At 29.8% G+C, this 57671-nt stretch carries 54 protein-coding genes and 1 pseudogene (2 of these 55 only partly in view); 47 read left to right on the top strand and 8 right to left on the bottom strand.

Features of this window, described 5'->3' with window-relative positions; all coding sequences use genetic code 11:
• The 3 genes from F3K33_RS13760 to eno form a co-directional block, all read left to right on the top strand.
• Nucleotides 1–2126, top strand: partial view of a PAS domain S-box protein gene (locus F3K33_RS13760; protein WP_051144757.1) — the 3' portion only. Its footprint begins 514 nt before the window's first position; 2126 of the gene's 2640 nt are visible here — the last part of the coding sequence; its start codon lies beyond the left edge, outside the window; its stop codon occupies nt 2124–2126.
• Between the two features lie 147 nt (nt 2127–2273).
• On the top strand, nt 2274–3191 hold the full coding sequence (locus tag F3K33_RS13755) for a 2-thiouracil desulfurase family protein (protein ID WP_023975415.1): 918 nt from the start codon (nt 2274–2276) through the stop codon (nt 3189–3191).
• Nucleotides 3192–3568: 377 nt separating this feature from the next.
• On the top strand, nt 3569–4861 hold the full coding sequence (gene eno / locus F3K33_RS13750) for a phosphopyruvate hydratase (RefSeq protein WP_039768549.1): 1293 nt from the start codon (nt 3569–3571) through the stop codon (nt 4859–4861).
• 73 nt (nt 4862–4934) lie between these two features.
• Here the strand turns inward: eno and F3K33_RS13745 are convergent, their stop codons facing one another.
• Nucleotides 4935–6260, bottom strand: a complete 1326-nt coding sequence (locus F3K33_RS13745; protein WP_051144756.1) for a sensor domain-containing diguanylate cyclase — start codon at nt 6258–6260, stop codon at nt 4935–4937.
• Nucleotides 6261–6522: 262 nt separating this feature from the next.
• Between F3K33_RS13745 and F3K33_RS13740 the strand changes: the two genes are divergently transcribed.
• The 10 genes from F3K33_RS13740 (at nt 6523) to F3K33_RS13695 (ending at nt 14580) form a co-directional block, all read left to right on the top strand.
• Nucleotides 6523–7065 (top strand): NADH peroxidase, encoded by a 543-nt coding sequence (locus F3K33_RS13740; RefSeq protein ID WP_039768546.1) that lies wholly within the window; start codon nt 6523–6525, stop codon nt 7063–7065.
• Between the two features lie 264 nt (nt 7066–7329).
• Entirely contained in the window at nt 7330–7545 is a 216-nt protein-coding gene (locus F3K33_RS13735) for a hypothetical protein (RefSeq protein WP_023976407.1), read from the top strand.
• Nucleotides 7546–8316: 771 nt separating this feature from the next.
• Complete coding sequence (locus tag F3K33_RS13730) at nt 8317–9348, top strand: helix-turn-helix domain-containing protein (protein WP_039768544.1); 1032 nt, start codon at nt 8317–8319, stop codon at nt 9346–9348.
• Nucleotides 9349–9506: 158 nt separating this feature from the next.
• On the top strand, nt 9507–9857 hold the full coding sequence (locus F3K33_RS13725) for a YkvA family protein (RefSeq protein ID WP_039768542.1): 351 nt from the start codon (nt 9507–9509) through the stop codon (nt 9855–9857).
• Nucleotides 9858–10147: 290 nt separating this feature from the next.
• A complete protein-coding gene (locus F3K33_RS13720; RefSeq protein WP_244620232.1) occupies nt 10148–10591 on the top strand; it encodes an EFR1 family ferrodoxin in 444 nt (147 codons plus the stop codon).
• 74 nt (nt 10592–10665) lie between these two features.
• Nucleotides 10666–11286: a GyrI-like domain-containing protein gene (locus F3K33_RS13715; protein WP_023976403.1), complete on the top strand. Its 621-nt coding sequence runs from the start codon at nt 10666–10668 to the stop codon at nt 11284–11286.
• A gap of 62 nt (nt 11287–11348) precedes the next feature.
• Nucleotides 11349–11807 (top strand): hypothetical protein, encoded by a 459-nt coding sequence (locus F3K33_RS13710; protein ID WP_023976402.1) that lies wholly within the window; start codon nt 11349–11351, stop codon nt 11805–11807.
• Nucleotides 11808–11892: 85 nt separating this feature from the next.
• The gene (locus F3K33_RS13705; RefSeq protein ID WP_023976401.1) at nt 11893–12348 is read left to right on the top strand and encodes an AraC family transcriptional regulator; all 456 of its coding nucleotides are present in this window, start codon (nt 11893–11895) and stop codon (nt 12346–12348) included.
• A gap of 146 nt (nt 12349–12494) precedes the next feature.
• A complete protein-coding gene (locus tag F3K33_RS13700) occupies nt 12495–12782 on the top strand; it encodes a putative quinol monooxygenase (RefSeq protein WP_039768539.1) in 288 nt (95 codons plus the stop codon).
• 352 nt (nt 12783–13134) lie between these two features.
• Nucleotides 13135–14580, top strand: a complete 1446-nt coding sequence (locus F3K33_RS13695) for a lipase family alpha/beta hydrolase (protein ID WP_039768537.1) — start codon at nt 13135–13137, stop codon at nt 14578–14580.
• Nucleotides 14581–14786: 206 nt separating this feature from the next.
• On the opposite strand, the gene F3K33_RS13690 is transcribed toward F3K33_RS13695, so the two are convergent.
• Together F3K33_RS13690 and fliB are read right to left on the bottom strand one after the other, a co-directional pair.
• Complete coding sequence (locus F3K33_RS13690; protein WP_039768535.1) at nt 14787–14993, bottom strand: DUF5808 domain-containing protein; 207 nt, start codon at nt 14991–14993, stop codon at nt 14787–14789.
• 326 nt (nt 14994–15319) lie between these two features.
• Nucleotides 15320–16480 carry a flagellin lysine-N-methylase gene (gene fliB, locus F3K33_RS13685; RefSeq protein ID WP_039768533.1) on the bottom strand — a complete coding sequence of 387 codons (1161 nt, stop codon included), beginning with the start codon at nt 16478–16480 and terminating at the stop codon, nt 15320–15322.
• A gap of 491 nt (nt 16481–16971) precedes the next feature.
• Here fliB and F3K33_RS13680 point away from each other — a divergent pair, with 491 nt between their 5' ends.
• The 4 genes from F3K33_RS13680 to F3K33_RS13665 are packed head-to-tail and all read left to right on the top strand — an operon-like array spanning nt 16972 to nt 20589.
• On the top strand, nt 16972–18879 hold the full coding sequence (locus tag F3K33_RS13680) for a BglG family transcription antiterminator (RefSeq protein WP_039768531.1): 1908 nt from the start codon (nt 16972–16974) through the stop codon (nt 18877–18879).
• The gene (gene ypdE, locus F3K33_RS13675) at nt 18872–19933 is read left to right on the top strand and encodes an aminopeptidase (protein WP_039768529.1); all 1062 of its coding nucleotides are present in this window, start codon (nt 18872–18874) and stop codon (nt 19931–19933) included. The genes F3K33_RS13680 and ypdE overlap by 8 nt, the downstream gene beginning before the upstream one ends.
• Nucleotides 19926–20249 carry a PTS lactose/cellobiose transporter subunit IIA gene (locus tag F3K33_RS13670; RefSeq protein WP_039768526.1) on the top strand — a complete coding sequence of 108 codons (324 nt, stop codon included), beginning with the start codon at nt 19926–19928 and terminating at the stop codon, nt 20247–20249. The genes ypdE and F3K33_RS13670 overlap by 8 nt, the downstream gene beginning before the upstream one ends.
• A 1-nt stretch (nt 20250) precedes the next feature.
• Complete coding sequence (locus F3K33_RS13665) at nt 20251–20589, top strand: PTS sugar transporter subunit IIB (RefSeq protein WP_039768523.1); 339 nt, start codon at nt 20251–20253, stop codon at nt 20587–20589.
• Nucleotides 20590–20697: 108 nt separating this feature from the next.
• Here F3K33_RS13665 and F3K33_RS13660 read toward each other — a convergent pair whose 3' ends face one another.
• Nucleotides 20698–21999: an IS110 family RNA-guided transposase gene (locus F3K33_RS13660; RefSeq protein WP_154862458.1), complete on the bottom strand. Its 1302-nt coding sequence runs from the start codon at nt 21997–21999 to the stop codon at nt 20698–20700.
• A 420-nt stretch (nt 22000–22419) separates the two neighbouring features.
• Here F3K33_RS13660 and F3K33_RS13655 point away from each other — a divergent pair, with 420 nt between their 5' ends.
• From F3K33_RS13655 to F3K33_RS13550, 21 genes and pseudogenes are all read left to right on the top strand, one after another.
• Nucleotides 22420–23733: a PTS sugar transporter subunit IIC gene (locus F3K33_RS13655; protein ID WP_039771088.1), complete on the top strand. Its 1314-nt coding sequence runs from the start codon at nt 22420–22422 to the stop codon at nt 23731–23733.
• Between the two features lie 284 nt (nt 23734–24017).
• On the top strand, nt 24018–25106 hold the full coding sequence (locus F3K33_RS13650) for an aminopeptidase P family protein (protein ID WP_039771086.1): 1089 nt from the start codon (nt 24018–24020) through the stop codon (nt 25104–25106).
• The gene (locus F3K33_RS13645) at nt 25107–26288 is read left to right on the top strand and encodes a MalY/PatB family protein (RefSeq protein ID WP_039771084.1); all 1182 of its coding nucleotides are present in this window, start codon (nt 25107–25109) and stop codon (nt 26286–26288) included. It begins immediately after the preceding gene.
• A 12-nt stretch (nt 26289–26300) separates the two neighbouring features.
• Nucleotides 26301–26900: an RDD family protein gene (locus F3K33_RS13640; RefSeq protein ID WP_017210576.1), complete on the top strand. Its 600-nt coding sequence runs from the start codon at nt 26301–26303 to the stop codon at nt 26898–26900.
• 743 nt (nt 26901–27643) lie between these two features.
• Nucleotides 27644–30817, top strand: a pseudogene (locus tag F3K33_RS13635) (efflux RND transporter permease subunit).
• Nucleotides 30807–32063, top strand: a complete 1257-nt coding sequence (locus F3K33_RS13630; RefSeq protein ID WP_039771082.1) for an efflux RND transporter periplasmic adaptor subunit — start codon at nt 30807–30809, stop codon at nt 32061–32063. The pseudogene F3K33_RS13635 and the gene F3K33_RS13630 overlap by 11 nt, the downstream one beginning before the upstream one ends.
• Nucleotides 32064–32506: 443 nt before the next feature.
• On the top strand, nt 32507–33673 hold the full coding sequence (locus F3K33_RS13625) for a stalk domain-containing protein (protein WP_039771080.1): 1167 nt from the start codon (nt 32507–32509) through the stop codon (nt 33671–33673).
• Nucleotides 33674–34365: 692 nt separating this feature from the next.
• On the top strand, nt 34366–34857 hold the full coding sequence (locus F3K33_RS13620) for an RNA polymerase sigma factor (protein WP_017210572.1): 492 nt from the start codon (nt 34366–34368) through the stop codon (nt 34855–34857).
• Nucleotides 34844–36007, top strand: a complete 1164-nt coding sequence (locus F3K33_RS13615) for a hypothetical protein (RefSeq protein WP_039771077.1) — start codon at nt 34844–34846, stop codon at nt 36005–36007. Before F3K33_RS13620 ends, F3K33_RS13615 begins: the two co-directional genes overlap by 14 nt.
• Before the next feature lie 259 nt (nt 36008–36266).
• Nucleotides 36267–36761, top strand: coding sequence for a kinase (locus tag F3K33_RS13610; protein ID WP_039771075.1), 495 nt, complete (start codon nt 36267–36269; stop codon nt 36759–36761).
• A gap of 155 nt (nt 36762–36916) precedes the next feature.
• Nucleotides 36917–37309, top strand: coding sequence for a cytidine deaminase family protein (locus tag F3K33_RS13600; RefSeq protein WP_023976381.1), 393 nt, complete (start codon nt 36917–36919; stop codon nt 37307–37309).
• Between the two features lie 78 nt (nt 37310–37387).
• Nucleotides 37388–37864 (top strand): hypothetical protein, encoded by a 477-nt coding sequence (locus tag F3K33_RS13595; RefSeq protein ID WP_023976380.1) that lies wholly within the window; start codon nt 37388–37390, stop codon nt 37862–37864.
• 174 nt (nt 37865–38038) lie between these two features.
• The gene (locus tag F3K33_RS13590; RefSeq protein WP_039771073.1) at nt 38039–38272 is read left to right on the top strand and encodes a hypothetical protein; all 234 of its coding nucleotides are present in this window, start codon (nt 38039–38041) and stop codon (nt 38270–38272) included.
• Between the two features lie 13 nt (nt 38273–38285).
• On the top strand, nt 38286–38549 hold the full coding sequence (locus F3K33_RS13585) for a hypothetical protein (protein WP_012058900.1): 264 nt from the start codon (nt 38286–38288) through the stop codon (nt 38547–38549).
• Between the two features lie 157 nt (nt 38550–38706).
• Nucleotides 38707–39642, top strand: a complete 936-nt coding sequence (locus F3K33_RS13580) for a homocysteine S-methyltransferase family protein (protein ID WP_039771071.1) — start codon at nt 38707–38709, stop codon at nt 39640–39642.
• Nucleotides 39643–39754: 112 nt separating this feature from the next.
• Nucleotides 39755–40102 (top strand): TIGR04076 family protein, encoded by a 348-nt coding sequence (locus tag F3K33_RS13575; RefSeq protein WP_023975621.1) that lies wholly within the window; start codon nt 39755–39757, stop codon nt 40100–40102.
• A 195-nt stretch (nt 40103–40297) separates the two neighbouring features.
• Nucleotides 40298–40813, top strand: coding sequence for a GNAT family N-acetyltransferase (locus F3K33_RS13570; protein ID WP_023975620.1), 516 nt, complete (start codon nt 40298–40300; stop codon nt 40811–40813).
• Between the two features lie 429 nt (nt 40814–41242).
• The gene (locus F3K33_RS26780; protein WP_023975619.1) at nt 41243–41530 is read left to right on the top strand and encodes a hypothetical protein; all 288 of its coding nucleotides are present in this window, start codon (nt 41243–41245) and stop codon (nt 41528–41530) included.
• Nucleotides 41531–41651: 121 nt separating this feature from the next.
• Complete coding sequence (locus F3K33_RS13560; protein ID WP_023975618.1) at nt 41652–41942, top strand: MerR family transcriptional regulator; 291 nt, start codon at nt 41652–41654, stop codon at nt 41940–41942.
• Between the two features lie 769 nt (nt 41943–42711).
• Nucleotides 42712–43341 carry an HD domain-containing protein gene (locus F3K33_RS13555; RefSeq protein WP_039771068.1) on the top strand — a complete coding sequence of 210 codons (630 nt, stop codon included), beginning with the start codon at nt 42712–42714 and terminating at the stop codon, nt 43339–43341.
• Complete coding sequence (locus F3K33_RS13550; RefSeq protein WP_023975616.1) at nt 43320–44015, top strand: alpha/beta hydrolase; 696 nt, start codon at nt 43320–43322, stop codon at nt 44013–44015. Before F3K33_RS13555 ends, F3K33_RS13550 begins: the two co-directional genes overlap by 22 nt.
• Nucleotides 44016–44103: 88 nt before the next feature.
• On the opposite strand, the gene F3K33_RS13545 is transcribed toward F3K33_RS13550, so the two are convergent.
• Nucleotides 44104–44661 carry a DUF5662 family protein gene (locus tag F3K33_RS13545; RefSeq protein ID WP_039771064.1) on the bottom strand — a complete coding sequence of 186 codons (558 nt, stop codon included), beginning with the start codon at nt 44659–44661 and terminating at the stop codon, nt 44104–44106.
• Nucleotides 44662–45354: 693 nt separating this feature from the next.
• Here F3K33_RS13545 and trxB point away from each other — a divergent pair.
• Both trxB and tpx read left to right on the top strand, forming a co-directional pair.
• Entirely contained in the window at nt 45355–46263 is a 909-nt protein-coding gene (gene trxB / locus F3K33_RS13540; RefSeq protein WP_023975614.1) for a thioredoxin-disulfide reductase, read from the top strand.
• A 45-nt stretch (nt 46264–46308) separates the two neighbouring features.
• Nucleotides 46309–46794, top strand: coding sequence for a thiol peroxidase (gene tpx / locus F3K33_RS13535; protein ID WP_012058888.1), 486 nt, complete (start codon nt 46309–46311; stop codon nt 46792–46794).
• Between the two features lie 454 nt (nt 46795–47248).
• Here the strand turns inward: tpx and F3K33_RS13530 are convergent, their stop codons facing one another.
• On the bottom strand, nt 47249–47848 hold the full coding sequence (locus F3K33_RS13530; RefSeq protein WP_039771060.1) for an acetate uptake transporter family protein: 600 nt from the start codon (nt 47846–47848) through the stop codon (nt 47249–47251).
• A gap of 694 nt (nt 47849–48542) precedes the next feature.
• On the opposite strand from F3K33_RS13530, the gene F3K33_RS13525 reads away from it, so the two are divergent.
• On the top strand, nt 48543–49559 hold the full coding sequence (locus F3K33_RS13525) for a pirin family protein (protein WP_039771058.1): 1017 nt from the start codon (nt 48543–48545) through the stop codon (nt 49557–49559).
• Nucleotides 49560–49685: 126 nt separating this feature from the next.
• Here F3K33_RS13525 and F3K33_RS13520 read toward each other — a convergent pair whose 3' ends face one another.
• Nucleotides 49686–50303 (bottom strand): DUF2238 domain-containing protein, encoded by a 618-nt coding sequence (locus F3K33_RS13520; protein ID WP_031276028.1) that lies wholly within the window; start codon nt 50301–50303, stop codon nt 49686–49688.
• A gap of 295 nt (nt 50304–50598) precedes the next feature.
• On the opposite strand from F3K33_RS13520, the gene F3K33_RS13515 reads away from it, so the two are divergent.
• From F3K33_RS13515 to F3K33_RS13495, 5 genes are all read left to right on the top strand, one after another.
• Entirely contained in the window at nt 50599–51807 is a 1209-nt protein-coding gene (locus F3K33_RS13515; RefSeq protein ID WP_084670526.1) for an aldo/keto reductase, read from the top strand.
• Nucleotides 51808–52520: 713 nt separating this feature from the next.
• Nucleotides 52521–54788 carry a discoidin domain-containing protein gene (locus F3K33_RS13510; protein WP_039771056.1) on the top strand — a complete coding sequence of 756 codons (2268 nt, stop codon included), beginning with the start codon at nt 52521–52523 and terminating at the stop codon, nt 54786–54788.
• A gap of 426 nt (nt 54789–55214) precedes the next feature.
• A complete protein-coding gene (gene rpsU, locus F3K33_RS13505) occupies nt 55215–55391 on the top strand; it encodes a 30S ribosomal protein S21 (protein ID WP_012058882.1) in 177 nt (58 codons plus the stop codon).
• A 252-nt stretch (nt 55392–55643) separates the two neighbouring features.
• Nucleotides 55644–56276: a YkgJ family cysteine cluster protein gene (locus F3K33_RS13500; protein ID WP_023975608.1), complete on the top strand. Its 633-nt coding sequence runs from the start codon at nt 55644–55646 to the stop codon at nt 56274–56276.
• Between the two features lie 196 nt (nt 56277–56472).
• The gene (locus F3K33_RS13495; RefSeq protein WP_023975607.1) at nt 56473–56721 is read left to right on the top strand and encodes a hypothetical protein; all 249 of its coding nucleotides are present in this window, start codon (nt 56473–56475) and stop codon (nt 56719–56721) included.
• Between the two features lie 160 nt (nt 56722–56881).
• On the opposite strand, the gene F3K33_RS26395 is transcribed toward F3K33_RS13495, so the two are convergent.
• Complete coding sequence (locus F3K33_RS26395; protein WP_167514414.1) at nt 56882–57019, bottom strand: hypothetical protein; 138 nt, start codon at nt 57017–57019, stop codon at nt 56882–56884.
• 318 nt (nt 57020–57337) lie between these two features.
• Between F3K33_RS26395 and F3K33_RS13490 the strand changes: the two genes are divergently transcribed.
• Nucleotides 57338–57671: the 5' end (the start) of a DEAD/DEAH box helicase gene (locus F3K33_RS13490; RefSeq protein WP_039771054.1), read on the top strand. Its footprint extends 2840 nt past the window's final position; the window shows 334 of its 3174 coding nt (coding positions 1–334); it begins with the start codon at nt 57338–57340; the stop codon falls past the right edge of the window.

The raw sequence follows: 57671 nt of genomic DNA, 5'->3' as shown, positions 1-57671 counted from the left end.
AGATTTCTACACGTTGTGTTCTAGAAAAATTTGATTCGAAAGTTATCAATAAGGCATTAGAAGATATGGGGAAATTAAGCGATGCTGACAGAGTATATATCTTCGTAAATGATTATAAAAAGCAAACTACAAGTAATATTTTTGAATGGTGTGCTGAAGCGATAGAAGCTCAAATAGAATCGCTTCAAGACATACCTTTTGAAGCTATACCATGGTGGATGAATGAAATCACTAATGGTAAGGCTATAAATATTAGAGATATTTCTTTAATGCCAATAGAAGCAGAGAAAGAAAAAGAGATTTTGGAAGCTCAGGATATTAAGGCTATATTAGTACTGCCAATGTATAGTAATAAAAAAGTCATTGGATTTATTGGCTTTGACAGCGTAAAACAAAGCAAAATATGGGAAGAAAGCAATTTATATTTATTAAAGATAAGTTCAGAGATTATTGGGAATGCTTTTGAAAGAGAAGAAAATGAAAAATCACTGATGAGGAGTGAAGAAAAGTATAGAGAACTCTTTAATAATGTTAATAGCTGCATTTTTGTAAATAAGTTTTCAGAAGGCGAAAGTATAGGAGAATTTTTGGAAGTTAATAATTTAGCTTGTGAAAAATTAGGATATACTAAAGATCAGTTTAGAGAACTGTCATTTCTTGATTTGTTAGAAGAAAAAATCAGAAACAACTACATTGACAAAATAAATAGAGCTATTATGAAAAATAGAAATATGATTGAAGTAAATATTAAGACAAAAAGTGGTTTTATTATTCCATTTGAAGTGAATTTACATATATTTAATCTTCAGGAGCAAAAGGTAATTCTTTCAGTTGCAAATGATATTAGTTCAAGGAAACAGGCATATGAAAAAATTAAAGAACTATCTTTGGCGGTTGAAAACAGTCCAAGCAGTGTTGTTATTACTAATATTAAAGGAGAGATAGAGTATATCAATCCTAAGTTTACAGATATGACTGGCTATACTAATGAAGAATTAAAAGGAAAAAATATAAGTATATTAAAATCAGGTTTTCATGAAAAAACTTATTATATAGATTTGTGGAGAAGCGTACTTCTAGGAGATGAGTGGAGAGGTGAATTTTATAATAAACGAAAAGATGGAAGTAATTATTGGGAATATACGAGTATTGCACCACTTAAGAGTGAAGAGGGAGATATTACTCATTTTATATCAGTAAGAGAGGATATTACTTCAAGAAAGCTTATGGAAGAGGAGCTAAAGAAAAATAATAAAGAATTGAAAGAAGCCATAAGCAAACTTAAAATTACTCAAGCTCAATTGATTCAACAAGAAAAGTTGGCAGGAATTGGACAGCTTGCAGCTGGGGTTGCTCACGAAATTAACAATCCTTTAGGTTTTGTATCGAGTAATTTTGAAATGCTGAAAAGTTATACGAAAAATTTGAAAAGTCTAATATATGCATATAAAGAATTAATATTAAAAGCTGAGCAAAAGGATATTGGTTTAATTGAAAGAGAATTAGATAAAATTAAAGAATTGGGAAAATCTAAAAAGATAGACTACATATTAATGGACTTAGATAATCTATTTGATGAGTCAGAAGATGGTATAGAGCGTTTGAGTACAATAGTAAAAGGACTGAAATGGTTCGCGCATGAAGATCAATCAAATCAATTTGAAATGTATGATCTTAATCTTGGAATAAAGAATACTTTAATTATTGCTAGAAATGAAATTAAGTTTATAGCAAATGTGATTGAAGAATATGAGGATATCCCACTAATTCAAGCCAGCAGGCAAAAAATAAATCAGGTTATATTAAATATTATCTTAAATTCCGTGTATGCTATTAAGGAAAAAGAGAGCGATGAATTTGGACTTATAGCAATTAAGACATATATGGATGAGAAATATGTGTACTGCGAAATAAAAGATAATGGAATTGGTATAAGAGAAGACGCGCTAAATAAATTATTTGAACCATTCTACACAACTAAACCAGCAGGAAAAGGAACAGGACTTGGACTTAATATTGCCTACGATGTTATTGTAAATATCCATAAAGGAAATATTGAAGGAAAAAATAATCCTGAAGGTGGTGCGTGCTTCATTATAAAAATTCCTAAAAAGCAGGATGTTTAAGTTTATAATTAGTGAAATGTTGCAATTTCAAAAGTAACGCAATTAAATTTGTGTGTAGATTAAAGTATTATAACTTAATCTATGCACAGATTTAAATTTAAAGGTTTAAGAGTGTGTTACGTAAAAAGTTTCAAAAGAGGTGTTTATATGGAGACAGTACTGAAAAGAAAGATAAAAGTTGGAATTAGTGAATGTTGTTTTGGCTCAAAGGTAAGATATAACGGTAAAGGATTTGATTATGTTAAAAATTTTGGCAGAGAAAAAGAACAATTTATATTTTATCCTTTGTGTCCAGAATGCCTTGCTGGGTTAGGAGTTCCAAGAACACCTATAAGTATAAAAGGTGGGAGTGGAGAAGATGTTTTACAAGGAACAGCTAAGATTAAAAATAGAAAAGGCGAAGAGGTTACTGATAAACTCATAAAAGCTTGTGAATTTTCATTAGAATTATTAAAGAGTGAAGGAATTTACATATATATGTACAAAGAAGGTAGTCCAAGCTGTGGCGTATATAGAACAACTTTAAAGGATAAGAGACTTGGTAATCCGCCAGGAATATTTGGCGCTATGTTACTTAATGAAGGATTTTTCTTGGTATGTGCAGATGATTTAGAAAGTCCAATAAAAAGATGGGATATAGTAAGAAGAGTAAACGCGTTTACTTGGATAAAAGAAGCAGAAATAGAAAATATAAATCAACTCTATGAAGTATGGCATATAGTAAAATTTTTATGCCAAGAACTAGATGAAAAAACATCAAGAAGTTTAGGACATGAATTATCTATTTTAGATAATATTCAAAAAGAAGATATAGAAAAATATAGAAAAACCATACTAGAGATTATTAGAAAACCATCAACTCTAAAAAAAATAAAAGGATGGATGTGGAAAAATTATAGTTATTATAGAAAGAATAAGGGTATTGAGCTTGATATAGTGAAAGAACCAACAGATTTAAGATCAAATACAATTTTAGCTGAGGAACTAATTAAGTTAGAAATTAAATTATATGGAGAAGGTTATTCATTTGGATCTAGTCCGATTCTTAACAGAGCTAAAAGATAAGAAATACTGAAAATATATTGTAAAAACTAAATGGTTATAATGTATATTTGTTTTTTTTGAATAAGATTAAATTGTTTGATTAAAATAGTGAAATTTAAAATGTGAATATTTACTTCTTTTAGAAAAATATAAGATAATATAGATAAAATTACAATATAATGATATAATTTAAACATAAATTTAATTATTTATATAAAAAATAGGTATAAAAGAAGTATTATTTTGTTATGAATATCAATTAGGAAAAAGTATTCTTAATTTAAGTAAGTATTGCTAAAATCTTTGAGTAAAATTTAATAAATTTTAACGATTAAGAAGTGGGATTAGCTTTATTGATAATTATCAATTGAATAGACTATTTGGGAGGTAATGTAAAAATGAAAGATTATTTAGAAATTGTAGATGTACTTGCAAGGCAAATTTTAGACTCAAGATGTTTTCCTACAGTGGAGGTAGAAATATATTTAGAAGATGGAACTACAGGACGTGCAGCTGTGCCATCAGGAGCTTCAACAGGAATGTACGAAGCAGTGGAATTAAGAGATGGTGATAAAGATAAATTTTTAGGAAAAGGCGTTTTAAATGCAATTAAAAATGTAAATGAAATTATTGCAGAAGAATTAATTGGATGCAATGTATTTGAACAAACTTACATTGATAAAATGCTAATTAAATTAGATGGAACAAACAATAAGAGTAAGCTTGGTGCTAATGCTATATTAGGAGTTTCATTAGCTGTTGCAAATGCAGCTGCAAATTCATTAGATATGCCTTTATATAGATATATCGGTGGAGTTAATTCAAAAGTATTGCCAGTCCCTATGATGAACATATTAAATGGTGGATCACATGCTGATAACTCTGTAGATTTACAAGAATTTATGATCATGCCAGCTGGAGCGCCTACATTTAGTGAAGCACTAAGAATGTGTGCTGAAGTTTATCATACATTAAAGAAAATTTTAAATGATAAAGGTTATGCTACAGGTATTGGCGATGAGGGAGGATTTGCTCCTAACTTAAAATCAAATCAAGAAGCTCTTGATGTAATAATCGAAGCTATAGGAAAAGCTGGATACAAAGCTGGAGAAGAAATCTTTATAGCAATTGATGCAGCTTCATCAGAATACTATAAAGATGGTAAATATGTATTAGAACATGAAGGAAGAACATTAACTTCAGCTGAAATGGTTGATTTCTTTGAAGAATGGGTTAATAAGTATCCAATTATTTCAATCGAAGATGGTATGGCAGAAGAAGATTGGGAAGGCTGGAAGCTTATTACTGAAAAATTAGGAAAGAGAGTTCAATTAGTTGGTGATGACTTATTTGTTACTAATACTGAAAGACTTGAAAAAGGTATTAATCTTGGTGTAGCTAACTCAATTCTTATTAAGTTAAATCAAATAGGTACATTAACAGAAACATTAAATGCTATAGAAATGGCAAATAGAGCTGGATATACTGCTGTAGTTTCACATAGATCAGGAGAAACTGAAGATACAACTATAGCTGATTTAGTTGTAGCTGTAAATGCAGGACAAATAAAGACTGGAGCACCAGCAAGATCTGAAAGAGTTGCAAAATATAATCAGTTATTAAGAATTGAAGAAGAATTAGATGATGCTGCTGAATATAGAGGCAAAAAAGCTTTCTTTAACTTAAAATAATATATAGAATAAATAAGAAAGAAGCATAGACTTACAATTTACAATTGTAGCTATGCTTTTTTTGTAGAAAATATTATTTGATTGAATTGTAAAATATTTTATAATTATTTCTTCCTTTTTCTTTCGCTTTATATAATGCTATATCAGCATTTTTTATAAGAGTATCATCATCTAAGCCATTTTCGTAAAAAGCAATACCAATACTTGAAGTAGTAAAAAATTCATATTCTCCAATTAACCATTTATCTTGTAGAGCTTTTAAAATTCTTTTAGCAATATTTTCAGCATTCTCTCTTTCGCTAATTAATAATAACGCGCAGAATTCATCCCCTCCAAAACGTGCTAAAATATCATTTTTTCTTAAACATTCCTTTACTCTTTGAGAAAACTGGCATAAAAGCTCATCTCCAATATCATGCCCAAGTGTATCATTTACTATTTTGAATTTATCAATATCCATAAACATAACACAAATATCTTGTCCTAATCTCTCTTTTTCATTTAAGGCCTGAAGTAAATTTGCTTTGAAAAGTCTACGATTTGGTAATCCGGTTAAAGTATCATGATATGCCATATGTTTAAGTTTTTTTTCAAGCAACTTTCTTTTAGTTATGTCTCTAGCAAGCATAAGAACATGAGAAACATTTTTATGTTCATCTAAAACAGCAGAAGCTTTTGCTTCTACCCAAACCCAATTTCCATTAACATGTTTATGACGAAATTCTACAGTTGCAACATTTTTATTTTTAATTAAATCAAAAAACTTTTCTTTAATATTTTCTACTTCATCAAAATAAACAAAATCTAAAATGGATTTGCCAATATAGGTATCAATAGGATATCCTAAAACAAATTCATAAGAAGGAGATACATATTTTATAAATCCATTAGTGTCTATAATGCTAATTAAGTCAGTCATATTATCTGCGATTAATCTATATTTTTCTTCACTCTCTTTTAATGCCTGTTCAGCTAGTTTTCTATCTGTTATATCACGTACAATAGCAATTATATGTGTACATTCACTATTGTTATTTAAGATTGGTGTAACCTTAGTTTCAAAATGTTTAAACTCACTAGAAGAGTAGGGGAATTCTTCTAAATTTGTATACCATTTAACTAAATTATCTTCATAAGTTACGCAAGTTTTTTTATTAATAGCTTCTTTATATTGTTTTGTAATTAAATCGGCCACATTTTTAGGCATTATTTCATAAATAGTTTTTCCGATTGGACTTTCTTTTAAATGTATATATTTTTTAGCTTGTTTATTTATAAACAGATATCTAAAAATGTTCTCATTATCTATCTTAATAAAGAAAACTAAGTCAGATATGCTATTAAAAATCTCCATAAATAGATCAAGATCATTATAAATATTTAAATCTTTATCAAGCATTAATATCACTCCTTTAAGCAACAAGATAATTAGTTTATATTTTAATTATATTTGTAAATCAATATAAAATCCAACAAGAAATATTTATAATAGAACTATATTTTCAAAAAAACAAATAATATACTAAAATTATATTGATAAATAGAGAAAAATATTAAGAAATTAAGTGAAAAATAAAAGGAAATTGTATATAAATGTAGAATATATATAATTGGGTAATTAACCAGATATATACTAATTAAAATTTAGGAGGAGAGAATTTATGAAAAAATTTGTTTGTTCAGTTTGTGGTTACGTTTATGAAGGAGAAGAAGCACCAGATAAATGTCCGGTGTGTGGAGTAGGAACAGAAAAATTCATTGAACAAAATGGCCAATTATCTTTTGCTGATGAACACATAATTGGAGTTGCTAAAGGTGTAGATAAAGAAGTAATCGATGGATTACAAGCAAACTTTGTTGGAGAATGCACAGAAGTTGGTATGTACCTAGCTATGTCAAGACAAGCTGATAGAGAAGGATACCCAGAAGTTGCAGAAGCTTATAAGAGAATAGCTTTTGAAGAAGCAGAGCATGCTTCAAAATTTGCAGAATTATTAGGTGAAGTAGTAGAAGCAGATACAAAAGCTAACTTACAAGCTAGAGTTGATGCAGAACATGGAGCATGTCAAGGTAAGAAAGACTTAGCAACACTTGCTAAGAAATTAAACTTAGATGCCATACACGATACAGTACATGAAATGTGTAAAGATGAGGCAAGACATGGAAAGGCTTTCAAGGGGTTATTGGATAGATATTTTAAATAGAAATAGTTAGTTATAAATTAGACAAACTATAAACAAAGGTACATTTAATTTTTTTGTTATTGAAGATATAAAACATATTTTATTATTAGCAGTTCCACATGTTATAAGAGAAACTCGAGAAGATTATTTAAAAGAAGTTTCAGATATAATTAAAGAGAATTTATAATAAATTATAAATTAGATGGAATTTCATGATTTATTTTATTTTTGAGATTTTGTAATTTACATGATGATAAAATATTATAAAGCAGGAGTGGATAGCTTATGAATCAGAATGATCCTATTATAGAAGTTGTAAATAAAAAATTAATTAGAAATTCTAATTTTGAATTTATTGCTGAATTAAAAGATTTAACTTTATCCGATATTGACTATATTGAGAAATTTTCTAATATTAAAAATATCAAATCAAAGTTTACTTATCAAATTGTAGATAATATTTATATAAAAATTACTTTTCAATATAACAATGAGGTATAGATATGGAATATATTATAAAAATAGTTTTAAGAAAAACTAAAATAAAAGATGAAACTAAAGAAAAGGATAACAATAAATTGAAATAGAAGGTTTAAATTTTTAGAACGTAAATCAAGAATTTAGGCTAAATATAACAAATAAAAAATAGTATTTAATTGATATTTTAACTAATGAACTATAAAAGTTTATTTTTATAGAATAAGTACAATATTGAATACGGATATCATTATTCTTAACGTGTTTAATAGGAAGACCAATAGAGGAGAAGATAGATTAAATTAAGCTGAGACTTTCTTATAATTAGGAAGTCTCAGCTTTTTTATAACTAATATATAAAATTATTAAGTAGATACAAAATCGATGCATCATAAGAAAAATAAATAAAATAAAAGAAACACTGAACAATTAAAGCTTGTTAAAAGAAATACTTTCTTCTCCCTAAAATTTGATGATTAGTAGATAAGTTTTACGCCTATGAATATAAGCAACTAAACAGATGAATTAAAAATAGTATGACTGACATCTCATACTAATAGTTAAAATGGTGATATTATAAAAAATTAACTATTGGTTAATTTTTATGAATAAAAGATGAAAAGTCTTCAATTGCTCAAATTATGTAGCTTTGATATCATTTAATTATAAAGTTCCGCGGTGAGAATCAAATTTATGTGGATATAGCCGAAATTGAAATATTTCAAATTTTCAATGAGGAACTCAATAATTTTTTATTTAATCAATAAGGACATAATAAATAGAGGAGTTAATTTTATGATTATAAGTGAAGTTATTAGGCATTATAGAAAAAAGGAAAATCTTACTCAAGAGCAGGTTGCTGATTATTTAAATGTAAGTACTCCAGCAGTAAATAAGTGGGAAAATGGAGTTTCATATCCAGATATAACATTGCTGCCACCTCTTGCACGTGTCTTAAAAATAGATGTTAACACTTTATTGACATTTAATGAGGAATTAACAGATACGGAAGTAAAAAAACTTACAAAAGAGGTAGGTGAAACTGCATCAAGAGAGGGAATTAAAAAAGCTTTTGAGAAAGGCAATGATTTAATTAAACAATATCCAGGTTGTGATGAATTAATATTAATGATATCAGAAGTGCTAAGAATATATTTGTTAGGACCTCAAATTGAGGAAAAAGAAAAATATGAAAGAAAAATTATTGCTTGGCTTGAAATTGTAGTAGCTGGTAATAAGGAAAAAACAGCTTCTATGGCAAAATTAGATTTAGCAGCAATTTATAGGGAGAAAAAAGAATATGAAAAAGCTCAGGAAGTATTAGATAAAATTCCAGAAGTAGACGTAGATAAAAAAATTCAACAAGCAATATTATTTGAAAGTATGGATAAAATAGATGAGGCTTATGGTATTTATGAAGATAAGTTAAGAAAAAATGGTGACGAAACATTTGCTGTATTATCTCTTATAATAAGGCTATTGTATAAGGAAAGGAAATTTAGAGAGGCAGCAGAATACATAGATCGTGCTAAAAAGATTGCTGAGGTATTTGATTTAGGAGCGTACCATAAATATGAATTAGATTTATCTTTGGCAATAGAAAAAAAAGATAAAGAAAAAACTATAGAGATGGTTATAAATATGGTAAATGAAGCAAGTACAATGGATGACTCTATTAAATCAAAATTATATAAGCATATGAAATTTGATGTGACTAATAATTGGACCAAAGATAAATATAAAGATTTAGTAAAAAGGGTATTAAGAAAAAGAAAGAATATTGATTTTGTTAAAGATGATCCAAGAATAAAGTCTCTGTTGGAATAAACAATATTAAGTCTATTTTATTTTAAGATTAGAAATAAAATAGATTTAATATTTATCTAAGTGATTTTTAATTTTGCATAAATTTAAGGATATTGCAGCATACATAATATAAAGTCAAAAAGAATTGTAAAAACAATCTTATTAAAGGAGATTTAAATTTGGGACTAAAAGACAGAGCGAGAAAATTAAAATCAGATATACCTGCCGTATATATATCATTAAGAAAGAAGGAAACACCAGTAATTGCAAAAGTTTTTGCTATGATTGCAATTATATATGCGTTATCACCAATTGATCTTATACCTGATTTTATACCAGTTATAGGTTTGCTAGATGATATAATTTTACTTCCAATAACAATAAAATTTATACCAGAAGAAGTACTTAGCAAATGTAAAATTGAAGCAGAAAACTTATGGATTAGCGGAAAACCTAAAAGGTGGTATTTTGCCATACCGATTTTATTAGTATGGATAGCGTTAATATTTCTAACATTAAAACTTCTTTAAATGAAACCTTATTAAAAATAAATGAATGTTCAATGTTTCAATTAAATATTCTTTTAAAGAAACATTGTTTTAAATAAAACTTTTTTACAATTTAAAATGTAAATTATCCAGCCATGTTTAGTAATAGAAAAGAGTTTAGAAATTTAGTATTTAACTTTTTGATGTAAATTACAAGAATATTTGGTGGTTAAGATGATATTCCTATATTATAATATTAGGTTAATTAAACCCTAATATGCATAAATCGATATGCCACATTATTCATAATGAGTTTTGTGGCATTTTTTGCAATGCTAATAATATTTTTGCCTTTGGATCAATTTCTATTAAAAAACAAAATTTTCCAAAAAGAAAAATATAAAGTAAAACATATAGCTAATATAGTTACAAAACACGAAAACTACAAATGTGAAGTTAGCCCATTGATATTTGATACATTAATTGATAGGATTTTTATCAAAACTACTGACAAGATAGTGAAAAACCTACATCTAAGAGATAAAGATTTTTGGGTTAATGATAATTGTAATGGCTGCAGATTATGTGAAAAAATTTGCCCTGTTAATAACATACAATTTAATATTAATAAGCCAGTATGGAAACATAATTGCGAGCAGTGTGCAGCTTGTATTCAATACTGTCCAAAAGAAGCAATTCAATGGAGAACGGAAACTAAGAAAAGAAGAAGATATAGAAATCCTAATATAAGTATTAATGAACTTATAGGGTGTTAGTATTAAGATTTATTTATAATATGACAGCATGTTGTCATATTTAGAAATTTATAATGATTATGGAGGTGTTGATTTTGAAATATGAATGGAGAAAAGAGGAAAAAGAGATCTATCTGCCAAGAGAAAAACCAGCTTTAGTTAAAATTCCTAAAGCAAAATATTTCTGTATTAAGGGAAAAGGGAATCCGAATAATGGGGATTTTTCTAATAGAATTGCTGTATTATACTCTCTTGCTTATGCAGTAAGAATGATGCCTAAAAGTGGTTTTATACCTAATGGATATTTTGAATATACTGTTTATCCGTTAGAAGGATTATGGGATATGACTGAAGGTGGCAAGAGTGGTGATGTATTTAATAAAGATGAACTGATATATACAATAATGATAAAACAACCATATTTTGTAAACGAAGAAGTAACAGAGAAAGCCTTTGAAATTGTTAATAAGAAGAAGCCAGATAAATTATTAGAAGAAGTTTATTTTGATGAAATAGAAGATGGATTATCAGTTCAAATGCTACACATAGGTTCTTATGATGCTGAACCAGAAACTTTTAGTAAGATGAAAGACTATATTAACGAAAATAATTTGAAGATTAGAAGCTTAGTTCATAGAGAAATATATTTATCAGACGCTAGAAAAGTTGAAAGAGATAAATTAAAAACAGTATTAAGATATACGGTAACTAAATAATAAACTTAAATTTGTACAAGAGGTAAAATCAATAATTATTTATACAATAAAGGAGAAATACTATGGCATATAAATTGAAAGATATAACAATAAGAACAAATAATTCTGATGAGGGAATAAAAATGATTGATGAACTATGGGGGGATATTGTAAGTGGTAAATTACCTCTTCTTTTTGATAGTGAACATATACTTCAAAAAGATGCTTCTCCAATTTCAAAATATAGCAACTATTCTAGTGATGAAAGAGGGGATTATGACCTTACAATAATGAATGTAACACCTGATTTTTTTGAGAAAATGGAAATGAAAGTGAGAACAGGCCTATATAAAAAATATGATGAAAGAGATGAGGATGGGAAAATAGATGTGTGTGCAAAAAAAGCATGGGAAAAGGTATGGAGTGAGCAAAAATTAGGAGATATAAAGAGGGCATTTTCGGAGGATTATGAAATCACTGTTCCTAGTGAATACGCAAAAGATGGAAATGCACATTGTTATTTATATATTTCTGTTCAGTAAAATAAAAAATAAGTTGAAATACATTTTAAAGCATTATATTATGAATTCAGGCACCGGTGTACATTATTAATAAAGAAGGTAAAGTATGGACATTAATATTGAAATGATACCAGAATATGAAATTGCTTATATAAGGAAAGTAGGTCCTTATGGTTTAGAAAATGTGCAAGTAATGGAAAAATTGAAAAGCTGGGCTGAAGAAAATAGCTTATTTAATGAAAGGTCAATAATCCTAGGAATAACTCAAGATAATCCTGAGATTACAGAACCTGCAGATTGCCGCTATGATGCATGTCTAGTTGTTTCTGATGAATTTGATTTTGAAAGTAAGAATATTAACATTGGAAAAACTATTGGTGGAAAATATTGTGTGTTTAAAATAAATCATACAGTAGATGCTATACAAAAAGCATGGCTTGAAATATTTTCGGAGTTATCAAAAAGAAATTATAAAATTGATGATAAAAGAAAGATTATTGAACGTTATACCATGCAAATGATAAGTAACCATTATTGCGAGATTTGTGTGCCTATATTATAAAAAAATATTCAGTGAATAAGCAGTTTATAAAGTTAGAAAATGCTGTATATAATATACATCTATCTGTAGTCAATAATGAAATACTTACCTAATATGCTATAATTAGTTTATTAAAATTTTATTTTGCATATAAAGGGGGATTAATTATGATAGTAAAAAGTGTAACAATTTATGTAAAACAAGAGCATGTAGATGAATTTATTAAAGCAACTAAAGAAAATCAAAATAATTCATTGAAAGAAAAGGGAATTATATGCTTTGATTTTTTTCAATGCAAAGATGATTCAACTAGGTTTTTACTTTACGAAGGATATAAATCAGAAGACGATGTGAACAAACATATGGAAACCGAACACTTTAAAAAATGGATTAATACAGTTGAACCTTGTTTTTCAGCTCCTAGAGATAAGGCTACATACATTCCTATTCCTTAAATAATAGAAACGTTAAATGTAGAATGGTTGCTCTATTTTGTATTAATAGATAAAAATTTATATTAAATATACTCCTAGGCATTGAGACGTAGTAAGAATAAATTAAGCTAAGATTTTCTTGAATTTAGAAAATCTTAGCTTTAAATATGTTATCTTAAATATCAATAGAATTAAAATCTATTTCAATATTATCATAAATATTAAACTGATTCTTATAACTAAAATAATATCATTAAAAATGCTTTTGTAATCATTTCATATACATATCCTTCTTAAAATTATAGGGTTTTATCACATAATATGGTAAAATTGAAATGTTTAATAAGAATTATAATTAAAGAAAGGAGAAAATATGACCGAAATTATAGTGATTTTTGCATTAACACTAATAACGCTTAGCGCCATATTCTTGGATATCACGAAAAAATTAAATTTGCTACATAAGATTTTAATGTATATATATTTTATATTTGCGCCACATATTGTTGCGTTAGGATATTTTTTAATCCAACATAGCAAATTTGGACAAGATAATGCTATATACAGATGGACTATTTTAACGGAGATAATTATTTTTATTCTATATATTTTTATAAAAATAAACATAATTCCAAATAATAAAAAGCAAATAGTAAACTTTAGATTAAGAATAATGTTAGGCGGAAGATGTCTTGTTTTATATGGATTATATACAGCATTTGTTCAAATTATTATATATTTAATAGGAAATACAATAATGCAAAGATTAGCAATTCCAGAACATATATTAGTAATTGATAGTATTATTGTTATGTTAAACATTATTATTTTAATTATCAATGGAATGCTAAGAATTTTATGTACTTCAAGAAGATTAAATATTGTAAAAAGACTTATAGTAGGCTTTTGGAGTCTTATTCCAATCGTAAATATTTTTGTGATGTTATATGCTTGTCACATTGCAGCAATAGAATATGATCATGAGTGTTATAAAGTAATTAATCATGAAGCGCGTGTTGATTCAGAAGTATGTAAAACAAAATATCCTCTTGTATTAGTTCATGGTGTAGGTTTTAGAGATTTAAAATATATTAATTACTGGGGCAGAATACCTAAAGAGTTAATTCGTAATGGAGCCACAGTTTATTATGGAAATCAGGAAGCTTGGGGAACAGTTGAGTATAATGCAGAAGATATAAAAAATAAAATATTAGGTATATTGAAAGAAACAGGATGTGAAAAGGTAAATATTATTGCACACTCAAAAGGTGGACTAGATTCACGTTATATGATTAGCAAATTAAAAATGGGAGATTACGTTGCATCATTAACTATGATATCATCTCCACACAGAGGATGTAAGTTTGTTGATCTTGCTTGCAAAATTCCTGATAGAATTTATAAATCCATTGCAAGATTTTTTGATAAGCGTTATAGATTTCTAGGTGATAAGAATCCTGACTTTTATACTGCAAGCAGACAGTTTTCAACGTATCATAGTAAAAAATTCAATGAAGAGGTAAAAGACGTAGATGGGGTGTATTATCAAAGTTACACATCTGTAGTTAGAAATATATTTAGTGATTATGTTGTTGTAATACCATATATTTTAGTAAAGTTAACAGAAGGTGAAAATGATGGTCTGGTATCTATTGAATCTGCTAAATGGGGAGAATTTAAAGGGGTATTGAGAAATAAACGAAGGCGTGGAATCTCTCATGGAGATATTATCGATCTAAGAAGAGATGACTATAAAGACTTTGATGTAATAGAAAAATATGTGGAAATTGTATCAGATCTTAAAAATAAGGGTTTTTAGGTGGTATTATAAAATTTATATGAAACATTACAGCTGATGAATAAAGGATTAAAAATACTAAGGCAGGTTTAATTAACTTCGCTTAATATTTTTAATCCTTTATATTTTAAACATTTTTATTTTATCGCCTAAAACCAATATTTATTACTTCTTAAACGTGTCATTTTACAAGTATATTCTGATTCAAACTTTAAAATTTTGTATTATTAAAAAAATCTAAAAGCAGCAAATACTAATAATATTATTATAACTGGAATAGACAAAATAGATGCCATTATACGTCTACCAATTTTACTTCCAAAATTAATAGTGCTTCCTATACCATTTCTCTTATCAACAGATTCAGATGGATTATCTGGATTATAGTAGAAAACTCCAAGTTTCCAATGTCTAGGGTCATCATCTTTATTCACTAGAAATACATCTCCTTATATTTATATACAAATAGTTAATTTTATATTTGTTTAATTATATACCTTTAATTGTAAATATTCAAATGTCTAATGTATCTACATATAAATTTTGAATATTGATTTTGAAAACAGGATGCAAAGCTAAAAATATACTAAATGCATAGTGTATTTAACCAAAAGACTCTGTATAGATAATTTTTCAACTGAGAATATTGTACAATGTTTTGAAATTTTGATAAATAATTAATAATAGTCAAAAATGAGAGTATAGCACCAATACTAGGCGTTACTGTGAAATATAAGTATTCCGTATACTCTCATTATTTCTAATTCATTATTAAAATAAGTAATCGTTCTAAATCAAATATTCTGCTCGTATTAAACATTTCCTCAAGGTCATAAAGGGTTTTTTCTGAATTTTCAACTTCCTTAGAATACATATGCATTATGTCTATTTGATAATTTATATCAAAGTTATAATTATTATCAATCCAGCGTACTACATTTAACTCTTTAATAATGAGATAACTCATGACAGCTAGTGTAACTTTAGAGCATAATTCTTCATCAAAAATAGCTTTCATAAAATATTGGAATATAAAATATACCATTAAGTGTTCATATTCATAGGTTCTAGTTTTATAATATTCATTAAAAGCATCATATTGTTTTTTATAAAAAGTAACATTGTCTATTTTATAAAAACAGTCAATAGCATGATCTAGTATTTGTGGCCAGTTATCATTAATAGGATTGAGATTTTTATACACATTCATACATTTAAGCATATTTTTATACTTATAAGATTGTTTTGCTTTATACTTATCAAACTTATTAAGAAGCTCTTTCTTATAAGATCCGCTAGAATATCTATTTACTATATTTTTAATTTTTGATAGTTCATTTTTATTTATTTCTTCTTGAATATCATGAGCAAAATTAATTACTAATGCAATCCTATGATTTAAATCTATAGATCGGTCTTGTAGAATATCTAAGGCCATTTTCCTAGCTGATATTAGCTGCATGGAAATATCAAAATTTATATCATCATATGGGTTTTCCTCTTCATAATCGTCTGAAACTTCAAAAGTAATTGGCTTAGGACCTTGAAGAATTAATCTTGCAGCCTCAGGACAGGACAAAGATACCCCCATCTCACGTAAATTACTATATTCCTCTATTAACCTTGGGTATGTCTTGCATGTATAACATAAGCTTTTTTCTCCAAGTTCAGTATAGATATCACAAAGGTTATTTTTATTTAAAAACGGGCAGTTATTATTTTGTAATACAAAACCAGGCTCTCCATCTTCATATAATATTAAATTTGATCTTAATCTTTCACCAAATTCACCACTTACATTGTTATAATTCTTATATGTTTCATCATCAATTATAATTTCCCACCCAGCACAACAAGTATCAGTACATTTTGAAGCGATGCATTTAAAATCTTTATAATAATGGGGTACTATTGTTTTCATGTAAATTACCTCTTATGTTTATTAATTAGGGTATATAGAAGAAAATAGACACATATAAAAAGAGTAGCTATGATACAATACGGAACTTTTCTGATATAAGAACATCCCATAGTGTCATTGACTTGTTATTTACTTGAATATGCCCGAGTTCCATTATAATATACCACTTAATTGAGTATTGAGAAAAGTATTTTAATGAGAGAACAATGTTTTGTGGAATAATACTTGTTTGATTATATGGATAATTTTTTAACTGCAAAGAATAAAAGGATAAATGAAATTACTTTTGATTTTCATAAAATGTCCCTTAGAGATAAAATAGTGGAGAGGGCAGTATTTTTGAATAATGATTGATATTTAGAGAAGTATTGTATTGTGGGTTAGCTACATATTAGGAAAATTATTGCATTTTTATATGCAAAAGGTCTCCTTTTATCTAGCAGATTATTTTTATATAATAATAATATAAGAAATAGGAGAGTGGAGTTCAGATGAGATTTAGTCAGATAATGAGTGACTTCATAGACAATGAAGATTACTGTTCAATTGAATATTTTATTCATAAATACAAAGTATCTAAAAGAACAATTCAAAGTGACATTTCATATCTCATGAGAATTTCGACAAGCAAAGGATTTGAAATACATACAAAAAGGGGAGTGGGGTATTTATTAGAGGTTAAAGACGATGAATTATTCGAGAAATTTCTTAAAACTTTAGATGAAAACATTGTTTTTAAGATAAAAGAAAGACCATCTCAAATACTGGCATTTTTATCAGTCCAAAATGAATACATTTCAATGGATAAAGTTGCAGACACTTTTCAAGTTTCTAAAACACTGATCAAGCATGATGTTAAAGAGGTAGAGGAACTAGCTAAAGGTTATCATCTGGCTTTGGAAAAAAAGAGCCATCATGGAATAAGAATAGTTTCTTCAGATAGAAATCTTAAAAAATACTTATGCCAGGAATATCAAACTAAAAACGTATTTGTTAGAATGGCAGTTGACGGTGTTGTAATGGACTTTTCACATGTTGAGTCCCAATTGATAAGACAGATGAACAAAGAAAAATTAAATATTAATTATAATGAGCTATTAAATATGATAGTTTATCTAAAGTCCATGATATATATTTCACTAAAAGGAAATAAACAACCTGTCCAAGATTATGAATTTCATGAATCTAATCCTATTGAAAAAATTGTTGAATCATTAATTCATACAATGGAAAAGAAATATAAGGTATGCTTTGATAAGGATAGCGTTGAGGAATTGATAGAAGTTATGCAGAAAAATATCCATAGGAAAGATACCTATGTTTCTTTCACTGACAATTTGATTGATGATATAGAAGTTTTTTTGAAAAAAACAGATGAAACTTATGATACTCATTTTTTTGAAGATCAGGACTTGAAACGGCTTTTACTTTCGCATATATCCTTATTAGTAGACAGGCTTCACAATAAAATTTCATATAAAAATGCTCTGGCAAATGAGCTAAGTATCACATATCCCATGATATTTAATATAGCAATACAATTTTGTGATATTCTCCATGAAAAATATAATGTAGAATTTACCTTTGATGAGATAGGGTTTGTAGCTATGCATTTTGCAGCACATATGGTAAAGGAGAAACAGCTAAAGCTTCAATCTTACAATAAAATCTGCGTAGTATGCTCTTCTGGCGGTGGAAGCGCATATATGATTAAAATGCAGCTTGAATCCGTATTCCCAAAGTCAGAAGTCAAAACCTTCTCTTTTTTGCAGCAGGATGAGATGATCAGCTATAAACCCGATATTATTTTTACAGTTATACCAATATCTTATGATGCCCACATACCTATCATTTATATAAAAGAGCTTTTGGATGACAAAGATCTATATAGAATTAGGCAGATTCTAGAGTGCGATGATTATGATCCATATACATTGATTAATGAAAATCCAATATACTATTCATATTTCTCAAAGGAATTTTTCAATATAACAGAAGAAGATAACTATGAACATCTCATTAGAAAGATGGCAGAAGATCTTGAAAAGAAAGGATATGGCAAGGAAGGATATGCGGACTTAGTTATGGAAAGGGAGGCATTCATAAGTACCATTTATTTAAATGGCGTATGCATACCTCATCCTATTGAAACAGATGCCTTAAGAAATGTAATATCAGTCAGTATATTAAAAAAGCCCTTTATATGGCTGGAAAAAGAAGTAAGGATCATTTTTATGATTTGTTTAAAAAAGGAACAGGTAGAGGTCTATAAAGACATTACTAAAAAGTTATATCAGCTTATGCATGAGCCAAAATACTTAGAAAGAGTTATTCGTGTTAAATCTTTTGAAGAGCTTATGGTAGTGATGAAAGAGATGGGAGGTGTTAATTATGAATGATATTTTATTGAAAGCACTAAGTGATGCGGACAGTATAGCTTCAAATGAAAATGAAGTCAGAGAGATTCTATACAAGGAACTTACGAAATATAGTGATGAGGTTTTTTGTGATAATATTGGAAGCATTATATTTCATAAAAAAGGGAAAGGTGAGAATCCACTGAAAATTATGTTCTGCGCCCATATGGATGAAGTGGGCTTTATGGTTCGTAGTATTTCTGATATCGGGTTTATTTATCTTATAGCTGTCGGCGGGGTGCAGGATAAAAGCAAAGAAATGCAGTTAGTTAGATTAACAACCTTTACTGGTAAAAAAATAGAGGGACTGTTAAATGTTACGAAAGATAGTGAAGGAAATATAAAAGATATGTACGTTGACATTGGATGTGACACTTTCGATGAGGTTAAATCATTGGGAGTAGAAACAGGCAATATGGTTTGCTTCGCAAGTGAAGCAAGACAATTATCAAATGAAAAGGTTTATATAGGAAAAGCAATGGATGACAGGGCAGGCTGCTATGTTATTGCCGAGGCCATGAAGAGGATGAAAGATGATTTGGAAAATGATATCTATTTTGTTGGAACAAGCAGCGAGGAAGTCGGAACCAGGGGAGGGAAAACTTCAGCTTATATAATAAATCCAGACATAGTATTTGCTTTAGATGTAGCAAACAATCCTGAACTTACAAAAAATTATACAAATCATCGTCTTATTGGAAAGGGACCAATGATTGTGCATTATGATAAGACTATGTCTCCTAATATAAAACTCCTAAGGTATGTCATGAATATGGCGGATGAAAAAGGAATTCCATATCAATGCGATATGTTTAGCGGGGGAGGAACTGATGCTGGAAATGCACATTTAGATCGAGGAGGAAAACTATCATTGGTCTTAGGAATACCACTACGATATTGCCATGGTGCATATTCTTTTGTCCATAGTGATGATTTGGAAAATTTAATTAAACTTGTATATGAGCTATGTTATCGTTTAAAACGTAAAGATTACGAAAAATTTATAGATTTTTTAGGAGGATATGAAAATGACTGAAGTAGAACAAAGCATTATTATGGAGATGATTTCTTCCGCTGGTGAAAGTAAGGTGAAATCTTTTGAAGCATTAAAAAAGGTAAAGACGAAAGAGTATGATGAGGCTCGTAAATTATTAAATGAAGCCAGAGAGGCAGATTTGGCTGCTCATCAAATTCAAACAAAGATTATAACTGCTGAATTGTCAGATAGCGAAAATAAACCTGAAGTTGGGTTATTAATGGTACATGCACAAGACCATTACATGACAGCTCAATTAGCTAGAGATCTAATTGAGGCGTTAATAAATGTATTTGAAGAAAGGGAGGAAAAGTAAAATGAAGATTGTATTATGTTGCGCAGGAGGCTTTTCAACGACTATGCTTATGGACAGTATGAAAAATACCATTAAAAAAAGTGAAAAACTTAAAGAGGAGGATTTTAAATTCATTGCAATCCCTGTAGATATTCTTGAAAGTGAAGTAGAAGGTTGTGATGCGGTTGTTGTAGGACCACAAATTGCACATAAGTTGGATTATATTAAATCAATTATTGATCCACATGAGATTCCTTATGTTGTTGTAGATAAGGAGACTTATGGCAAGATGGATGGAGCAACAGTATTAAAAAAAGTTCTTATAGAACGTAAAAAAGCTGATATGAAAAAAATAAAGTAAGACCAGCTAATAATAGTCAAGTTAATTTTCAAAAAAATAGTTTTTGGAAAAAGAGTATGGCAAACAAACCGTTTCAAAACACGAACGGTTACAGAAATTGGAATAAAATTAAGCGACTTTGTTTAAAGAGTTATTTTCTAGGAACATTTGCTTATGTATTTTGGGATCTCTTTGCTCAAACGGAGTTTGATTTCGGAGAACAGCAAAAATGTAGTTTATAATTTTATGCATTATAGCGACTAAGGCGATTTTAGGCTTTTTGCCTTTAAGGTTTATTTGATAATAATCTAATAGGACTTTATTTATAGGAACTCCATTACGATTGTTACGGATTGAAGCTAGTGCAACAGAATATAATGCTCTTCGACCGATTCGAGTTCCTCTTTTTGAAATTTTATTATCATCGCCTTTAAAATTACCTGATTGATTAACTGAGCTATCAATACCAAAGAAAGCTACAAGATGTTTGGGCTTAAGAAAACCATCAATATCACCTATTTCAGCTATTATAGTAATAGCAGTTAATTGCCCTATGCCAGGAATTGAATCAATTAGTTCAATATTAGCTCTAATAGATTCAGGAAAAGTTTCAGACTGTATAAAATTGTTAATTTTCTGTAACAATGTATCAATCTCTGATTGAATAGTTTTTATTAATGTTATAGAGCTGGCTATTTTGACGGCTAAACCGTCTAACGGTAAGCCAATTATTTTAGCTTCATTAGCAACCTTAAATAATTTGGAATATGTATTTTCCGACCAGATAATGCCCTTTTTAGAGCTATCAAGGAAAATCTTAATTATATTTTCCTTAGGTGCCTCTAAAATTGATTGTGGCGTTGGATATTGACTTAAAAGCTCAATTGAACTTTTAGATGTTGAATCTGAAAATATAGTATTATAGCCAGGAAAAATAACTCTTAAATCAGCGGATAATTTTTTCTTAAAAGTAGAGCTAGTATCTGTAAGTTTGTAATACTCTCTTACAAGATTTTTCAGAAGAAAAATATCAAGGCTAAGTTGTTGTGATAACTTAATGTTTTGAAATTTTCCTATTGTTGCAATAGATAAAGCGTCTTTTTTATCATTTTTCACTTTTCTTATGTCGCCATTTTTGTTAGACTTAGTAACGAGTGGATTGATAACAAATGTGTTATCGAAATATTTATTAAGATAGTGGAAAAGAGATAAATGGTACACGCCAGTGGACTCCATGAAAATTGCAGTTTTCATGTTAAACTCTTCTTCCACTTTTTTTATTTCATTAACTAAGTGGTTGAAGCCATTGAGATCATGCTTTATTTTAAATGACTTCTTATAAATATCACCATTCGGTGCGAGTATTGCAGTATATGAAAAATCAGCTGAAACATCAATTCCTATTACAGGACTATAAAAAAAATTAGACATTGTATATATCTCCTTAAATTAAATTTTAGATATAGAATAGAACTTCCACTCTGTCAGATAGCTTATAACCTTGTTTGTGACACGGGTAATTCCCGAAGGGAAACCCAACCAGCTAAACATAGAATTCTACCTGATGAAATGATACGCTTTTTTACGGGTATAGGTTCTAAAAGACCTCCCAGGAGGTTTACATCTATCTTCTATTCAGGAGTATTATACTAGACTATATAAAACTTGGTTAGATTCCTTTAAGGAATTTAAATAAAAAACTATTTAAGATATGAAATGCATATTCCCTATCGGGGCGTAGGCAAAGTAATAAATTAGAATATTAAAAATAATAAGAGGTGTAATGTTCGTTAGAAAGATAAATAGTTTTCTATCAAATGTTACAACTAGATTATACAAGGAGGTTGAATAATGTTTAACAAGTTTGAAGCTTTTATGAGCAAGTACTTAGCGCCACTTGCTAACAAGATGGATAAAGAAATTCATTTAAGTGCCATTAAAAAAGCCATGGTAGCTTTAATGCCTTTGTTGATTATTGGTAGTTTTTGTTTGATTCCAGAAGCCATCCCTAATATGATTGGTGAGAATAATCCAATATCTCAATGGATATTAGCTAATCTTGATATTATTTATATTCCTTACAACGTAGGTATGGCACTGATGGCCTTATACGCTACAGCTTTTATGGCCTATCATCTTGCCAATTCCTACAAGCTGGATGTACCAGGGTGTATTAGTATGGCGGTTATTTCTTTCCTTATGATGACTGTTGATTATACAAAAGATGGTGGAATTATAACTAAATATTTAGGACCAAAAGGTCTGTTTGCAGCAATGTTTGCAGCAATTATTGCAGTGGAATTATATCGCTGGTGTAAAAAGAAGAAATTCACAATTAAAATGCCTGATTCAGTACCAGATTTTGTTTCAAGATCTTTTGAAATGATTCCAATATCAATTATTATTATTGGTTTCTTCTTAATTATACGTATTGTGTGTGTGAATGTGTTTAATATTATGCCGCCATTGATTTTTACAAGCATATTTGCACCATTAGTAGGGTCTATGGACAATCCGTTGTCTTATACATTCTTAAAGATGTTGCAATGTTTATTATTTTTCTTTGGAATTCATCCTTCTGTATTGAGTCCAATAACAACTCCAATTTCCACTCAGTTCCTAGCAGAAAATATAGCTAACTATAAAGCTGGATTAGCCATGACTCATTTCTTCGCCCCAGGTCCAGAGTCTGCATTTGGTAACTTTACAGGAACAGGTATAACATTTGGTCTAGTATTCTGGTGCTTATTATCTAAATCAAAGGCCTTAAAGCAGATAGGACGTGTTGCATTAATTCCTGCGTTATTTGGAATAAACGAACCAATCCTATTTGGTGCTCCAATTGTATTAAATCCTATATTTTTTATTCCATACGTTATTTGCGGTGGAATTATAGGAACTATCCCTGGCTGGATGATGAAATTTGGAATGTTAAGCTGTTCATTCTTTACACCTCCTTATGTGGGTGTTTTCTTAGAGGGATATCTTACTAATATGGATCCAATGTCCATTGTTGCTAATGGAATTCAATTAATCTTATCACTTGTTGTATGGTATCCATTTTTTAAGATATATGAAAAACGTTATCAACAAAAGGAGAATGATAAGAATAACATGTCTAAAGAAGATGAAGAAATCTTAAAGGATCTCGATTTGGACTTCTAAAAAGAAGGCGCTGTAGCACAAAGAATAAGGCACAATCAAAAAATAACAAGTCAATTTGCTAGCTTTCCATCATACTGCGTCGTCAAATTGCCCTAATAGGCCTGCTATGAGACCAATTTATATCCTTGTCTGATGAAAAATATTCACAGCAACTTTAGACTTGTTATTTATTTTCATGTGCCTAAAATCACGATATATTGGATTAGATTTTTAAATCTTAAGACAACATATTATAGTTAAATTTCTTAATGCGACAGCTCCTAGTTTTTAAGGATGGTGATAATATGGCTAAAAGAATAGAAAAAATACATGAGTTTATGCATCATAATAATATTGATGCTCTTCTTATTAAAAGTAAAACCATGAAAAAATGGTTATCAACTATGACAGGCAGCGGATGCAATGTCTTAATCACTCAAAATAAAGGTTTCCTTATATTAGATGGGAGATATCTGACTGAGGCTAAAGAAAAAGAACATGATCTTGAAATTATTCTTCACTCACCTCATGAAATGGGATGTAATTATCTAGCGGCAGTTCAAGATATATTGAAAAAAGAACATTGCCGAAATTTAGGGGTTGAAGCTTCTCAGATGTTAGTTAAAGAATACAGAGATGTTGAAAAGATTGGCGTTCAGATTATTTTGTTAGATGAAGAAATAGCTGATTTACGTATTGTTAAACAGCAGGAAGAAATAGATATCATGCAAGAGGCAGTTGATATCACAGACGATATTTATAAAAAAGTGCTTGGCAATATACATGTAGGAATGACAGAGTATGAAATAAGCGCTTTGGTCCAATATTATTCAATTGTGCAAGGAGCGCAGCAAATGTCTTTTGATACAATTGTAACAACTGGGGAAAGGACCGCTTTTCCACATGGCAGGCCAACTGGTCGCAGAGTCAAGGCTCATGAGCCAATTATGATTGATTTTGGGATTCAATATAAAAATTATCAGTCAGATATGACGCGCATGTGCTTTCTAGGAGAGCCTGAACCTAAGATTAAAGAAATTTACGATATAGTTTTGAAAGCACAGCTGGTAGGATTGAACGCTATTAATGCTGGAGTTATTGCAAGTGTCGTGGATAAGGTTGCCAGGGATGTTATTGAGAAAAACGGATATGGGCAGTATTTCAATCATGGCCTGGGTCACGGCCTTGGAATCGGTGATGGCTGCGAATTGCCAATTTTGAATTCTACAAGTAAGGCTATTTTAAAGGAACATATGATGATGTCATGTGAACCTGGAATCTATGTTCCAAATATTGGGGGCGTGCGTATTGAAGATGATGTGGTTATTATTAATGGCAGAGGCGTTCCAATGAATAAAACTACAAAGGATTATATAATTTTGGAGGTGAAATAAATGAAATATAATTTTGATGAGGTTCATAATCGTTTGGGAACCTATTCTACACAATGGGATTATATTGAAGATCGCTTTCATAAGAAAGATTTAATACCGTTTTCAATTTCAGATACTGATTTTATTATTCCAAAACCAATTACTGAAAAAATTCTTCAAGTTGCCAGCCATCAGATATATGGATATACCAGGTGGAATCATCATGATTTCAAATCTTCTATAACAGAGCATTATAAGAGAAGATTTAATACATCCATTGAAGAAGATTGGATTTTATATAGTACAAGCGTTATGTATTCTGTATCATTATTAATCAGGCTGCTAAGTTCTCCAAATGATAAGATTTTGACATTTAATCCTATGTATGATTCATTTTTTACAGTCATAGAGGATAATGACCGCATATTGGTATCAAATGATTTAACTCATAAAGACGGTTCGTTTGAAATTGATTTTGACCTATTTGAAAAACAGGTACAGGACTGCAGAATATTACTTTTATGCTCTCCACATAATCCTACAGGTATGATATGGTCACAAGATGATATGAAACGCATGGTATCATTGTGTAAAAAATATAATACAAAGATAATTTCGGATGAGATACATATGGATATACAGGTTGGGGAAAAGAAACAAATACCACTTTTATCCTATATCCATGATTATGATGAGTTATATACAGCATCTTCTTCCAGTAAAATATTTAATACCCCTGGTTTGATTGGTTCATATGTGATGATACCAAATGAGACGGTGAGAAATGATTTTTTATATCATACTAGGAAGAGAGATTTTTTGAATTCTGCAAGTATATTTGGAATGTATGCCACAATGGTAGGGTATATGCAATGCGATGATTATATCGATGAGTTAAATGACTATATTCGTGGTAATATGAAGCTGATGGAGGACTTTATTAAGAGTGAGCTTATGGACTTCAAATTTAAAAAGCCAGATGCCACTTATTTGGCATGGATAGACGGAATGGGAGTTCCATTCACATCTGAACAGATTCAGGATGCGCTAGTAAATGTGGGCGGAGTTGCTATTATGAAGGGCGAAACCTATGGGAAGAATGGTGCGAAATATTTGAGGATGAATTTAGGATGTAGTCGCTCAAAGGTTGAAGATGGGTTAAAGCGATTTAAAAAAGCCATGGATTATTTGTATTCAAAATAGGAGGAATGTTTTATGCATAAATCATGGAGAAAAGTAACATCATGGGTGGATAGGAAGCCGTCTAATGTGAGCATATCAAAACGGCTACTGGCTTACATCATAGATTGGTGTTTGGGAGGAATTATCTCAGGATTCCCTGCGGTCTTAATTTATAGCGCGGTGACAAAGAAAGGAGATATGTTTAGCAATCTCTATGTGTTTGCGAGTCTGGGATATTCAAACGGATGGGCATATTTAGCTGGTGGCCTATGTTTTATTGCAGCTCTAATTTATTATGTATATATACCTTATAAAAAGTACCATGGTCAAACAATTGGAAAGCATTTGGTTAAGATTAAAATCGTAAAAACGGATTATTCAGAAGTAGATTTAAAAACCCTTTTAATAAGACAAATTGTAGGGATCATGGTGATAGAGGGAGCTGCAATTGTTATAACAAGTTATTTAATACAGCTACTTACTCTTGTGACCGGTTTTTATTTTGAATACTATCTTGGAATAGCAGGAAGAATTTTAACGGTTGTGTCCGAAATCTTGGTTTTAAGTACGCTATCACATAGGGCTATTCATGATTATATTTCTGGAACAACGGTTGTATCAGAAAATGATTAGTATGTTTATGCTATTAATTTTTATCGAGTTAAACTGGATTCGGGTGAGGGGGAATACCAAGCTGGATATTAGTTGAACTTATCTGGACATCATATGATGCACTCTTGGCAGCAGATCTTCTTGGAAAATAAATATTAGGTTAAAAATGGAGATACAGAGGATATAATAAATTTATGAGAGTTTATGTGTAGTAAACTCTCTTTTTTTAGCAGTAAAATGTACATAATTTATATTAAGTATCAAAATTATTAAAAGTATTGGAATATGAAATACAACATTAAAGGTTTATATTTAAGAAGAAAGCTATTCTAATTTTGGTACATGCAGCATACATGTAAGAATCAGTATTATTTAGAACATAACTGTTTTCATGTTAAATATATGGGAAATATTCCTTAGTTTAGTAGAAAATGATATACTGAGAATAAGCGAGATAATGAGTAAAAATTTATCTTATAGCTAGCATCCGTAATACTCTCCAATATATGAAGATCCTCTTCCTTGCGTCAGATTAGGAAGTGATTCACACTAAATCAATTTTTGATGAGGTTAACTCATGAATGAGTTAACTAAGTGACCAAATTGTAAATTTGGACTTTCACTTATCTGCTTAAGTGTGAGATAACGGCTGCATGCTCCTGGATAAGTTCAACTAAATTCAGATGGAGTTTACCATAAAGGGGCACCAAGAAAACTCCACATGAAAAGTTTCACTTTATGAACATAGAGTTAGGGGGAGAGAAATGAGTATAACTGAAATATCAGTAAAAAGACCAGCAGCCATGTGGATGGCAGTAATCTTATTTATTGGACTTGGAATCATGGGTTATAAAAGCATGGGGGCAGATTTAATGCCATCTATGAATATTCCTGTTATATCAATAATGACAACTTATAATGGTGCTAGTGCAGAAGATATTAAGAAAGATATTGTAAAACCAATTGAAGATGCAGTTTCTGGAATAAGCGGTGTTGATGTTTTAAATTCAACTTCTGGAGAAGGCTATGGTACTGTTACAATAACCTTTAAAATGAGTGCAAATATAAATACCGCATATTTAGATGTCCAAAAGGCAGTTGAACTTGCCTCTGCAAGACTTCCTAAAGCCGCAGATAAGCCTATTTTATATAAAATGGATATGAGTTCCATACCTATGATGATAGTTTCAATAAATGGGGATGCCAGTTATGAGGAACTTTATAATCAATCTGATATCTTAAAGCAAAGATTAGAAAAAGTACCTGGGGTGGGGAATATTTCATTGCTAGGTGCTGATAAGAAGCAATTGATGATAAAAATTGATAAAGCAACTATGGAGTATTATGGAGTGAACATTGATACTTTAATGGGCACACTGCAGGCGTCCAACGTTAATGTACCAGCTGGAGAGATTAAACAAGAAGGCTTAGATCAATCTGTTAGAATTATTGGGCAGTTTAGTAGCGTTGATGCAGTTAGAAATCTATTAATACCAACAGGTAATGGAGTGACAATTCGCCTTGGTGATATTGCAAAAGTTGACTTAGAAGTTCCAGATCCTACCGTAGTAACAAGATTTGGTGGTAATAAGACTATAGCAATGATGCTAGGAAAGCAAAGTGATTCAAACGTAGTAGAAGTTGCTGATTCTGTAAAAAAGGAATTAGAAGATGTAAAAAAGACACTTCCAAAAGGAACGGAAGTAAATATTTTAATGGATACTACTACGTTTATTAATTCTTCACTTACTCAAATAAAACATAATCTTGCAGAAGGTATCATAACTACTGCATTTGTACTTTATTTATTCTTCCGTAGTTTCCGTTCTTCACTAGTAGTTTTAATTGCAATTCCAACATCGCTGGTTGCTACGTTTTTTATGATGTATCAGATGCACTTTACTTTAAACATGCTGTCTTTGATGGGCTTATCTCTTGTTGTGGGTACCCTGGTGGATGATTCTATAGTTGTTATAGAAAATATACAGAGGCATATGGATATGGGGAAAAATCCTATAGCTGCAGCCATTGAAGGACGTAAGGAAGTAGGAATGGCAGCAATAGCTATAACTTTATGCGACGTTGTTGTATTTGCCCCTGTTTCACTTGTGTCAGGTTTAGTTGGGCAGATGTTTAGAGAATTTGGACTTACAATAGTTGCAGCTACAATGTTTTCTCTAATTGTATCTTTTACAATTACACCAATGCTTTCTTCAAGGCTATTAAAAAATGAAAGCCTTAAAGAGGTGTTAGTAAAAAAAGAAAAATCTAAATTTTTAAGCAAAATAAATTTTAAATTTATTAAAATAATAAGTTCTAAATTCAGTAGAATAAATGCTAAAACAGAAGGCTCTTTTGAAAAACTAGTAGAAACCTATAGAAAAGCTTTAATATGGTCTTTAGATAACAGGAAAAAAGTTTTAGCTATAGTTGTTGCAGGAGTTGTGCTTAGTGTCATGCTTATTCCAATGGGGGCAATAAAGTCAGAGTTTATACCTATGGCGGATCAGAGTTCTCTTCAAATTAATGTGAAGCTTGCACCGGGATCAACTTTAAAACAAACGGATGAAAAGGTCTCCGAACTAGAAAAATATTTGCAAGGAACAAAAGAAGTAAAAAATTATTTTTCGCTTATTGGACATGATGGAGAAGCAACTGCAGATAAATCCATTGCCCAGATTTTCATTAACCTAGTTCCTAAGGATGAACGTAAAAAAAGTCAAAGTGAACTTGCAAGTGAGATTCGCAGATTTGGTAAAAATATGTCTGGAGTAGATTTAAATGTAGCAGAGTCATCTTCGTCTGGTGGTAGTGGTAAGCCTGTATAAATTAAAATAAAAGGAAATGATTCAGATACTATAAGAGATTTATCCAATGAAGTTGAAAAGTTACTAAACACAGTACCAGGAATCACTGATATAAGTAATTCTACAAGTTCAAGAAGCAGTGAACTTAGGGTAAATATAGATAACCTTGCGGCTACTCAGTACAATATTTCTACTACAAATATAGGAAGTGTTGTTAGAATGGCTCTTGCAGGAACCAATGTTGGAGTATACAGATCAAAGAATGAGGAAAATGATATAACCCTTAAATTTGAAAACGGACAAATAAAGAGTGCTGAAGATCTTAAGTCTTTGAAAATTACAAATTCCTTAGGGCAGCAAATTCCACTTAGTCAAGTTGCTTCTATTCAAAAAATAGATAGCGCCCCTTCTATATCTAGAGAAGATAAACAGGATATGGTTACTGTTGAAGCTAATATTCAAGGAAGGGTTCTTGGAGAAGTTACCGATGATATTAATGCTAAACTAAAGGCGCTTTCGGTTCCTGATGGATATAGTATAAGCTTTGGAGGAAATCAAAAACAGATGGCGGAAAGTTTTTCGTCTCTTGGACTTGCTTTATGTGCATCCTTAGCTCTTGTTTATATGATTTTAGTAGTGCTTTATGAGTCCTTTTTAACGCCATTTATAAGAATGATGGCTCTACCTTGTGCTATTATAGGAGCTTTTAGTTTACTTGCTCTAACTGGACAGACTTTAAATTTAATGTCCATAATTGGATTAATTATGTTAGAAGGATTAGCATCTAAAAATGGTACATTACTTATAGATTATACTAATACCCTTATGAAGAGAGGAATGAATTTAAGAGATGCTCTTATAGAATCTGGTGCTACTAGATTAAGACCGATAATCATGACAAGTGCTACCATGATTGTTTCTATGTTACCAGTTGCTTTATCCATGGGTGAAGGAACTGAGATGAAAAAGAGTATGGCTATAGTAATCATTGGAGGAATGGTTGCATCAACAATACTTTCACCAATTGTATTACCAATTATTTATACATTAATGGATGATTTAAAAAAGGTAGTATCTTTTAAAAAGAAGAAAATTCATACCATAGAAGGAGGTAGCACCTATGAAGTTTAAAGGGTTAAAGAAAAATAAAAAACTTTTAATAGGAGGAGTAGTTTTAGCAATTATTGTAGTCATAGTTATTTCTATCTTTGCTAAAAAGAAACCCATAGAAGTAGTACAAGAGGTTAAAAATGTAAAAACGGAAAAAATAGCAACTGGAACTATTTCTACAAGTGTAGAATATGCAAGTAACCTAAAGCCAGCAAAAGAGGTAGTGGTTTTGCCGAAAGCAGGAGGAAGAGTTGCAACTGTAGATGTAAAGGTTGGAGATAAAGTTAGTGTAGGTCAAACATTATTTACATTAGATACAACAGATTATGCAGCACAACTTGAGCAGGCAGAGGCTGGAGTGAGTGCAGCTAGTGCTAACTTAGAAAGAACAAGCGACTCAGGGTTTACACAGCAATTATTGCAAGCGGAACAGTTGGTAGGAAAGTTACAAATCCAATATAATAGTGTAAAAGACAGTTATGACAGAGCACAAACTTTGTATTCAGCACAAGCAGTAGCTAAAAAGGATTTGGATGACGCAAAAGCTCAATATGATGCAATAGCTATAGACTTAAAAAATGCACAAGATAGCTTAGAGCTACTAAAGAGCAAGTCAGGGCCTCAAGCTACAAAAGCTGCTGAAGCACAGCTTGAACAAGCACAAGCAGGAGTGAGTGCCGTGCAAAATCAAATAAGTAACGCTACCGTTGCTGCACCAATAGCTGGAGTTGTGTCAGAAAAAGCTGTAGAAGTAGGACAACTTGCAAGTGCGCAATCAGGATCAGTTACTCTTATCGATTATAATAGTCTAAGTGCAGAAATAAATGTTCCTGATAAGATGCTTGAGAAAATTAAAGTAGGTCTATCTGTACCAGTTACTATAAATGCATTACCGGATTCAAAAATAGTTGGAGTAATAGACAATATCAGCCCAAATACAAGTTCTAAAAATAATTTCTACGTTGTGAAGGTTAAAATTGATAATACTAATAACAATATACAGGCAGGTATGTTTGCTAAAATATCATTACCAGCTGAAAATAAGGACAACATCCAGATGGTTCCAAATGAAACAATCAAAATGGAGAATGGTGTAAATTATCTTTATGCAGTTGATAATGGCGTGGTTAAAAAGATATCAGTTGAAACAGGAATTTCAAATGAAAAATTTACAGAAGTAACAGGCAAAGTGCAATATGGCATAGATGTCATTACTGAAGGCCAAAATTTATTAAGTGATGGAGAAAAGGTAAATATAGTACAATAGGAAAATATGAATTTAATCAAAGGTGGTTATAAAAATGAAAAGAGGTTATGTAGGATGTTGATATATTAATAAGGATAAACTTATGAATTTCTTTTCTTATGTTTTAAATATAAGTCATGTTTTTTTATGATTCTAAGATTTTTTATAAAAATTTTTATTTTTTTGCAACACTTCTCTAAGTTGGATTGTATTACTAATATAAAGGCAATCAAAAAATAACTAGTCCATCTGCTAATCTATATTCAATCATGCTTTTTAGGCAGATAACACTAATATGTCCGGTCCACTATGAGTGATATCCGCTTTCTTGGCGAATGATATACCCATGGCAATTTTGGACTTGTTATTTTCTTTCAAGTGCCTAAAATGAAAAATTAAGATGCAAGCACATAAAAATAAATACAATATTAGATTGTGCGAGCTTAGAAGGAGAAGATAAGATTATGAAAAAATTAATGATAGGTTTATTAACAGCAGTAACAATTGTGGGGATGTCAGCTCAAGCATTTGCAGCAGATGATATATCAAGGCACAAATCTAATCCAGCGAATATTATTTCTGATACTGTTCCAATATCAAACTATGCACCTAAGGATGTTGATATAAATAAGGTAGCAATATGCGGAAAAAATATTGAAATTGGAAGAAACGGAGTTTCAATATATAAGGGAAAAATTATGGTTCCGCTAAAATTTACGGCAGAGAGTCTTGGGTTTAAAGTTGAGCCAGATAAGGATAATAAAGTTATAAGCTTAGATAATGGTACAATTAAGACAAATGTTTATGTGGGACAAGATAGTTATTATTACTCAAGCAGCAAAGCAATAGGATTAACTATGATGCATGAATTAGGTGCAGAACCTATAATAGAGGATAATATGGTGTATGTTCCAATTAATTTTTATAATTTTCTATTCAGTGATCAAAAAACAGTAGGAAGCTTTTTTGTAAGAGATAAAGATGGACAATGGATTTATTCAGCTAATGGGGAGTTAGCAGTAGGATGGAAGTTAATAAATAATAAGTGGTATTTCATGAATAATAATGGCATAATGCAAAGAGGATGGGTTCAAACTAATGGCAATTGGTACTATTTATTAAATAATGGAGAAATGGCTGCAGGCGCAGTAACCCCAGATGGATATAAAGTAGATGAAAATGGAAAATGGGATGGTAAACCAGCTGCTACTGTAGTAAATAAACCTGAAGATGCAGATGATATAATAAGTCCTATTGAGAGATTTGATACTATAGACGAAGCACAAAAAGCATTAAAATTTAAGATTACAGTGCCAAAAGAATTATTAGGTAAATACAATATAAAATATATAAATACTATATCAAGAGATTTATTTCAAATATGCTATGTAAACAAACAAAATGACATTATATTTAGAATGGGACAAGGAACTTATGATATAAGTGGTGATTATAACAACTATAAAATCAATAATACTGTAAGTATAAACGGAATCAATGTAAAAGTAAAAGGAGATGACAATCTTATTAAGGTTGCTGTTTGGAGCGTAAACAATATGTCATATTCTATCTCACTAAATGATGGTATGAAACAAGATGATATTATTAATATTGTAAAAAGTACTTTTTAGTTATACAGAAAATCAACACAAAGACCTAATTTGTGCCCCAAATGATAGAAATTCAATACATATTTCTTCATATGGATTGATGAAATTTTTACTGGAATGTTCGAAGACGAAGGTTTTATCTATTTATGTATATTTCATAAACAAATTTTAGAGATGCAATATCTAGGACAACCTCTATCTAAGGATATTTATTAAGATAAATTTCAAGTAACACCATAGCAAATATGTATCTTGTTTCTATCTAGAGGTACAAAACAGGTTTTGTAAAAAAATATAGATACATATTAACCAAGTTTATGATTATATATTCTAGCAAATAATTCTCATTACATATTATTATAATTATAATTAAATAAAGTAAGTTAATCAGAACTTGTATTAGAAAGAAATTTAAATAACAAGTAACATAAGTAGAGACATGAATAATAAGGAAGAGTTAATTTTGGGACTATGGATAAACAGTTTGAAATATAGATTTAAGCAATACTATAACGTTTCATATGGTATTTATTAGATAAAGATATTTAGTTGCTAAAATGGTGAAATCTACACCTTAGAATCTTCGGCGATATTTTCATAGCTTTTCGGAACAAAATATTTATGATTTCGGTAAGTTACCACATAAATTTAGTTTTAAAGTTGAATATCTACAATACATTGTTGTGCTACTGGATGGAAGGATGAGTTTTTTAATGAAAGATGTTTCATTGCGTACGGATGAAATTATTTCACAAGATTTAGATCATTATGGAGATATGCTGCTGAGGCTTGCATATTCATATATGAAAAATATATACGATGCAGAAGATGCTGTTCAAGATGTTTTTGTACAATTGCTTAAAAATATAGAGATATTTGAAAGCGACGATCACAAAAAGCATTGGCTTATTTGTGTTACCAGAAATATATGCAAAAATAAGTTGAAATCAGTATGGTTTAAAAAGCATGTAGAGTTAACTGATATGCCCTATTATGATGAATATAAAGATAACAATGTTTTAAATCAGGTTATGAAACTTCCACTGAAATATAGAGAAATTATTCATTTATATTATTATGAAGGCTATACTACGGTTGAAATATCAAATATAGTAAATAAGAAAGAAGCTACAGTAAGATCATTACTTAGCAGAGGAAGAAATATGTTAAAAATAGAGCTGAAGGAGGAGTATGATTTTGAGTAAGAAATATAAAGAAGAACTAAATAAAATAGTGATGAATGATGATATGAAAAAAAGAATACTCCAAAATGTTTTGGCTGAAAATAAAAATGATAATAATGAAGAAAAAGAAATAAAAGTTGAAACTACTATGCCAAAAGTAAAGAAATATAATGTTAAAAGAAATATGCAAATGGCGGCAGCCTTTGGTGCAATACTTATATGTTTAAGTGTAGCTAAAAGTTATCCTATGCTTTTCAAACATTCGTCTAATGATTTAGAACAGACTGAAGTGGAAGAAAATCATGAGGATAAGAATAATGACTTAAAATCTAGTGATGATAGTGAATTGATCTATAATAATGATAGTAAAGAAGCATCTGACAGTGATCATAAAGAAGAGATAGCTGTAAATCAAAATAATAGAAATAATAATAAAAATGATAATAACTATAATAATGGCAGTAATCATGTGAACAAAAATACCAATAATGCCTCAAAAGCTGGGCAGGAAGGAAAAGACAACTCACAATCTAACTCAGTATCAGAGGAAAAGAAGAGGCAGACACCCGAAAATAAAAATAATGATAATAAAGCTACTGATAATAAGGCTATAGAAAATTCAAATACTTCTTCAAAAACAAATCATAAAGATGATATTAATAATAAAGAAGAAAAAAATCCAACAAGCACAGATCAAAAAACAGCTCCAGAAGATGTAAAAGAAAATAAAATATCAGAAGATAATACAGATGATAGTGTCTCTAGTACATCGGTTGTAATGGACAAAAATGTAGGTTATAGTCAAGAATATAAGACATTAGATGAAGCGGAAAAAGCATTGAATTTGAAAGTAAATCCATTAAAAACATTGCCTAATGGATTTAAAGTAGAAAATGTAAGTGTTATATCAAATGAAATGATACAAGTAGATTATAACAATGGTAATAACAATATGATTTTCAGAGCAGGTAAAAGCACTGATAATATAAGTGGAGATTATAATACCTATCAAGTTAAGAATACAGTAAAAGTAAATGGGATAGACATAACTCTTGAAGGAAATAAAAATGAAGAGTATAACTTAGCAACATGGAAAAAAGATGATATATCATATTCAATTTCAACTGAAGGTGGTATTAATGAAAAAACAGTATTAGATATGATAATGTAACCACACTATTTTTTAAAGCTTATAAAACCATGAGGTATCTTATAATGATATTTCATGGTTTTAATTTGCTTTGTAATGGACAACACTAATTTTTTTTAGATATTTAGTGTTGTTATTTTTATAAAAAAATAAATTAGAACCAATTCTCCTTAATATTTAATTCGTAATATTCTTACAGAATATGTTATAATTAGTTAGATATGGACAGCGGTTTAATTAACTCAAAACAGAAAGACATTGGGGGATGGAGAGGTAAAGAGTGGCGAAGTTAATAATTATAAGAGGCAATTCTGGAAGTGGTAAGACTACTACAGGAAAAGCCTTGCAGAAAAAAATTGGACAAGACACAATGCTAATTTCGCAAGATGTTGTTAGAAGGGACATCCTATTTGCAAAAGATGGACCCAATCCAAAAGCAGGTGAATTAATATTTGAACTTGTACTATATGGAAAGAGCCATTGTAATATAGTAATTTTAGAAGGAATTTTAAATTCAAAGTGGTATAAAAAATTATTTCAAGATTTATCAGACGAATTCGGCAATCAAATCTTTGCATATTATTTTGATATACCATTTGAGGAAACTTTAAATCGTCATAGGCAAAAGTCCAATTCACATGAATTTGGAGAGAAAGAAATGAGAGAATGGTGGAACGAAAAAGATTTATCGGATGCTATTTCAGAAGTGTGCTTACATAAGGATTTAAGCTTAAATGAAATAGTTAATATAATCTATCGAGACGTTATAAAGTAAAGTAGAAATTAAAATTTATAGGAGTGATTGAAGAATGGAAGATTTTCCTGAGTTTATGAAAAGAGAAAAGAATAAAGTTCCATCGGAACAGCAGAATACGAGAGATATTGAAGGGTATTATTATAAATACTAAATTAAAGATTAAGGAGAGCAATATGGAACAAATATGGGAAAAGCTTTATAAAGAAGCCATTAATGTAATAAATCCACATGAAATTTCAAGTACAATGTGGGTTGGAAGCGTTGCTTCAGCTGTGCTAACAAAAAGAGGAAATATTTATACAGGAATTTGTATTGATACAAATAGTTCATTAGGAATGTGCGCAGAGAGAAATGCTTTATCAACAATGCTCACACATGGAGAAAACGAAGTAGATAAAGTCGTTTCTGTTTATAAGGATGGTAAAGTTATACCTTCTTGTGGCGCATGCAGAGAATTTATGATGCATCTTGGAAAAGATTCAGATAACATTGAAATATTACTTGATAATCAAGGAAGGTCAATCAAGCTAATTGACCTGCTTCCAGAATATCCAAGATATAAATAGTTTTGCGATATTTGAATTATAATTTCTAATTAAATACTGGTTATTATCAATATTAATTTGTAGAGGAGAAAGAATAAAATGAACTATCCTATTCCTAGTCATATTAAAGAGTCTTTTCAATTAGCTGATTCCAATAACAGCGAATATAAAGTAAAAGGGAAATTAAAATGTTCTTGTGGCACTGAGAACTTTAATGTTTATCAAAGTAACAACAAAATGATTGTAAAGGCAACATGCCAAAAATGTAATAAAGAAATTAGTATTTTTGATGCCGGAAAGCATGGATGGAACGGTTTTGTATGTAAGTATGATTCTTTAGATAGAACCCAATTATTTAAGAAAGTAATTTGTGAAAAATGTAAAGAAGATGCTTTCGTAATATCAATGGAAATTTATTCGCAAGGAAAACAGGATTTTATCGACGAATGTGTCAGTAACGATGATTCTTTTTCAGAAGAAGATTGGGTTAATGGTTTTGAATGGATATGCATTTCGCTAAGTTGCGCAGAATGTAGTAATCATAGTGAGAATTGGATGGAACATGAGACGATGTAATATAATAGTTTTTGACAAATGGAGGTAAGAGATGATTTTCTTTGATATAGATGATACATTATTAGATCATAAAAGTTCTGAATTACTTGGGATAGAATAATTTTATGAAGAGTATAAGCATTACTTTAAGCTTGAAAAAAATAAGAATACTATTTAGATAAAAGGGGGAAAAGAATGATAAAATTAGGAAATGTAATCATCATTTTAGCATTTATAGCCGCTTTATTTTTTGCTGTTATTGCAATAATTAGAGGGCATAAAGGGATGAAGATGAGTAAACGCTTTGATACATCAGATAAAAAAGTAAAAGTTAGTTATTGGTTACTTTCTGCTATACATATGTGGGTCGGTATTTTGATAACATTGTGTTATTTGATTGCAGGAGTATTCATTTTAAATAAATTATAGGAGAGGTGATTTAATGGGATTTATAATTTTCTTTCCATTCTTTGCAGCTATAATTGGAATTATCATTGCTCTTATTTGTTTTATAGGAACAGGCTTGATAATTATCGGTGGTACAGGCATAGCGATGAATAAAATATACTTGAAACAGATGAAAACAAAAGACAGTGCATTAAATTTTTCATTTAATATAGGTTCAATAATTTTAGGAAGCATATTTATATTATTTCCTTTAGGATGTGTTTTATATGGTATTATTTTTTCATTAGCATCAAAATAAGCGTATAAGCAGTGTTTATATAATAAATATAATCAGTAGTAGACTTAATATAAAATATTCTATTGTTATATATGAAATTTAATGAGTGGCTGTAAGTTAAATATCTAGTCAATAGCGTGAAAAATTTTAAAAAGAGTAAATGTAAAGAGGAGTATATATGGACTTTCAAACTTGCTTTGATAAATCTTCATCTATTTTAATGGAGGGAGCTTTAGGAGAAAGATTAAAAAGAGAATTTAATATTATATTTGATGAGAAGGTTGCGATGGCTGGGTTAGTTTATAATTCTGATTCAAGACAAGCCATGTGCAGCATTTTTCAAGAATATTTAAAAACTGCTGAAAAATATGAATTACCATTTATTGCGACAACACCTACAAGAAGAGCAAATAAAGAGCGTGTCGTAGAATCTGAATTTACTGAAAAAATAATAGAAGATAATGTGAAATTTCTGCAAGGAATAAAAAGTAATGCAAAGATAGATATGTTGTTTGTAGGTGGTTTAATGGGATGCAAAGGGGATGCATACAAAGCCAGTGATGCCTTATCAATAGATGACGCAAAGGAATTCCATTCATGGCAGGCAAATTTATTTAAAGAGTCGGGAGTAGATTTTCTATTTGCAGGCATTATGCCTGCGATATCTGAGGCAATTGGAATTGCAAAAGCTATGGAAAGTACAGAATTGCCATATATAATTAGTTTTATGATTAGGGATGATGGACGGCTAATAGATGGAACTACTATTAATGACGCAATTTTACATATAGATAATGCTACAGTTAAAAAGCCTATTTGCTATATGGTAAACTGTGTTCATCCAGTAATATTAAAAAAATCTTTATCTTATTCTTTCAATAAAACAAAATTAGTTAAAGAAAGATTTCATGGAATACAAGCAAACACTTCGCCATTATCCCCAGAAGAATTAGATAATTCTACTGATTTGAAATTTTCTGATAGTGTTAGTCTTGCTGATGACATGATGGATTTATATAAATATTTTGTTCCTAAAATTTTAGGAGGTTGTTGTGGAACTGACAATACTCATATAGAAGAAATAGCGAAAAGGTTAAAGTGTAAAAAAGTATGAAATCTGATGCAATTAAAATAAAAAGAAGAAGGCATCTAATATCTCTGATTCAAAAATGGGAAATGAATGTTAAATAATAACAAATATATGAGTTATAATATGGAGGATAATTATGAAAAAATGGTATGATGAAGAGTACGAATGGGAAATTGAGGTAACAGGATTTATTCGAAGTGACCACACAGAGAGGTATTGCCGAAATGGTGAGGAAGTTGGAGATAAGTATACATGCACCTATGGTTGTCCTGTAAATAAGGATGGACAGGGGATTTGCTCAAAAGTAATGATGATTATGTTTCCAATCATGGAGGCTGTCAGAAGTGGTGGAGATTTAGAGAATATTGGTGGAGATAGCAAGTATACTAAAGATGTTGTATGTCCAGATGGCTGCGTTATATTTAGAATGACGGCGAAGAAACTTGAAAATGAGAATTTTTATACAGGGAAGTTTTTCGATTAGGCTTAAATTTATATTATGTTAAGCTTAAAGATAGTCCGAATATATAAATTTCAGTTTAGTAATCTGGAAAACAGGAATTGAAATTTGAATTTTGTTCTATAGTTAGGTGGCAGAATGGAAAATGTACCTTTGAATACTGAATTTGTAAGCATTTAATATTGAACATTATAAATAGTCATTTGGAGATGAATTGATATGAATTTAAGATTATCTAATTTAAATGATTTACCCAGACTTAAAGCTGTGTATGGAAACATAATTGATAATATGAATAGAAACAACATACCAATTTGGGACGAAATATATCCGTGTGAGTTTTTCAGCAAGGATATTGAAAATAATCGCCTTTATTTGCTAGTTGAGAAAGATGATAATATAGTTGGCTCCTTTGCATTATGTGAATCAAATGCTGGAGAAAGTTGTGTGAAATGGGAGAATCCCAACTCTAAAGCATTATATATTGAACGTTTTGGAGTTAATGTTGATTATTCAAGACAAGGAATTGGCAGTATAATGCTTGAGCATGCCATTACACTAACTAAGCAGATGAACGTTAAATATTTAAGACTTTTTGTTATTAATATAAATAAACCAGCCATAAATTTATACCTAAAAAATGGATTAAGGCAGGTAGATGGAATCTATGAAGAAACAATTGACGCAAACATTACATTTCATGAATATGGATTTGAAATAGATGTATTAAGATAACACAAGTTTCAATTTCTCTAAGCAGGCAAAGCTAGACTATTATTATGTTATTAATAGATTTTCTTAAAAGGATTAGAATTATTATATCTCTATTAGTGACATAATGTATTCATAAGTATTTTATTTCTAAAACTTATGGAGGTTGTTGTGAAACTTAAAATGTTCATATAGAAGAAATAGCGAAAAGATTAGATTTGCTGGATTAATTTTAAAATGGAAAAAAATAAGATATACCTCATACAAAGAACTTTCTATGAGGTATGAGCTAAAGAACTTTTACTTCAGGGGAGTTTTGAATATTATAAAGAATTAAAAGAAATCACAGAAAATGAAACAAGTTTCTATAGTGATTTAAAGCAAGAACTTAAAAATCATAATGGTTATCAAGCTAAGAGTATTTTTCTTCAGATAATATTAGAAGAAAATGATTTGGATGAAATAATGGAATATGTAAGAGACAATCCAACAAGTATCGATAGCTATGCAGAAATTTTAATGTCTAAATTTAAAGATGAGGTTATAGAAATTTATAAAAAATACATAATGTTTGAAGCAAGTCGTGCTGTAAATAGAAGTCATTATAAAAATGTATGCAGAATAATTAAAAAATATAAAAAGATTCCAGGAAAGCAAAGTCAAATCCCAATAGTTAATGAATTAATAGCTTTATATAGAAAGAAACCAGCATTTTTAGATGAACTTAGCAGGATTAAATAAAGAATTAAGACAATATTTTTTCGTAAGATAAAATTAAAATATAAATAATAAAATTACCTCTTGACTTTAACCTTAACTGGAAGGTTTATACTATGATTGTCGACAGGAAGGAGAATTAATTGTGTACACCATTGGACAGTTTTCTAAAATTGGGAGAGTTTCAACTAAGACACTTCGTTATTATGATGAGATTAATCTGTTAAAACCTATGTATGTGGACAGAGATACTCAGTACAGATATTATGCATATGAACAGGTTTTAAAACTTCTTTCTATATCTGAATTAAAAGAATATGGATTGAAGTTAGAAGAAATTAAAGCCATTATGGATAAGGAAGATGCTGACTTGCTTAAAAAGTTTTTACAGGACAAAATTGCTGAGATTAATAAGGAAGTTCAAAACAATATATGAATAGTGTGATATTTTCTTGTTATGGAGGTATAACATGATCTTATAATAATTTTTATATTTACCATTCTAAGCACAATCTATATAGATAGATTAGTAAGCATTAAGTTTCGAGATGAAAGAAGATCTGTATGGAAAGCGATACATATAGTTGCTTATATAATAATATTTATTCCTTTGCTGTGTATAGCATACTTAGTATCTGACGGAAACTTAATTGAAATTGGAATATTGTTTCTTAGCATATTATTATATTTAAGCTTTAAAAATATAATAAGCCCAAGATTTAACTATATGGTTTAGCATAATTTAAACCTTGTCAAAAATAAATAAATTTTCAAAGTTTCCATTAAACATTCTTTTAAAGGAACATAGTTTTAAATAAAACTTTTTTTAAATTTAAAAATGAGCGAATTTAAGAAGAAAAAAGAAAAAAAGTTAAGAAGTTAAGAATAAAAAAGGTTAACAATTTATAGGAAACATGGAGGCTTAGAGATGTTGAAAAGCTTTTAAAAAATAATATAATCTGAAAATTTAAAGGATGAAATATTTATTTGTGATATATTTAGCGATAAATATAGATGATCTAATTAATATTTGATGCAGTAAATAAAAAATGTACTACTAGAAAACATAATAGTATAACATTTACAAAACATGCTATAATTTACTTATAAACAAACATAATATTCATAGAGTATTAAATAATGATTTAAGCAACTGAAATCAGGATAATAAATTAGAATTTATATGATACGTTTAGGAGGATAATATGTTTCCAAGTAGAGAAGTGGCTGAAAAAGAATTAGAAATAGCAGGACAATTAAATCAAGGACCATGGACAGAGCATTCTATAAATGTTGGATTAGCAGCACAAATTATTGCTGAAAAATGTAGTAATCTTAATCCAGACAAAGCTTATGTGCTAGGACTTCTTCATGATATAGGTAGAAGATATGGTATAAGCGCAAGAAGACATGGCATTGATGGATATAAATTTATGTTGGAAAAGGGGTGGGATGAAGTAGGAAGAATTTGTTTGACACATTCATTTCCGGTTCCTGACTTTGATAAAGAAATAGGACAAAATGATATGAGTGATGAAGAAAGTGAATTTGTTAGAAAATATATTAATGATTTAACCTATGATGACTATGATAGATTATTAATTCTTTGTGATTCACTTGCTGACGCTCAAGGATTTTGTATGTTAGAAAAGCGGTTTGTTAATACTACAAGACGCTATGGAACATTTCCATTTACAGTAGAACGTTGGAATGCAACATTTGAAATGAAAGATTATTTTGAAAAGCAGATGAATTGCTCTATATATGATATTCTTCCTAATATAAAAGAAACTACATTTATGGAGGCGCCATTATGGAAACCACCAGTAAAATAGAAATAGATAACATTCCAGCGATCTTATGGGGAGAACCTTCAGATAAAATATATATATTTGTTCATGGAAAAATGTCTAGCAAAGAAAGTGCACATGAGTTTTCACAGATAGCATCAGAAAGAGGATATCAGGTTCTTAGTTTTGATCTCCCAGAACATGGTAAAAGGAAAGATAAAAACTATCTATGCAATGTTTGGAATGGAGTACATGATCTCGAAAAAATTGGAGCATATGTACAAGAAAATTGGAAAGAAATAAACTTATTTGGGTGCAGTCTTGGCGCGTATTTCAGTTTGCACGCATATAAGAATCTTCCAATAAAGAAATGCTTATTTCAATCACCAATTGTTGATATGGAGCATCTTATATGCAAAATGTTCAAATGGTTCAATGTTACAGAAGAGTTACTTAGAGAAAAAAAGGAAATATATACTCCAATTGAAACTCTTTCATGGGATTATTACAGCTATGTGAAAGAACACTCAATTAATAAATGGAATATACCTACTGCAATTATTTATGGATCAGAAGATAATTTGCAAAGTCATGAGGTTATAGATAATTTTTCAAAAAAATTTAATAGCGATTTAACCGTATCAATTGGAAGTGAACATGATTTTCATACAGAGGAACAATCCCGAGCTATCACAAAGTGGTTGGAAAAATACATCTAAACGTAAGCCTGGATTTGCATTCTACAAATCCAAGCTTATAATAGGCTATAATCATAGTGGGTGGCAGCTCAAAGAAAACTAAAATAAACTAGAGTGTTTTACTATAAAATTTTTCTGTATTTTTCAGAATGTTGTTTTTAACATATGTAAAAGTTTTGTCTTCTCCTTCATTGGCGAGTTTATTAAGCAAATCTTCTAAAAGAGCACGTACATCTTCATGTAATACATAATAATGTTTTCTGTTTTCGTAATAACTAAGAGGACTTTCATCAGTATATATTTCTTTTAAATAATTTTTTGAAGCACAAACCCTGTCTATAAACATTTCTACAACATAATTAACAGGCATTTTCATTCCTTTAAGACCTTCTGCTTCATTTACTCCATAATCAATCCAATATTCGAAATGATGCTTATTCCTACCCTTATGATGTAGCCATGCTGATGAATATCCTTCAACAGCTTTTTGAACACCATTAGGACTTGCATACCCCTTATAATACTTTATTCCAGCTGAAAACTCTACAAACGAATATTTAGACAGATCATGAAGTAATCCTTGCTTATATAAACCTACTTTAAAACAATATTTCATAACTAATAGTTTATGGTTAGTTATAGTTTTAAAATGATTAATAAAATTCATAATTCTTATTTTCTCCTATCTGAAACTAGGCTTATGTTTAAATCAACTGAAGTAATAAATATTTTTGATTCGAAACACTATTAAGATACTTATCATAAAATTATATTACTAATTTCGGTGAGTTATATTTATAGACCTAGGCTATAGTTTTGCTATATATTTTGCAATTCACAATGCACATTTCACAATTCACAATTACGGATAAAATTCTTATAATATTTTTAGAATTATGATGAAGGATTATTTTTGCAATATATATATTATATATTTTTTGTGTTTAAACATAAAGAGGTTAAACTCAGAATAAGAATAATGAAAATATCTAAGAATTATAGATAACTAAACTAATACCTGAACTTATGAGTGTGCCTCATCGAAATGAATAACGCACTTTTGTTCCAAAAAGCTATGAAATATATTTATGATTTCTGATTGAAAGATATTTCATAGTCTAAGTATAGTTTATGATTATGTTATCTATACACAATAATTTTTTAATAAATATCAAATTTTTTTATTGGAAAACAGTTGACTAATTTTATCAATAAAGTTAATATAATATTACAAAATACAATATAACAAAATTTAATTTTATAAAATTTAATTATTAATTTAGAACAACTTATTGAAATTTTTATAAATTGTATATTATCAAAGAATATATAAATGATTATTAGGAGAGGTGTTGGTAATATGAAAGATATTATTATAATTGGAGGAGGACCAGCTGCCCTTACAGCAGCATTATATGCAGGTAGAGCCGGATTAGATGCATTAATGCTTGAAAAACAATATGAAGGTGGCCAGATAGTTACTACAAATGAAGTGGAAAATTATCCTGGTTTTCGCAGCATAACAGGTTCAGAACTTGCCAATACTATGTATGAACATGCAAAAGATTTTGGAAGCATTATGAAATATGAAGAAGTAATAGATATAAAAGTTGATGGAGATATAAAAAAAGTTATAACTGGTGTGAATACTTATGAAAGTAAGGTCATAATCTTATCAATGGGTGCAAAGCCCAAAAAATTAGGAATTGATAGAGAAGAAGAACTTACAGGTAAAGGTGTATCATACTGTGCTACTTGTGACGGAGGCTTCTTTAGAAAAAAAGTAGTTGCTGTTGTAGGTGGTGGAGATACAGCAGTAGAGGATGCACTTCATCTTTCAAGAATTGCTGAAAAAGTATATGTAATTGTCAGAAGAGATTCACTTAGAGCAAATAAATCTGCACAAAAAAAGTTATTTGAAACAAATAATGTAGAAATAATCTGGAATAGTGGAGTTACAAAACTTAATGGAGAAGAAAAATTAAGTGGTATAGAAATTAAAAATAATAAAGATGGTAAGATAGATAATTTAGAAGTTAATGGTGTTTTTGTAGCAATTGGAAGTGATCCATCATCAGAATTAGTTAAAGACTTAGTAGCTTTGGATAAAAGTGGTTATATTATTGCAGATGAAAGCTGTAAAACAAATGTAGATGGTATATTTGCCATAGGAGATATTAGAGCAAAAGAAGTTAGGCAAGTACTTACAGCTGCTGCTGATGGAGCCGTTAGTATATATGGGGCAGAAAAATATTTGATAAACCACTAAGAAAATAGTTAAAATATAATATTAATAATTTAGGAGGAATGAATTATGAAAGTTAAATTTCAAGGAAATGAAGTAACATTAGAAGGAAGAGAAATTAAAGTTGGTGATACTGCACCAGACTTCGTAGTAACAGATAATGGTTTAAATGCTGTTAATTCGAAAGATTTTACAGGAAAGAGAGCATATGTAAGTGTTCCATCAATAGATACACCAGTATGTGATCTTGAAGTAAGGAAATTTAATGAAGAAGCTGGAAAATTAAACAATGTAAAGATATATGTAGTATCAATGGATCTACCTTTTGCACAAGGAAGATGGTGCGGAAATCAAGGCATTGATGCAGTTCAAACATTATCAGATTATAAGGATAGGAGCTTTGGTAAGGAATTCGGAACTTACATTAAAGAATTAGGGCTGCTAACAAGAGCAGTATTTGTAGTTGACGAAAATAACAAGGTTACTCATGTAGAATATTGCGAGGAAGTAACATCAGAACCAAATTACGAAGCTGCTTTAAATGCATTAAAGTAAGTTGAATTTTAATTGGGCACTGAGATATTGTTATAGCTTTGCATCCTTTGTGTACCTATAAGATGTCTTCTAAAGAAGAAAAACCAATAAAGATTAAAGTTCTCTAATATTATTTATAGATAGGAGGATTTTAGTCTTTATTTTTATTCTATAGAAACTTCCCATTAAGGCAAAAGTCTTTAAAAAGTATAATAAAAATAGTTTTATTTTCGTGTAAATTATATCTTTAGATAATTTGTGAACATTGTAGGTCTGGATTATGAAACCTAATAACTGGAAAGTTAAGTTTTAGTAGAAGAAAAAATAAAATATATTCGTATACTAGATTTTTATCACATATGTTTGAAAAAGTAGACGCATAAAAAATCTCAGGCTACTGTTGAACCTGAGATTTTGTTCTATGTATACATTTACTTTTTTGATAAATAGAGTAGTATAGTTAAAGTGACGATATCTATTTAATAATTGGACCTGGTGAAGGGTAGATTTGTCTGCCAAAAGCGGTATTAACAATAATTGCAGCTGCAAGATAAATTCCTAAAATACCTGCTATTAATAATCCAAAGGCAGGTATATTTGAAAAAATCTTTGGTAATACTCCTAAATCAATTAGAGAAATACAGAGTGAAGATAGATCTAAAGCTAAAATGATTAGCGACAACACTAATGGTGTTTTGAGGAATGCGGGTGTCCACATAATAAGTGAAATACTAAGTACTAACCATGCCCAACCATCCATATGCGTATCTAGGGAAATTCCGTTAGTTACCGCATTAAATTTAATGAGCATTTCAATTCCACCCGTTAACATAAAAAATGCACTAAAGAATAAAAATGTGTTTCCACCAGTAGTATTACCGCCTTTTAAATCAATTAAGGCAACTACAACTTGTACTACAAATCCTCCAATAAGCCAACATCCAAGAAGTGGTAAGGCTCCGCTTGTTACTCTTCCTGATAATAAGGCAAAAAAGCAGAAACTTGCTACTGCTAAAGCAACTAGGCCTGCGGGACTAGGATTAGACCATTCTTTCGTTCCGTTTACCTGGTTCAATATGATACCCTCACTTTCATAATATTATTTTAAAGTTTGGAGAAAAGATTATTTTTCCATCCTTTAAAGATAATTATATAGGATACAGTACAATTAATCAACGTTTTTCGAGCAATTTTGTTAATTATTTATCACCTTTAATAACCTTTTTTTACTTTATAAGTTAATAAGATAATATTAGTATTGAAAAATACTAATATATGAGTCTCACCGCTATTTCATTAAAATTTAGAAGGAAAAATTAATAATATGTAATATAAAATAATTCTATAGTAATATTGTTCATTTACGATATTGCATAAAAAGCGTGAAATTCATTGTTAAAGTTTTCTCAATTCATTTTATTAAATATAAATGGCTCAATATTTCAGATAGACTTACGGACTTTGCAAAGAATATATACACAGTAAAGAAATTTTTCTTATATACTACGTATTAATAAAATGCAATAAATTATTAGAAGCAATATACAAATCATGAAAGCTATGCTATAATTTTGTTAATAAATAATAATCATTATCAATTAATTACTTTTATAAATCTCATTGGATTTATAAAAGTAACACATAATAAAATGGAGAAAATTTAATCAATATATTTTTTTAAAATTAGATAATTCTAACTTGATTGATATTATAGGGGAATTATTAAAGATTATTTATAAATTATATGAAGTATCAAGGGAGGTTACGAAATGGGAAAAAATAATATACTTAAAATAAGCAAGCTAAGTTCACAGTGGCAGACAAGTGATCCTTTTATATTTTGTGCACATCATAAGGATGCTTATCCAAAGGGTAATGGTGAGATGGGACCAGATGCTTCTTTGTATGGGAGAACTATTGGCAACGACTTTAGAGGAATTGATGGATGGAATATGTATCATGGGGATACCATTCCAGGATTCCCTCAGCATCCTCACAGAGGGTTTGAAACAGTCACAATAGTTCTAGATGGATATGTTGATCATGCTGATTCAGCTGGTGCTACAGGACGCTATGGAGCTAATGATGTGCAGTGGCTGACTGCAGGTAGAGGCTGTAATCATACAGAAATGTTCCCTTTAGTTAATACTGAAAAGGAAAATCCACTAGAATTATTTCAAATCTGGCTCAATCTGCCTAAGAAAGATAAATTCGTTGAACCACATTATAAAATGCTTTGGGCAGAGGATATACCCGTTATAAACTCAAAAGACAATAATGGAAAAACAAGTACTGTAAAAATTATTTCGGGTACCTATAATGGTACTAAGAGCCTAGAACCTTCGCCTAATTCATGGGCAAGTAAAGATAATAATCATGTAAGAATATGTATTATACGTATGGAACCTGAAGCAAGTATAGAACTTCAAAAGGTATCTTCAACATTAAATAGAACTATTTATTTCTATGATGGAGAGACAATAAGGATTGAAGGAACTGATATTGATGTTTATAATAGTGTAAAACTTGCAGGTGATGAAGTTTTAAAAATAGAAAATGGCGCTAAGGAAAGCTGTATTCTGCTTTTAGAAGGAGAACCTATTGGAGAGCCAGTTGTAAGTTATGGACCTTTTGTTATGACATCAGATAAAGAAATTATGGATGCTTTTGCAGACTACAAGAGCACTGGCTTTGGTGGCTGGCCATGGGAACGTGACGATTTTGTTCATCCAAGAGAAAAAGGGAGATTTGCACGATATCCCGATGGAACCACAGAATTTAGATAATATTTTTAAAATAAAATATTAATAATAATCTATAAGAAAAAATTAAAGGCGTCTAAATTTACTAGACGCCTTTAATTAATGTGCAAATATAGACCATTTATCTTAAAAATATAATTAAAATCTATTTTATAAGTTGTCAGAATCACCAATAACTTCTGATGAAACTTTAAAGTTTACTTTAAAATTTTTGTAAGCGTAAATGCTAGTAAATAGGGCTCCAATACTTCCACAGATAATGTCCCCCATGGTATCCACTAGACTATTATTTTGGCTTCTAAGACCAAATAATCTATCAGTTGTAAACTCGTAAATTTCCCAGACTCCAGCCATAGCTATTGCAAAGAAAAGGCTAAAAAGGATGATTGTTTTCACATTAAGCTTATTTGTTTCATTTCTATTTATAAGCTCCAATATTAATGAACCTATATAGAATAGTATAACCCCTGATGACAAATGTTCTATTTTATCAAGGTAAGGTATAAATGAATAACCTTTAAATTCATTAGCAAAAAACATAGTAATAAAAATGAATGCTAAAACAGAAAATCTTAAACCAGTCGAAATTGGAATTCTACTTTTATTTATTAATACTTTTATAAAAGTTAACACTAGGATTATTAATATGGGTTGAAGCGTTCTTTGCATATCGCCTCTAATAAGAAAATAAATAGAACAAATTACAGCAAGAGCATTTAAAAACAACTCAAAGTAGTCATTAAAAACATAGTTTCTTTTAGTTTTCATTTTCTATTCTCCTGTCTTAGAAATTTTCATTTAGATTTTATAGTAATTAGATTTCTACATCTTAATCTGAACTCAGTATTTGCTTTACTATAATTTCAAATGCATATTTATCATTAAAGCAATTTACTAAGCGGTAACAACAATATTAGACTAAAATTAATTAACAATCAATCATATTTTAGAGTCAGAATTACCATATTCTGCTTAACGAAAGAATATTAGATCTGCTATTGGCAAAAAGTTCAATTTGTTATAATATACATATATTATATAAATTGTTGATGAGGTGGTTATAATGATGGATTCTGTGGAGGAATCTTCAAAAATGAAATATAGAGAAGATAAAAATGGAAATAAGTTATCAATTTTAGGTTATGGATGTATGCGTTTTACTAGAAAAGGAACCAACATTGATATAGATAAAGCAGAAAAAGAAATTATGGAAGCGATAAATAACGGTGTGAATTACTTTGATACGGCTTATGTTTATCCCGGTAGTGAGGCTACACTTGGGGAAATTTTAAAAAGAAATAAATGTAGAGAGAAAATATTTATTGCAACAAAGCTCCCACATTTTATGGTTAAGTCAAATAAGGATTTAGAAAAATATTTTAAAGAACAATTAAAAAGGCTGCAAACAGATTATGTTGATTATTACCTTATGCATATGCTTACTGATGTGCAGACTTGGAACAGATTAAAAGCATTAGGCGCAGCTGATTGGTTAAAAGAGAAAGTTCAAAATGGGCAAATTCGTAATGTTGGCTTTTCCTATCATGGAAATACAGAAACTTTTCTTCAGTTACTGGAGGTTTATGATTGGGACTTTTGCCAGATTCAATATAATTATTTAGATGAACATAGCCAGGCAGGAAAAAGAGGATTAAAGGCTGCTAATAAAAAAGGTCTTCCTGTAATTATAATGGAGCCATTACGTGGTGGAAGATTAGTTAATTTATTACCTGAAAAAGCTAAGAACATAATAAAGGAAAATTCAAAGAAACGTACTCCAGCAGAATGGGCATTTAGATGGCTTTGGAATCAGCCTGAGGTTACGTGCGTATTATCAGGAATGAACTCCCTTGAAATGCTTCGTGAAAATATAGATATTGCAAGTAATGTGGAGGTTGATGAATTCACCAAAGAAGATTTTGACTTAATAGAACAGATTAAAAATGAGCTAAATAGAAATATTAAAGTTGGCTGCACAGGCTGTGGATATTGTATGCCATGTCCTAAGGGGGTAGATATACCAGGAACTTTTCATTCGTACAATCTTATGTATTCTGAGAATAAAAAGTCAGGCAGGCATAATTACCTAATGTGTACTGCAGTGCGTAAAAATCCAAGCAGCGCTTCACAATGTGTTGAATGTGGTAAATGTGAAAAGCATTGTCCACAGCACATAGAAATTCGAAAAGAACTTAAGAATGCAAGCAGAGAGCTTGAAACACCTGTATATGAAATTGCAAAAACAGCAGTAAAATTATTTAAGCTATATTAATTCTATAGAAAGTCATCCAGTGAAATGGATGGCTTTTGCATTTTTTTAAGAATAAAAGAAATATTTATAAAAAGATATATTGAATATTTGCGTTTTGTTCTAAAATATGAATGTTTAGAGAAATGGGTGTTTACTTTGGTTTTTTATCAGAGTATTATCAATGTATAAAGTAAAGCATACACATCGCAAGCAGCATATCATAAAAATAGTCCTTTACATAACTATAAAATTCTCGTTTATAATGAAATCACCAATGAATAAAGCAATATTATTGATAGCTCATTTTCAAATGTTTTCTCCATATTATGACCCTTGTGGTTACAAATATATTTATGATTTCTAGTGAAGATATGAACTTAAAGTTTTAGCAACTTTGTAAATATAGTCATCTAATAAGCAAATTCTTGTTGTTTAGTAAATGGAAACACTTTGTGTATACGTTTTAATTAAGTTCTCTACATAAAACCTACTTCCAGTTACTAATTAAATAAATTCAGTTAAATAAGTTTAATAATATGATATTTATCTTCATCATGCTTAATTATAAAGCGCTTTAGTATTAGGTATTAGTGAAGTAAAATATAAAACTTAACCTCAAAACAGTTAAGTAAATTAATGTCTTTGTTGCAACAAAACAAGTAGAGTATTTTTAATTAAGAAGCTAATTATTCAAAATATAAGGTTAAATTGTATTTTTAGGAGGTAGTTTAATAATGATTAGGAGAAATAAAAGAATTTTATCATTAACTCTTTCAATAGCTGTCTTTACTACTATGTTTATGTCAACTTCATTTATCACAAAGGCTGAAACTTTAAGTTTAGGAGCAGACAGTGAAATTACCTCAAATGCATCTGCAGAAAGTGCAGCTGTAGCAACTAATATTGCGTTAAATAAGCCGTCAACCGCATCTTCAGTTACAGGTGGAAATACTGCTTCTTTAGCTGTTGATGGAAATGCTGGAACTAGGTGGGAGTCTGCTCAAGGCAGTGATCCTCAATGGATATCTATTGATTTAGGTGGAAGTTATAATATCTCAGGAGTAAAACTAAATTGGGAAACTGCTGCTGCAAAAGATTATAAGATACAAGTATCAATTGATAATAAAAATTGGATAGATACTTATACAAAAACAGGAGGAACAGGAGGAGTAGAAAACATAAATTTTAATTCTACTGCAACTGGAAGATATATAAGAATGCTTGGAACAGCAAGAACTACACAATATGCGTACTCTCTATGGGAATTTGAAGTATACGGTACTCCAGATGGTAATACAGCTAACAATGTGGATTTAGGTCCAAATGTTAAAATATTTGATCCATCAATGCCAAGTTCTGATATTCAAAATACTGTTGATAGCGTATTTAGTAAGATGGAGACAAATCAGTTTGGAAATGAAAGATATGCCTTTTTGTTTAAGCCAGGTTCATATAACGTAAATGTAAATGTAGGTTTCTTTACGTCTGTATTAGGACTTGGAAAAACACCAGATGCAGTTAATATAACTGGTGCAGTACGTTGTGAAGCAGATTGGATGGGTGGAAATGCGACTTGTAACTTCTGGAGATCGGTTGAAAATGTTGCTGTGACTCCAACTTATTCTTCTAATAATTTAGCGCCAGCAGGAACCTTAACTTGGGCAGTATCACAAGCTGCACCAATGAGACGTGTTCACATTAAAGGTGGATTGTCTTTATGGGATCCACTTGGAACTAATTATGATGGAGCTTGGTCTAGTGGTGGATTTATAGCTGATTCAAAGATTGATAATTCAATTACTTCCGGATCACAACAACAATTCTTTACTAGAAACAGTCAAATGGGATCTTGGAATGGCGCAAACTGGAACATGGTTTTTGTAGGGAATAATGGAGCACCTACAGATGACAATGCATATCCATCAACACCAGATACAGTAGTCAGTCAAACACCAGCTATTAGAGAAAAACCATTTCTGTATATTGATGATAGTGGAAATTACCAAGTTTTTGTTCCTGATCTTAGGAAGAATTCTCAAGGAATAACTTGGGCAAATGGTCTAGGACAAGGTACATCATTACCTATAGATCAGTTCTATATAGCAAAACCAGATACATCTACAGCTGAAAGCATAAATGCAGCCCTTAGCCAAGGAAAGAACATTATATTTACTCCTGGAGTATATCATCTTAGTGATTCTATAAATGTAACAAAGTCTAATACAGTTATATTAGGTCTTGGACTTGCAACTTTGATCCCAGACAATGGTACTGCCGCAATGAATATTTCAGATGTTGACGGAGTAAAAGTTTCTGGTGTTCTTTTTGATGCTGGAGCAAAGAATTCACCAGTATTATTGAAAGTTGGACAAGATGGAAGTTCTGCTGATCACTCAGCTAATCCTACAAGTCTTAGTGATTTATTCTTTAGAATTGGTGGGGCAGCAGTAGGAAATGCTGATACAAGTCTAAAAATAAATAGTAATAATGTTATAGGCGATGATTTCTGGGTATGGCGTGCAGATCATGGTACAGGAGTAGGCTGGACAGTTAACAACGCAAAAAGTGGTGTTATTGTAAATGGTAATAATGTTACACTATATGGATTGTTTGTAGAGCACTTTAAGGAGTATCAAACTATATGGAATGGTAATGGTGGAAAAGTATACTTCTATCAAAGTGAATTACCATATGATGTTCCAAATCAAGCATCTTGGATAAGCAATAATGGTACTCAAAACGGATATGCTTCTTACAAAGTGGCTGATTCAGTTACTTCTCATCAGCTTTTTGGATCAGGAATTTACTCATACTTTAGGGATGCTGTAGTATCAGAAAATAATGGAATAGAGGTTCCAAATGCATCTGGAGTTAAAGTACACCATGCATGTTCAGTATTTTTATCTGGTAATGGTGAGATAACACACGTAGTAAATAATACAGGTAATACTGCAAGATCTGGTAATATGAAGCAATCAGTTACTGACTATCCTAATTCTTAAAATTAAAAGCGTATAAATTTCTTGATTTTCGATTCGTAAAAAGAACTCTCATTTTATGTGGGAGCTCTTTTTCTATTTTAGGAACTACCTATGAAGGAAAAGTCTTTACAAAGTATAATAATTTCATTTTCGTAGAAAAATATAATGTAATTAAATCTGTAGGTAAATTATAAAACAATATTTTCAAATGATCTTGAATTCAATCACGAGAATAAAAAAATAAATTCACCTGTCAGATTTTTTTTATATACATTAAAAAGTGCAGAGGGCCACAGAATATCTAGCTTAGAAGTATCATAAGACTTTATTACTAAACTATTAGGGCATTGACAGCATTTTAGTAAATAATGTATAGTATATTATGAGTTTATATTTGTAAACTATTAATGTGGTTTACAATACAGCGCCGGAGGGAGGGATAAAAGTATGTCAGAAATTAAAGTAGGAGAAAATGAATCTCTAGAGCAAGCATTGAGAAGATTTAAAAAGAAATGTTCAATGTCTGGAATCCTTTCAGAGGCAAAAAAGAGACAACACTATGAAAAGCCAAGCGTAAAAAGAAAGAAAAAGTCAGAAGAAGCTAGAAAGAGAAAGTTTAAGTAATAAATTATAGCGTTACTAATAGTATTAACTATTATAATATAAAACTATTTTACTTACAAAAAAGCGACTTCCGCATTTTGTGTCTCGGAAGCATTCTTGGGGAAATTAAAAATTTACAGGTAGTTATTATTTAACTACCTGAATATTAACAGACTAAAAATTTTAGCCTAAAGTTGAAAATATTTTTTGAAAATTTTCTGCTTTAGGCTCTTTTTATTAAGAAAAAATAATTTGAAATAGAGGAACTATAAAATGAAATTACTATTTGATGGCGAAGGAAAAGTGAATTATGACAAAATTGCTAAAAATACAACAGTTAAAGATGTGTTAGATGCAATTGATATATTTTTAAATAATAATCCTCTTGATTGTAATGGGTGCGAGGAGAGCTGCTGCAAAAAGTCTTGGTCTGTGGAAATGGATAATGTATGTGTAAACAAACTAAGTAAGTGGGATAATGAAGCAGCTTCGAATTTTGTGCAAGAAAAGTTAGTTAAAAAGAGAAATTACTATAGGGATTTTGATCAGTATGTATTAGATAAGAAAACTGACTGTAATTTCATAACAGAAACAAATCTATGCACTATATATGAAGAGAGACCAGTAATATGTAGGCTTTATATCTGTAGCGCGAGAAGTTATAGGTATAATGTGATTAGAGAACTGATAGGAAGTACATATTTAAAAGCACTTGTGCTTGAAGAGAAGATTAGAAAGAACGATTTCCCTGAACAAACGATTGATAAATATAAAAGAAATCCAGCAGTTTTTGCTAAAGAATACGATATACTTTTAGAAGAAATATTTGATTATGCAGAAGATGAAGGCTGGCTTTACTCAGATGAAAGAGATGAATTGTACGAAGAAATACCCCTAAATCTTTAACATAATTTTCGGTATAAAAGCATTGTGCTAAAGTCATATACGCGCAGTGCTTTCTTATAGTCCAGATTTTTCTCAAATATAATTACAAGCAAGATGAATAAAAAATAACCATAAAAATGTAACTTTAGTGGAAATTAATTGAATAGAGGTATACAATAGTAATGTACATAAAAAATAAATAAAAGGACTTGATAAAATGGAATATCTATATTCAATATCTACAGTATTAAGCTACATATTTCTAGTATTATTTTTTATCAGAGTATTTATAAATAAGAAAGAAATCGACTTTAAAAGTAATAAACTTGAATGGCAGGTGCTTGCGAGTCTAATAATTTTAAGTATTGTACCAATGGCAAACACATTCTTAACTGGTTCAAGCATTTACTTTTCAATACTAATGAAACATGATGACTTTATAAAGCTTATGAACAGAGAGCTTTAGAAGAGTTTCAGGCTATCTATTATATATAGATAGTAACCCAGCTATTCCGACTTCAGAAGTATCAGTAAGATCTTGTTGAAGAAAGAATAACTGAACTTTCTATATGAAGTTAAAGTAAATTTATTTCAATTTACATTACCTTCCTTAGAATAATAATGTTTTATTGAGTTGTTTTTCCATTATCTAGTAACATTCGGCCAATAACCTTCTTAGGTCTTTTATTATTTTTAATGTTATTTCCCTTTTGTTTCTTTTCTTCTATTAATTTCTTCATCATTTCTATTTGTTTCTCATTCATGTTTATCCCTCCAGTGTAAGGCCTATTCATAAAATAACAAGTCGTAACTCTCGTATATTTTCTTTCATATGCCTATAATAAATCATATAATCCAAATGATTTTACAATTTTATAATTGATTGTATCATAGATTCAAAAGTTTATAAACGAAAATAGCAAATAATTAACTTATTCTAAATAAAATGATATAATTAAAAAATGTTTTTATAATATATAAAAAAGAACAGTAAAAGTTCCACATATTCATGTAAGTATGTAAATAAGTAGGGCAATAATTATAGTTATTAGATTATTAAATTAAAGGAATTGATTTGAGTTATGAATTTTAGTATTAAAAAATTATCTGAGAATTTTGAAGGAAAAATACAATTTCTAAAAAAACAAAAAGGAAACGAATTAGTTAGGGCTGGAAAGGTATTGAACTTAAGAGAAGTAGTTGACAGGGAAATGGAATTTATAGAGATTACTTCAAAAGTTTACTCTCAAACAAGTTATTCTCATTATGATGTAAAGGTGCTGATAGATGGAAATTCTAGCGAAATAAATGGTACATATTGCGATTGTTTAGATTTTCATAATAATACAACCCCAAGAAATAAGTATATATGTAAACATATATGTGCGGTATTGTCAAAATATATATTTGCAAGAA

Source organism: Clostridium beijerinckii (assembly GCF_008705175.1).
Classification (GTDB): domain Bacteria; phylum Bacillota; class Clostridia; order Clostridiales; family Clostridiaceae; genus Clostridium; species Clostridium beijerinckii.
Note: the sequence above shows the minus strand (reverse complement) of the source record. Positions and strands in the feature narration are given on the sequence as shown.

What these genes read in the sequence shown, in the direction of transcription:
- F3K33_RS13755 (WP_023975415.1), top strand. Translation starts at nt 2,274, where the DNA reads ATGGAGACAGTACTGAAAAGAAAGATAAAAGTTGGAATTAGTGAATGT.
- eno (WP_039768549.1), top strand. Translation starts at nt 3,569, where the DNA reads ATGAAAGATTATTTAGAAATTGTAGATGTACTTGCAAGGCAAATTTTA.
- F3K33_RS13745 (WP_051144756.1), bottom strand. Translation starts at nt 6,260, where the DNA reads ATGCTTGATAAAGATTTAAATATTTATAATGATCTTGATCTATTTATG.
- F3K33_RS13740 (WP_039768546.1), top strand. Translation starts at nt 6,523, where the DNA reads ATGAAAAAATTTGTTTGTTCAGTTTGTGGTTACGTTTATGAAGGAGAA.
- F3K33_RS13735 (WP_023976407.1), top strand. Translation starts at nt 7,330, where the DNA reads ATGAATCAGAATGATCCTATTATAGAAGTTGTAAATAAAAAATTAATT.
- F3K33_RS13730 (WP_039768544.1), top strand. Translation starts at nt 8,317, where the DNA reads ATGATTATAAGTGAAGTTATTAGGCATTATAGAAAAAAGGAAAATCTT.
- F3K33_RS13720 (WP_244620232.1), top strand. Translation starts at nt 10,148, where the DNA reads ATGCTAATAATATTTTTGCCTTTGGATCAATTTCTATTAAAAAACAAA.
- F3K33_RS13710 (WP_023976402.1), top strand. Translation starts at nt 11,349, where the DNA reads ATGGCATATAAATTGAAAGATATAACAATAAGAACAAATAATTCTGAT.
- F3K33_RS13705 (WP_023976401.1), top strand. Translation starts at nt 11,893, where the DNA reads ATGGACATTAATATTGAAATGATACCAGAATATGAAATTGCTTATATA.
- F3K33_RS13700 (WP_039768539.1), top strand. Translation starts at nt 12,495, where the DNA reads ATGATAGTAAAAAGTGTAACAATTTATGTAAAACAAGAGCATGTAGAT.
- F3K33_RS13695 (WP_039768537.1), top strand. Translation starts at nt 13,135, where the DNA reads ATGACCGAAATTATAGTGATTTTTGCATTAACACTAATAACGCTTAGC.
- fliB (WP_039768533.1), bottom strand. Translation starts at nt 16,480, where the DNA reads ATGAAAACAATAGTACCCCATTATTATAAAGATTTTAAATGCATCGCT.
- F3K33_RS13680 (WP_039768531.1), top strand. Translation starts at nt 16,972, where the DNA reads ATGAGATTTAGTCAGATAATGAGTGACTTCATAGACAATGAAGATTAC.
- ypdE (WP_039768529.1), top strand. Translation starts at nt 18,872, where the DNA reads ATGAATGATATTTTATTGAAAGCACTAAGTGATGCGGACAGTATAGCT.
- F3K33_RS13670 (WP_039768526.1), top strand. Translation starts at nt 19,926, where the DNA reads ATGACTGAAGTAGAACAAAGCATTATTATGGAGATGATTTCTTCCGCT.
- F3K33_RS13665 (WP_039768523.1), top strand. Translation starts at nt 20,251, where the DNA reads ATGAAGATTGTATTATGTTGCGCAGGAGGCTTTTCAACGACTATGCTT.
- F3K33_RS13660 (WP_154862458.1), bottom strand. Translation starts at nt 21,999, where the DNA reads ATGTCTAATTTTTTTTATAGTCCTGTAATAGGAATTGATGTTTCAGCT.
- F3K33_RS13655 (WP_039771088.1), top strand. Translation starts at nt 22,420, where the DNA reads ATGTTTAACAAGTTTGAAGCTTTTATGAGCAAGTACTTAGCGCCACTT.
- F3K33_RS13650 (WP_039771086.1), top strand. Translation starts at nt 24,018, where the DNA reads ATGGCTAAAAGAATAGAAAAAATACATGAGTTTATGCATCATAATAAT.
- F3K33_RS13645 (WP_039771084.1), top strand. Translation starts at nt 25,107, where the DNA reads ATGAAATATAATTTTGATGAGGTTCATAATCGTTTGGGAACCTATTCT.
- F3K33_RS13640 (WP_017210576.1), top strand. Translation starts at nt 26,301, where the DNA reads ATGCATAAATCATGGAGAAAAGTAACATCATGGGTGGATAGGAAGCCG.
- F3K33_RS13630 (WP_039771082.1), top strand. Translation starts at nt 30,807, where the DNA reads ATGAAGTTTAAAGGGTTAAAGAAAAATAAAAAACTTTTAATAGGAGGA.
- F3K33_RS13625 (WP_039771080.1), top strand. Translation starts at nt 32,507, where the DNA reads ATGAAAAAATTAATGATAGGTTTATTAACAGCAGTAACAATTGTGGGG.
- F3K33_RS13620 (WP_017210572.1), top strand. Translation starts at nt 34,366, where the DNA reads ATGAAAGATGTTTCATTGCGTACGGATGAAATTATTTCACAAGATTTA.
- F3K33_RS13615 (WP_039771077.1), top strand. Translation starts at nt 34,844, where the DNA reads ATGATTTTGAGTAAGAAATATAAAGAAGAACTAAATAAAATAGTGATG.
- F3K33_RS13600 (WP_023976381.1), top strand. Translation starts at nt 36,917, where the DNA reads ATGGAACAAATATGGGAAAAGCTTTATAAAGAAGCCATTAATGTAATA.
- F3K33_RS13595 (WP_023976380.1), top strand. Translation starts at nt 37,388, where the DNA reads ATGAACTATCCTATTCCTAGTCATATTAAAGAGTCTTTTCAATTAGCT.
- F3K33_RS13590 (WP_039771073.1), top strand. Translation starts at nt 38,039, where the DNA reads ATGATAAAATTAGGAAATGTAATCATCATTTTAGCATTTATAGCCGCT.
- F3K33_RS13585 (WP_012058900.1), top strand. Translation starts at nt 38,286, where the DNA reads ATGGGATTTATAATTTTCTTTCCATTCTTTGCAGCTATAATTGGAATT.
- F3K33_RS13580 (WP_039771071.1), top strand. Translation starts at nt 38,707, where the DNA reads ATGGACTTTCAAACTTGCTTTGATAAATCTTCATCTATTTTAATGGAG.
- F3K33_RS13575 (WP_023975621.1), top strand. Translation starts at nt 39,755, where the DNA reads ATGAAAAAATGGTATGATGAAGAGTACGAATGGGAAATTGAGGTAACA.
- F3K33_RS13570 (WP_023975620.1), top strand. Translation starts at nt 40,298, where the DNA reads ATGAATTTAAGATTATCTAATTTAAATGATTTACCCAGACTTAAAGCT.
- F3K33_RS13555 (WP_039771068.1), top strand. Translation starts at nt 42,712, where the DNA reads ATGTTTCCAAGTAGAGAAGTGGCTGAAAAAGAATTAGAAATAGCAGGA.
- F3K33_RS13550 (WP_023975616.1), top strand. Translation starts at nt 43,320, where the DNA reads ATGGAAACCACCAGTAAAATAGAAATAGATAACATTCCAGCGATCTTA.
- F3K33_RS13545 (WP_039771064.1), bottom strand. Translation starts at nt 44,661, where the DNA reads ATGAATTTTATTAATCATTTTAAAACTATAACTAACCATAAACTATTA.
- trxB (WP_023975614.1), top strand. Translation starts at nt 45,355, where the DNA reads ATGAAAGATATTATTATAATTGGAGGAGGACCAGCTGCCCTTACAGCA.
- tpx (WP_012058888.1), top strand. Translation starts at nt 46,309, where the DNA reads ATGAAAGTTAAATTTCAAGGAAATGAAGTAACATTAGAAGGAAGAGAA.
- F3K33_RS13525 (WP_039771058.1), top strand. Translation starts at nt 48,543, where the DNA reads ATGGGAAAAAATAATATACTTAAAATAAGCAAGCTAAGTTCACAGTGG.
- F3K33_RS13520 (WP_031276028.1), bottom strand. Translation starts at nt 50,303, where the DNA reads ATGAAAACTAAAAGAAACTATGTTTTTAATGACTACTTTGAGTTGTTT.
- F3K33_RS13515 (WP_084670526.1), top strand. Translation starts at nt 50,599, where the DNA reads ATGATGGATTCTGTGGAGGAATCTTCAAAAATGAAATATAGAGAAGAT.
- F3K33_RS13510 (WP_039771056.1), top strand. Translation starts at nt 52,521, where the DNA reads ATGATTAGGAGAAATAAAAGAATTTTATCATTAACTCTTTCAATAGCT.
- rpsU (WP_012058882.1), top strand. Translation starts at nt 55,215, where the DNA reads ATGTCAGAAATTAAAGTAGGAGAAAATGAATCTCTAGAGCAAGCATTG.
- F3K33_RS13500 (WP_023975608.1), top strand. Translation starts at nt 55,644, where the DNA reads ATGAAATTACTATTTGATGGCGAAGGAAAAGTGAATTATGACAAAATT.
- F3K33_RS13495 (WP_023975607.1), top strand. Translation starts at nt 56,473, where the DNA reads ATGGAATATCTATATTCAATATCTACAGTATTAAGCTACATATTTCTA.
- F3K33_RS26395 (WP_167514414.1), bottom strand. Translation starts at nt 57,019, where the DNA reads ATGAATGAGAAACAAATAGAAATGATGAAGAAATTAATAGAAGAAAAG.